The sequence below is a fragment of the Streptomyces sp. NPDC026575 genome (assembly GCF_055567415.1).
Map to the genome: position 1 here is coordinate 1 of NZ_JBVHQM010000039.1, position 55785 is coordinate 55785.

Here is a 55785-nt window from a genome sequence, read left to right on the forward strand (position 1 = left end):
TCGAGCACATGGCCTCGGAGGGCGACATCGCCACCGACCTGGCCACGGTGGCAGCCCTGAAGCGGAAGTACGGCATCTGACCGCTCGCCGGTAGCCCTCGCCGCCGGTCCCGCACCGGACCGGCGGCCTGGAGATCCGACGCAGCACCCCACCCTCACCCCCGTCGAAGGACTCGTCATGCAGCTCAGTCTCCTGATCGGTCTGACCCGGCTGCGGGTCGCCCTCCAGATCGCCGGCCTGGCGTTCTTCGTGGGCCTCACCGCCTCGGTCGGCCTCCGCATCGTGCTCTTCGTCCTGCTCCTCGCCGCCGTCGCCTTCGACGGGGTCGTCGAAGAGCAGCGCACCAAGACCCCCACCACCACGTCGACCCGCGACTACGACACCGCCGCCTAACCGCCCGCCCCACCAGCAAGGAAGGAGAAGCCCGATGACCACTGTCATCGAAGACCACGTCGCCACCGACTCGCGGTTCGATCCGATCGCCCTGGCCGAGGCGGAGGCCATCCGTACCCGCGCCGGAGCGGAAGCCGATGCTCGCCGGATCGAGGCCGAAGGCAGGGCCGAAGCCGAGAAGATCACTGCGATGGAGGAGGCCGAGAAGCTCCGCATCGCCAATGAGCGCGCCGCGATGCGCCTGGAGAAGGAGAAGGCCGACCACGCGGCACACCTGGCGAAGAAGGCAGCCGAGACCGCGAAGGCCAAGGCCGAGGAGGCGAAGGCGAAGAAGGCCGAGGGTGAAGAGGCCGAGCGGGAGGCGCAGGCGCTGGCTGAGCAGGAGCGCTCCGAGCGGTACTGGCGGTGGGGCGCCCGCGGCATCTACGCCGTCGGCCTGATCATCGCCGCGCCGGTCCAGTTCATGCACTTCTGGGATCGGGAGCGTCCGTTCCTCATCGCCGCACCCGCCCTGCTTGAGGGGCTCGCTCTTGTGCTGGCGTTCGGAGCCGCATGGGCGGTCGCTCACCGTCGAGACGTCGCCCCCTACCGGGTCGGCATCATGCTCGGCGCCATCATCGCCGCTGGCATCAACCTGTACGGCGGCAAGACTGATCCGGCGATCGGGTTCAACGCCGGTTTGATCGGCGCCATCGCTTCACTCGGCGGCCCGATCGTCCTCATGGCCTACGAGCACGGCATCGCCCAGAAGGCCGACGGCATTCCGTCCTGGCGAGAGCGGCGCGCGACTGAGCGGGAGGAGAAGCGTGCGGCCGAGGCCCGGGAGAAGGCCAAAGAGGAGAAGGCCGCCGCGGAAGCGCGGGCCGTGGCGCAGAAGGCCGCCCAGCAGGCAGCCGCGGACGCAGAGCAAGTGCGTAAGGACAAGGACCGCCGGGAGCACCACAAGGACGTGTGGGAAGTCGCCGAGGCTCTGCGTTCCGCCCGCGGTTCGGCCGTCGTCACCGAGCAGATCTGGGCGGACGCCTGGTACCGCGTCACCGGCTCGAAGGTGGTCGGTGTGCGGCCTGAAATGGAGGCCGAAAGCAGGGCCGCTCAGGCTCGCATGAAGGCCATCTCCGAGATGCCGATACTGGGTGACTCGTCGCAGGTCGGATCCCAAAAGGGCCCCCGCGCGAAGAAGACCCCTGGAGGGCCCGACGGGCGACGCTTCAACGGGGGCACGCCGCCCCTTCGGCGGGCCGGAGACGCCCAACCGTACTGCGATGCCGCGAAGAAGCAGGCGGCCCTCGAACAGGCCGACACGCACCCCGCTAACAAGACCATCTGAGGAGCGTACCGATGGCTATCCACACCGCCCCCGCGGAACCCCAGACCGGCATCGACTCCCCGGAATTCGACCGCACCGAAACGGACACCGGCCGGCCGCCGCTGAGCCTCGTCAAGGACCAGCCGCAGTCCATCGAGGGCACGGTCGTCGAGCACCAGGGCGAGACTGAGCGGCTCGCCTGGATTCAGTCCAACAAGGCCCTGCGCCACGCCGTCGACAACCGTCTGTACATTGGCTGGTCGTTCCGCGGGTACCGCGAGCTCGGCCGCCGCTGGCTTGACGCTCGTCACGATGACCACCCGCAGATGATCGAGACTGCCCGGCTCGCCCTTCGAGCCGCCAAGGGCAATCTCGACCGCGAGACGGAGATGCGGGCGCTCGTCAACGAGCGCCGTGCAGCCTACAAGCGCCACAAGCGGATCATGCTCGCCAAGGCCAGCGGCTGGACTACGGCCACCGCCACCGGGGGAGCGGTCGGCGCCGTCACCGGCGGCTTGTGGGTCGACCTGCTCATGGGGCTCAGCGCCATGGCCCTCGGCGCCTGGCACGGCCGTCCCGAGGCCGAAGCGCCCGTCGAGGAGCCTGAGCAGATGTCGGAGATCGAGGGTGCGGAACACGAGACAGCCCCGGCCCCGGCGCCGGTCGCCGTCGAGCGCGCGTTCGACGCCCCGCCGCCCCCGGCCCTCACTATCGAGGAACTGGACACGGCCCTGCGCGAGATCGGCATCGTCAAGCCGCGCGAGCAGATCACCGTCCACGCCGCCCCCGAGCGCGGCAAGGACGGCAACACCACAGCGGTGTTCGACCTGCCCGCCCGGGTCACCGTCGGCATGCTGCAAAAGAAGCTGGAGGAGTTCGCCGGGGCGCTCGGCCGCGACTCGTCCATGGTCGATGTCGTCAAGGCGGGTACCGAACGCCGCGTGTCCCTGTGGATGACCGATGCTGACCCGTTCGCGGCGCCGCGGCCGTCCCCGCTGCTGGCCATGCGCGGTGGTGTCGACGCCTGGAAGAACGGCGTGCCCGTCGCCTGGAACAAGCGCGGCGCCGTCGTCGAGCTTGTCATCAACAACAGCTCGTTCGTCATCGCTGGCATGACCCGCTCGGGCAAGGGGGTCGGTGCCGCCAATCTCGCGGTTGGCGCAGCCCTCGACGTGCGGATCAACCTGCGCATCGTGGCCGGCAAGACCAACGGAGAGTGGGACGCCTACGCCAAGGCCGGCGTCGCGGCCACGTACTTCAAGCCCAACCCGGAACGCCTCCTTGCCCTGCTCCGGGCAGAGAAGGCGGACTTGAACCGCCGCAACAAGCTCCTCGGCGAGCTCGGCAAGTCCAAGATGACCGCCGAGACCATCAACCGACTCGGCGGCATCGAAGTCCTGATCATCGACGAGGTCGCCACGTTCACGCGGAGTGGCAAGCCGCTTCGTGACGAGATCCTTGAGGAGCTCATCGACCTCTCCGCCGTCGCAGCTGGCGCTGGGATCCTGCTCGTCCTCATCACCCAGTACCCGGAGGTTGACGTCCTCCCGCAGGCGCTGGCAATGAACTGCGGCACCCGGTGGGCGATGCGGGTCGACAACGCGACGCAGTCCAACGCGATCCTCGGTGGTGGGTCGGCCAGCTCTGGCCGGGACGCCAGCAAGTTCGACCCACCCCTCCCCGGCCTCGGCTGGCTCATCAATCCCTTCGCCGGGGTTACCGACAAGGCCCGGTCGTTCGACCTCGACGAGGACGAGCGAGGCGAGATCACCAAGCTAAACGAGCGAGCCGCCGATCTCCGCAAGGCCGCCGGGCGACTCGTCGGGCAGTGGGAGGACCCGATCGAGCAGCACCTGCTCAACGAGACGGGCCTGTCGTCCGCAGCAGGAGGCCCGGCGCGGGACGGTGTGCCCGGTCGGCAGGTGCTGCACCTGTCCGCCGACCAGGTGCAGCAGGTGGAGGCGCTGCGGGGCGCGCTCGCCGCCATGCGCACACTCGGACGCAATGTGGCCCAGCTGGACGAGATGGCCGAGAACATCGGCGGCAGCATGACCGCCGATCGACTTGGTGAGCTCCTTCGGGCGGCCGGTGCAGGCGGCACTGTGAAGGTCACCATCCCAGGCCGCGGACGCGTCAACGGCTACCAGAGGGCCGACATCGCCGACGCGATGAACTTCCTCAACGGGGCCTGACCAACCCCGGACAGTGATCAGTTTGCCCCGGTATATCCCCCGGCCAGGGGGCGGACAGGGGGCGGACAGCACCCGGACGTGACCCGGGTCGTGTCCACCCCCTGTCCGGGCCCCGCCCGGGGTGCATACCAGGAGATATTGGGGCACCGTCCGCCCCGCATAAGGAACATTTCACCCATCAGGCAAGGAGGCTTGGTTCCCCATGCCCAAGATCAACGCCGCCCAGAAGCAGCGAGACCGCAACGGTCAGCGCACCATCTGCGCCGCCTGTGGCCACCCCGCCAGCGACAGCGACCCGCTCACCGTCGCCGACGGATTCCGCATCCACCGCAGCCACACCGCCGACCCGCGCAGCGGCTACTACCGCGACCTGAACAAGCCCGTCGTCCAGCACTGAAGGCCCCATACCGGTCCCTGTGCCGGTCGCCCTGACGGTCGCAGGTCGGGTTCGACTCCCGGCCAGGGCGCGCCCCGCCATCCACCACCCATCAGCAGCAGACAGGAACCAGCATGCCCACTCTCACCCGCCGACGCGCAACCCGAGCCCCCGCACCGGTCTCACCGGCCGCCCTGAGCTTCGATGGGCGGCTCGCCCTCGCCGCACTGGCCGTGGACGCCCGGATCGCCACGGATCCGCTCGACCTGGCCGACGTGATCCGCCGCCCCGTCGACGCCCCCACCCCGCAACTCCAGCCGTACCGGACGCCGATCGCCGCACTCCTGCACCGCGCCCACACCCGGCTCCTCAACGGCGGCTGGTGCGCCGACAGGCTCCGCGACGAGCAAGGCGCCCAGTGCTTGGTCGGCGTCATCCGCGCCGAAGCCGGCAGCCGGCGCGAGGCAGACGACGCGTGCGTGTTCCTCCTCGACGTCATCCGCGCCGAGTTCGACCCGAACGCCGAAACCATCCCCAGCTGGAACGACCGCCAGCGCGACGGGCGCATGCCCGCCCGCATCCTCGGCCACGCCGCCAGCCGCGCCGACACCCGCGGCATCTGACAACCCGAAAGGAACCCCATGTCACTCAACCCCTGGAAGAACGCCAGCTCTGTCGCCGACCTCGGCCAGGCCATGGCCGACTGGCTCGAAGGCCGCATCCGAACCTGGCCCGGCTACGGCGACCCCCACCCCGACGACGAGACCCGACACCTCATCCCCACCCTCGCTGCCGTCTGCCGGGCCGGATACGTCACCACCAACTCGCAGCCCGGCCTGCACCCGTCACGCGGCTACGACGGCCGCATGTGGCGACAGCGCGCCGGTGTTGACGGCTGGATTGCCGACGCCCGACTCCTCGACCGGATCCGCGCTGAAGCGAACCGGGCGGGTCTGACCGTCATCACCAACCGGCCGGGGAATCGCAGTCACCCCGGAATCCCCGTCACCGAGGCCGGCAGCGAAGCGACTACCGGATTCGGCTGGTCACCCGGCCATCGCCGGCTCATCGCCAGCGAGTGGCGGGGCGTCGGGCGGAATGCGCTCCGCGAACTCCGCGACGCCACCCACCTCACCCTCATCGACACCGAATGGGGCCGCGACAACCGCCTCTGGCCTGCACTCAATCGAGCTGTCGGGCACTGACCGAAGGGAATCCGTGAACATCACCATCGAGCGCCGCGGCAAGAACGCCCACCGTATCGAGGACCGCATCCGCGAGATCGGCGACCACGCCGGCCGGCTCGCCGCACGACACCTCGGCGGCCGGCTCCCCGCCGTCGACATCCTCATCACCGACGGAAAGGGCGTAGCAGCTGCCAGGCAGCGCGCAGACCTCGCCCTCGCCGGCCACACGACGTGGCGACGCCGCGCCTACGACCGGGCAGTCGGCCACTGGCACTCCCGGCACGCCTGCGCCGTCACCACCCTCACGTCGAGCGGAGCCCTCGTCGCCATCAACGAGGTCGTGCACCGCGACCTCCGCGAACTCGACCGCACCCTCATCCACGAACTCGGCCACACCCTCCAGCTCAACGCCCCGGGCGCCCGCGACCAGCACATCGCCTACCTCCGCCAGCAGTACGGCATCACCCCGCACAACAAGACCGACCAGCGCGAATACGAGCGGCTCATCGACATCCGCGAACAGCAGGCCGCCAACCTCGAAAACCTCGCCCGGCAACTCCCCAACCACTGAAAGGACAAACGATGTTCCGACGCAATCGCACCCAGCAGCCTGCCCCGACACTGCCCGACCCCGCCGCCCTGGCCCTCGCACTCCGGATCCTCGCCGACGACGCCGAGGCCGGCTTCGACCCCGCCATCGCCTTCTTCGAGGACGGACCGAGTCACGAGCAGATCCTCGCCTACCCGACCAGCTACTGGCGGAAGCTCAACCTCGCCTACCACGGCAAGCCCCGCCCCGGCCTGGCCCCCGACGACTACCAGCTGCCCGCCGGCTACCAGGTCCCTGCCCAGTACCTGGCCCCGCGGCACGCCGCCTGATCCCCGCGCCCCGACGCAGGCCACAGACCGAAAGGACACCGACATGGCCACTGCCATCAACTACTACCTCGACGAGGTCAGCCCCGGAGACGAGGTCGGCGCCGACGCCACGTTCACCTGCTGCGACCGGACCATGACCGTCGCCGACACCGACAAGTACGGCGACCGCACCCACACCTGCGGTGAGTGCGGCAGCCAGGCCGACATCGACGACCTCGGCCTCCTCGGCGACATTCGCGGCTGACCGCCCACTCGAAAGGAAGGAACGCGCATGGGATCCGCAGACCGCTGGCCGGACCTCACCGGCAAGTCCTGGGCGAACAAGACCTCGACGCAGATGACCGACGACGAGGTGAACGACGCCCGAGCCACCTTCGAGGCTGTCGGCCGGACCGACTACGAGGGCGAGTGGCTGCGCCGCCACGGCCTGCCCGAGGACTACGGCGACTGACCACCCCTCCCGCGGGGCCCGGTCGAGCCGACAGGCCGGGCCCACACCATCTCGACTGAAGGGAGCCCATCATGGGCTGGACCATCTCGCACGGGAACGCCACCTACATCCGCCGCTCGTACACCAGCATCTCCCAGCTCGGCGACCAGCTCGCCCACGTCCTCTCAGCCCGGGACTGGAAGGCCGTGGCACCCCTGTTCGCCCGACGCTCCGAAGAATGGATCACCATCAGCCATCGCGACGCGGGGCAGATGGCCCGCGCGCTCCGCACCGCGGCCGGCCACCGGCTCATGCCGGCCGACTGGGGCTCACTCGCCCGCGAACTCGCCGACGCCGCAAGCCGCGCCGCCAACGCCCGCCAGCCCTGGGAATGGCGCTGATGGCCTGACCGGAGCAGCGTCGCCCAAAGGCCCGCATTTCAACACTGGTTGACAGCTCAACCAGCCCGAACGTAAAGTGCGTCTCACTGGACTCTTTGCGCTTCGTGAGGCCGCCCAACCGGGCGGCCTCACCGCATTTCCAAGGAGGTGCACATGCCCTCCACCCCAGTCCTCATCACGGAGGACATGGCCGCCGAATACACCGGCCGCCCCGGAGTCACCATCCGCCGATGGGCCCACGAAGGCCGCATCCACCGCTACGGCCAAGGCCGCGGCCGCGTCCGCTACAACCTCTGGGAACTCCACCCCAAGCAGGCCGATGAATTCACCGGCGAAACGCTCCCCGGCGAGACCCCCGCCATGCCGACCACACCCCGCGGCCGCCTCGCCGCATAACCCACAGACAGGGCCCGCACCCCCCGGGCGGACCCCGGGCCTGCTGCCCGGCCTGAGGTGGCGCATGCCGGGCAGCAGGCCAGCAACGGATCAGCCCTTCGGCCGCCGCCACGGTCGATCCTCGCCGCCCGGCCGCAGCATGACCGCCGGCGGCGGACCCAGCCGGCGCCGCGTAGTCGTCGCCACCAGCGTCCCCACCATCGTGGCGCCGGCAAGCACGGCCAACACCGTCCAGCCCTGCGCGATGCTCACCAGCAACACGATCAGCGCAGCCACAGCCACACCGGCCGCAGGCTCACTCCTCATACCCCACCCCCACATCGGTGGCCACAGAGTACGGACGGAGGCGCCCCGTGCCCAGACGAACAGGCTGGCGAGTGTGCTCGGTGGCCGGCTGCCCCGAGTTCACCGACCAAGGCGGCCGCTGCGAAGGACACCGGCAGGAAGCCGAGCAACGCCGCGGCAGCTCACGGCAACGCGGCTACGGCCGCGAACACCAGCAGCGGTTCCGGCCCGGCGTCCTCGCGCGCGACCGCGTGTGCGTCATGTGCCGCAAGGCGCCGAGCCAGCACGCCGACCACTACCCGCTCAGCCGACGTGCGCTTGTCGAACGTGGCCTCGACCCTAACGACCCGCGGTACGGACGTGGGCTCTGCGGGCCCTGCCACAGCAGCGAGACCGCGCAACACCAGCCCGGAGGATGGAACCGGTGAGCGAGCACGGCCACATGCCCGCCACGACCACGGTGCTTGCCCTCTACCGGTCCGACGACATCGCCGAGCACCGCGAGGCACTGTGCGAGTGGATCAAAGGCAATGGTATCGACCCCGAGACCGTGTCCGACCGCTGGATCAGCGTCGAGGAGCACGACGGCCAGCCGGTGATCCGCTACCGGGCTCTCAAACGCACCCCCGACGGTCACCTGCTGATCGACCCCGACGACGCGGACCGGGCCTGGACGGAGGAGCGCACCGCGCCCCTGCTGACCGCCCCGCCCAACGAGCCGTCACTCTGCGTCTTGGGCCAGCTAGCCAGGGATGGGGGGTGACCCCCTAGGCCGATCTTGGCCAGACCGCCGGGGAGGGCGTTCTGTCCGTGTACGGGTCTGGGAGGCCCGTACCGAACGCCCGGAGTGACGGAGTGTGACCCGAGCCGTGCCGCGATGGCTGGCTCTGATGTGCCGCGATGGCACTGGAGATGATCACCATGGGTGGAATGGGACCGGCGCCGCAGCCGAACACCCGCCGTCGGAACGCCACGGTCGCGATGACCAAGTTGCCGGCTGGTGGACGCAAGGGTGACCCGCCGAAGTGGCCGTTGCTGGACGACGTGGTGACGGTGGCGAAGCGCGACATGGCGCAACGCCAGGCCGATGAACTCGAACTCGCCCTACTGGAACCGGATCTGCAGGGCCGGGCGCGCTCGGCGGCACAGCGGAAGCTGGATGCAGCGCAGACCACAGCGACGGTGCTCGAAAAGCAGATCGAGGCACAGGCCCGTGTCGAGGGTGAGCTGTGGGCGGAGCTGTGGGCGACGCCGCAGGCGGTGGCGTGGGAGCGGCTGGGCTGGACTCGTGAGGTGGCCCAGTACGTTCGTTGGAAGGTACGGGCCGAACTCGGCGACCTGGACGCGTCGAAGGAGGCGCGACAGCTCGGCGACCGGCTCGGGCTGACGCCGTTGGCGATGCTCCGGCTGCGATGGGAGGTCACCGTGGACGAGGTGGGCGAGCAGCGGCAGGAGCGTTCGGCACGGCCGGCGCGCTCTGCTCGGGCTCGGCTGAAGGTCGTGGATCCGGACGCTGCGGCTGGGGGCGAATGATGACGCAGGTCGTGAAGCTGGAGCCGGGTGATGTCCTGGTGCTGGCCAACGTGGGCGACGTGTTCTCGGACGGCCGGACACTCGAAGTCCTCAGCGAGGCCCTGCGCAGCCTCGGCCTTGACCACGTGTTGGTGTTCGAGGGCGACGTGGACCTGAGCAAGGCGCGCGACGGGTACGGCCCGGCGCGGCCCGGATGGGTTCACTGGTGCGCTGACGATGTTGTGAACGTTGGCGCGTATGAGAAGGGTGACGCGTGCGGGGCCTGCCACGCCGAGACGCGTCCGGATGAGGTAACTGCGGCCACCGTGACGCTGGACTCGAAGACTGGCGCGGTGCGCGATGCCGTGGCGGGGTCCTAGCTACAGCGGCGAATTCCCGTCCCTCGGCTGGCTGGTGGGCGAGTGGATCGAGGAGCACTGCGTCATCCCAGACGGGGACCGGCTCGGTGAGCCGTACCTACTCACTGACGAGATGTGGCTGTTCCTCGTCCACCACTACCGGCTGCGGGCGGACGCTGCCGAGGACCGGTGGCAGTCTGCGTGGGCGTATCGCCGTTCGCAGCTGGTGCGGCCGCAGAAGTGGGGTAAGGGCCCGCTGACGGCGGCGATGATCTGTGCGGAGGCCGAGGGACCGGTGAGGTTCGCGGGCTGGGACGCGGACGGGGAGCCGGTTGGCCGGCCGTGGATGACGCCGTGGATCCAGGTCACGGCCACCAGCGAGGACCAGACGGACAACGTCTACCGCGCGCTGCGGCCGATGATCGACGAGGGGCCGCTCGCTGACCTGATCCCGGACACCGGCGAGACCCGCATCAATCTCGCGGGTGGTGGGCTGATCGAGCCGGTCACCTCCAGCAAGAACGCGCGTCTCGGTCAGCGGATCACGTTCGCTGTGCAGGACGAGACGCATTGCTGGCTGGAGTCGAACGGTGGGTGGGCGATCGCGTCCACGCAGCGGCGGAACCTCTCGGGTACGGGCGGTCGGCCGGTGGAGACCACGAACGCGTGGGACCCGTCGGAGCAGAGCGTGGCGCAGCGGACGGCGGAGGCCCGGTCTCGGGACCTGTACCGGGACCACCGGGTTCCGCCGCCGTGCTCGCTGGACAACAAGGCGGAGCGCAAGCGGGCCCTGCGGATCGCGTATGGCGACTCGGCGAAGCGGCCAGACGGCTGGGTGGACATCGACCGCATCGACGGGGAAATGCGCGAGATTGCCGACGCAGGAGACCCGGCGCAGGCCGAGCGGTTCTACCTGAACCGCATCGTGGCCGGCACCGGCTCGTGGATCGACCGGGACCGGTGGGACGCGCGCAAGGCTCCGCAGGAGCAGCCACCGGCGAAAACCCCGATCGTGCTGGGCTTCGACGGCTCGGACGTGGACGACTGGACGGGCATCCGCGCCGAGACGATGGACGGCTACCAGTTCACCCCGACATATGGCCCGGACAGCCGGCCGACGGTGTGGGACCCGGCGGACTGGGACGGGCAGGTGCCGCGGCTGGAGGTCGATGCGGCGGTCGATGAGCTGATGGAGCGGTACGACGTGGTGCGGATGTACTGCGATCCGCCGTACTGGGAGACCGAGGTGGACACCTGGGCGGACCGGTACGGGGAGAAGCGGGTGGTGCGCTGGTACACGCTGCGGGTGTCGCAGATGCACGCGGCGTGCGAGCGGCTCGTCACCGACGTAACGAAGCGAGACGCGACGTTCCGGCACGACGGGTGCCCGACGACCGGCGCCCACGTGGCGAACGCACGGCGGGCGGCGCGGCCGGGCAATCGGTACGTGCTCCGGAAGGCCAGCGTGGCGCAGAAGATCGACCTGGGCGTGGTCAGCGTGTTGGCCCATGAGGCCGCGGGTGACGCCATCAAGGCCGGCTTGGGCAAGCCGCGGAAGAAGTCGAAGATGCTGATCATGCGGTGATGAGGGGGTGAGCGGCGTGGAGCGGACCGAGCTGCAGTGGCTCACCCATCTGATCCGGTGCCACGACAAGGAGCTACCGGAACTCAAGCGGCTGAACAGCTACTACGAGGGCACGCAGCCGCTGTCGTACATGGCGCCGGAGTTGCAGCAGGAGCTGCAGGAGACGGTTCGGCAGGTCGTCATCAACTGGCCGCGGCTGGTCGTCGATTCGGTCGAAGAGAGGCTGGATGTCGAAGGCTTCAGGTTCCCTGGCCAGCCTGCGGCGGACGAGGATCTGTGGCGGATCTGGCAGGCCAACGACATGGACAGCCAGAGCCAGCAGGGCCACCTCGACTCGCTGATCATGAAGCGTGCTTACGTGGTCATCGGGTCTCGGGGCGACGACGACACCACGCCACTGATCACGGTGGAATCGGCGTTGGACATGTACGCCGAGCATGACCCGCAGACGCGGGTAGTGCGGGCAGCGGTGAAGCGCTGGGAGGAAGAGGGCGAGGAAGGCAAGGAGCAGCACGCCGCCCTGTACCTGCCGGACGCGACGAGCTGGTGGGTGAAGGACAAGGGCGAGTGGATCGAGGACCCGGAGCACGAGCGGGATGACCACGAGATCGGCGAGGTCATGGTGGAGGTGCTGGCCAACCGGCCGCGCCTGAAGAAGCCGAACGGCACATCGGAGTTGGCCGACGTCATCCCGCTGTCCGACGCCGCATGCAAGATCGCCACGGACATGATGGTCAGCGCGGAGTATCACGCCACCCCGCGGCGGGTCGCCTTCGGGTTCGGCGAGGAAGATTTTCAGGATGAGAGCGGCCGGAAGGTGTCGGCGTTCTCGCGGATCATCGGCCGGATGTGGGCGACGGAGAAGAGCAAGACGGACGGCGCCGACGTCGTCCAGTTCCCCGAGGCCACGCTCGCGAACTTCCACCAGACGCTGCAGCAGCTGGCTGTGCTGGTCGCCTCCATCTCGGGCATGCCGCCGCACTTCCTGGGCCAGGCCACCGACAACCCGGCCTCGGCCGACGGCATCCGCTCGGCGGAAACCCGTTTGGTGAAGCGCGCCGAGCGGAAGCAGCGCGCGGGCGGGACGACGTGGGAGCGCGTCATGCGCAAGGTTTTGCGGGTCCGGGACGGCGTGTGGGACGACGCCGCGCGGTCGATGGAGACCCTGTGGCGGGACGCGGCCACGCCGACTGTGGCGCAGCGCGCGGACGCCGCGGTGAAGCTGTTCACGGCCAAGGTGGTGCCGCTGCGGCAGACCCGGGAGGACATCGGTTACACGCAGGCGCAGATCCAGCGGATGGAGGAGCAGGACCGGGAGGCTGCGGACGATGCGCTGCAACGGGTGATGGCGGGCGATTTCGCGGCGCTGGAGGCAGGCCCGAAGCCGCCCCCGGAGTCGGCGCCTGAGCCTGCGGTGGCCTGATGGCCGCGCAGGACGTCCGGCAGTTGACGCCGGAGGAGCTGGCCTCGGCGTACTACGTGGCGCAGGCCCGGCACGCGCGGCGGACGGTAGACCGCGTGCAGGCGTTGTGGGGTGAGTTGGACCGCCAGCACCTGACGGAGTCGTGGGAGACGCTGGTGGGCCCGCGAGTGATTCGGGCGGTGTCGGAGGGCCAGTACGCGGCGGCGGCTGGTGCGGACGACTATGTGGACGCCGTGGCGACCGCGGACGGGGCGTCCTCGCAGAGGGTTGGTCGGATTCGGGTGGGGGCGTTCGCTGGGCAGGCGGCCGACGGTCGTGCCCTGGAATCTCTGCTGTACCTGCCGGTCATCACCTCGAAGCAGGCTCTGGCCGCCGGGGCCCGCGATGTTGAGGCCCTGCTCGTCGGGCTCAAACAGATGTTGCGGATGGCGGCCAGCGAGGTAGCCGATGCCGGCCGCTGCGCCACGGGTGCGTCGATGGTCGGGCAGCGGCTGATCAACGGGTACATCAGGGTCGTCAACCCGCCTGCGTGCGCCCGATGCATCATCCTCGCCGGTCGCGAGTACGGCTGGAACGCTGGCTTCCAGCGGCATCCCCGCTGTGACTGCGTACACATGCCCGCGAAATTGATCGCCAGGGGCCGGCACCATCCCGGCGCGTTCGACTCGCACACGTACTTCAACTCGCTGAGCAGGTCTGAGCAGAACCGGATCTTCACCGTTGACGGCGCGAAGGCGATCCGGGACGGGGCGAGCATCAGCAGCGTGGTCAACGCCCGCCGCGGCATGACCACGGTCGCGGGTCAGGCCGGCCGCCGGCCCCGCGCGACGACCGCGGGCACCACGCGCCGCAGCCTCTACTACCAGATGGAGCGGGCCCGCGCCTACCGGGCGGGCACCGCAGACCCTCGATACCCGCGCCGCTTCCGGCTGCAGGGGCCGCGGCTGCTACCCGAGCAGATCTACCGGGTGGCTGGCTCGCGTGACGAGGCGATCGAACTGCTGCGCCGCTACGGCTACATGGGCTGGAGCGTCTGACCGCAGGCCGTCGGCCTGCCCTTTACCTGGCCGCGCGCGACGCGCGGTCTTGATCCCGCGATGGGAGATCGCAATGCACAACACCCGCACAAGCTGGCTGGACGCTGCTCGTGGCACGTCCTGGTTCCAGCTGAGCCGGCACGACGACCCGGAGCCGAAGGAGCCCGAGCCAGCCGAGCCGGCGGATTCGGACCCTGCGGACCCGGAGCGCGATGACGAGCCGGAGGACGACCCGGAACCGGAGGGCGCCGATCAGCTCGGTGATGCCGGCAAGAAGGCGCTGGACAAGCTTCGGGCCGAGCTGAAGGCCGAGCGCACGCGGTACAAGCGGGAGGCCGCTGCCGCGCAGAAGCGCATCCAGGAGTTCGAGGACCGCGACAAGTCCGAGCTGGACAAGGCCACAACGAAGGCCGAGCAGGCTACGAAGGCCGCCGAGCGCGCTACGAAGCGGGCCGTGCTCGCCGAGGTGAAGGCCGCCGCCGGGCAGTTCGCGGACCCGGAGGACGCATCGGCGTTTCTCGACCTGTCCGCCTACACCGGCGACGATGGCGAGATCGACACCGAGGCCATCGCCTCGGACCTGGACGCGCTGCTGGAGCGCAAGCCGCACCTGCGCAAGCCGGCCGAGCCCGCTGCGCGGAAGGCGCCGCGTCCGGACCCCGCGCAGGGCTCGCGGCAGGACCCGCCGCCGACCGACTTCCGCACCGCCGGACGGGACGAACTCGAAGCCGAGCTGGCCAAGCAGCTTCCCGGGTTCCGCCTGCGCGCGTGATCCGCATCCGTGCCCGTCTGGGCGACGGCCGTACCTCCATCGAGGTGGACGGCCACGAGGACCACGCGGAGGCCGGCCGGGTCTGCGCGGCCGTGTCGGCCATTACCCAAACCGCTCTGCTGGGCCTGGAAGAGGTGGCCCGGCAGTACCCGGACCTCGTGTCCGTCGACATCACACAGGAGTGAGCATGACCAAGACCGCTACGCGGCCTTCGTGGTTCCGGCTGGACCGGCACGACGTCCGCTCGACCATCCCGGCCGCGATCCGCGCCATGATGCAGAACGGCCTGCTGGATCGCGTATTCCAGGAGGCACTGAAGCCGGAGTTCATTTTCCCGGCCATCGCCGACAACGAGCCGTGGCAGGGCGGCCTGGGCGACACGCGCATCATGACCCGCAAGGGTCTGCTGGCGCCTGCGACCGCCGCTATCACTGGGTCCGACACCTCGGCCGCGACCTACGGCATTGAGCAGTGGTCGGTCACGATGGACCAGTACGGCCAGGCCATCGACACGAACATGCTGGGCAGCAAGATGGCCCTGGCCAGCAAGTTCATGGCCGACGTGCAGACCCTCGGTATCAACGCGGGCCAGTCGCTGAACCAAATCGCCCGGAACAAGCTCTACAGCGCCTACGCCGGAGGCCGCGCGTGGGTCACGACTGCTGGTTCGTCTGACACCTCCATGGTTGTCAACAACGTCGCGGGGTTCCAGTACGTCATGGTCAATGGCGTGCTCACCGCGGTGTCGGCGTCGAATCCGCTGAACGTCACGATCGAGGGCGTCGCCAACACTGTGACCGGTGTCAACACCGGCACCAACACCCTGACCCTGGGTACTGCGCGGGCGGACACCGCAGGCGATTACGTGGTGGCGTCGAACGCGCCGACCACGATCCGCCCGACCGGCGACACCGCCTACGACCTCACCACGAGCAATGTGGCGACGTTCGCGATGTTCCGGGCCGCGGTCACCCGCTTGCGGAAGATGAACGTGCCCACCGTCAACGGCTACTACGTGGCGCACATCGACCCGGACACCGAGGCGCAGCTGTTCTCCGACAGCGATTTCAAGCAGGCGCTGCAGGGACGTGTCGACTCGCCGATCTACACGAACCTGTCCATCGGCCGGTTCGGCGGGATCGACTGGGTGCGCAACAACGAGTGCCCGACCCTGCTGGGCGGCTCGGCTGGGACCGTCACCGTGCATCGGCCGATCGTGCTCGGCGCAGGCGCCCTGGTTTCCGCTCCGTTCGAGGGCATGGGTGATCTGCTCGGCGGGACCGGCGTGGACGACGTGCCGGACGTGGCCATGGTCGACGCCGCGCCGAACGTTCAGGTGGCGCGGATCGTGCGGCCGCCGCAGGACCGCCTGCAGCAGACCATCTCCACGTCGTGGAGCTGGGTGGGCGACTTCGGTATCCCGTCCGACTCGCTCGCGAACTCGGACTCCGCCCTGTACAAGCGGGCTGTTGTGCTGGAGCACGCCTGACCTACGGTGGCCGGGCCCGTCGGGGCCCGGCCGCGGGACGGAGGAATCATGCGCGTGCGCGCAAGGTCGGCCCTGCGGCCGTACTACAACTATCGGCTGGTCGACATCGCCGCGGGTGAGGAAGTGTCGGGCGGCCTGGCCCTGCACCTGCTGGAAACCGGGTCGGATGTCGAGTCGGCTGACGACGCAGCGGCGGCGTGGTCGCCGGACGATGCGAAGGCGGCTCTGGAAGAGGACCAGGGCGAGTCCGGCAAGCAGTCGGACGACGACCTGGACATCGACGGAAACGCCGACGACGTCCTGGCGTGGGTCGGCGACAACCCGGACCGCGCAGCAGAAGCGATCGAGCAGGAGGCGGCGAAGGACAAGCCGCGGTCGACGCTGCTGAAGAAGCTGCAGAAGATCGTCGACGCCGACTCTGGCGAGTGAGGGGAGGCCGTCATGGCGCTGCCACCGCTGGCCACGGCGGCCGACCTCGCTGCCGCCGGCGCGACCGTGACCGGCCCGGCCGCAGACATGGCGCTGCGGCGAGCATCGGCCCGGGTACGGAAGTACACGCGGCAGTTGTTCACCCTCGTGGAGGGCGAGACCATCACGTTGTCCGGCGGCGCCCGCGTTCTGGCTCTGCCGCAGCGGCCGCTGGTGGTGGATGCCTCCCACCCGCTGACCGTCACCGAGTTGTCGGGCATGACGGGGATCGAGCTGGAGTGCATCGAGGGTAGGGACTTCACGCGACTCGGTGCGGAGCTGACCCGGGGCGAGCCCTGGTATCAGCCCACGCGGCTGATGGGCTGGCCGTGGAACCGCCCCTCGGGGGTGTGGGCGCCGCAGGTGCGGGTCACCTACTCCCACGGCTACGCCGAGGTGCCGGACGACGTGGTGGACATCGTGCTGGATCTGGCCGTGATGAGCCTGACCAACCCGCAGGCGCTGCGGGAAGAGGCCATCGACGACTACCGGCGCGTGTTCGCGTCGGAGACGATCGGCGGCGCCGCACTGACCGGAGACCACAAGGAAGCGCTGCGCCCGTACAGGCGCGCCGCGTTCACGGTGACACCGTCATGAGCGCGCTGGATGCGTTGCTGGCCGCGGGTCGGGCGGCGGCTTCGGAACTGATGCAGGAGACGGTCATGATCCGCGCGGCGGCCGAGGGCGGGTTCGATTGGGAGTCGGGCGCCGATACGCCAGCCACGGGCGCCGTGCTGTACACGGGCACTGCCCGGGTGAAGCCTGTCGCTCGGAGCCGCGGCGAAGAGGTCGACGCCGGCGAGCACAACGTCACGCTGCGCGAGTACACGGTGAGTGTGCCGTGGGATTCTCCGGCGCCGCCTGAGCGGGTGGTGCCGGGGGCGACGGTGGACGTGGATGCGTCGCCGGATGATCGGCTTGTGGGGCTGCGGTTGTGGGTGACGGGCGTGGAGTACGGGAGCACGGCCACAGCGTGGCGGATCACGGCGGAGGACAGGTCATGACGAGTGCTGATGTGCGGCAGCTGACGCGGACGGCGCTGGTGCTGCAGCGCTCTGCGGCCGAGGCCGCCGAGGAGATGACCCGGGTCGTGACCCGCGGCGCGCTGAACGTGAAGAACAGCTGGCGTGATAACGCGCAGGCGTCGTCGGGGAAGCACGCTCCGCACTATCCGCGGGCGATCGGCTACGACGTGCACCCGATCCCGGGCGGGGCGCACGCGGAGATCGGCCCGGACAAGGGCCGCGTTCAGGGCGCGCTGGGCAACTTGCTGGAGTTCGGGAGCGTGCACAACGCGCCGCACAACGACGGCGGCCGCGCCTTGGCGGAGGAGGATCCGCGGTTCGTGGCGGCGGTGGCCGCTGTGACTCTCCAGATGCCGTGGCGATGACGACGGCACCGGACGTTGGGCCCCACCTGGATGCGGTGGTGGGTGCGCTGGAGGGCGCAGGGCTGGCGGTGGGGCAGGGCGGCGCCCCATCGCCGGTGCCCGCCAGCAAGCGGTACGTGGTGCTCTACAGCGACCCTGGGGTGGTCGGGCGGGAGTCTCTGGCCGACCAGCGCACGGACCTGGCTTTGCTGTTCCAGGTCACGTGCGTGGGGCCGACCGCGACGCAGTGCCTCTGGGTCGCGCAGCAGGTCCGCAAGGCGTTGTACGGACCGCTGGCGGTGGCCGGCCGGAGCGTTTTCCGGCCCGAGGAGCTGGGTGGCCCGCCGGTCGCTCGGGATGACGACGTGAGCCCGCCCCTGTTTTTCCTGCCGGTGCAGTACCGGCTGCAATCAACTGCCTGACCTGGAGGTCATCATGGCGACTCTGACCGCGCAGGCCATCGGACTGGCCGGCACCAACCCCACCTATGCCTCGGCGGCCGCCGGCGGCGACAAGGTGAGCCCGGGCGACCGGAGCTTCATCCACGTGAAGAACGGCGGCGGCTCCTCGGTGACCGTGACGCTGACGGCCACTGCGAGCGTCCGGGGCCAGACCGTCGGGAACGTCACCGTGTCCGTTCCCGCCAGTGGTGAGCGGATGATCGGGCCGCTCACCAACGACCTGCTGGCCGGCCCGACCGATGGCCTGGTGGCCGTCGGCTACAGCTCCGCCACGTCCGTCACGATCGCCTCGCTGCGCATCTGACCTGCCCCGTCTCCTGCTCGTCCCGCCCCCTCGTAGGGGCTTTTTTCATGCCCTGAGGAGGGCCCCATGTCCGATCTGATCTCTGATGGCAAGACCAAGGTGGTCTGGCTCACCAGCGTGTCCAGCCAGTCGTCGCCGCCCGCCACTGAGCTGAATGCCGGTGCCGACTTCACCCTGCGCATCACGCCCGACGGTCTCAAGGTGGATCCGGACACCGCTGCCGTCGACACCTCCAGCCTCGGGTCTCGCTTCGATACTGAGGAGACGGGGCGCGTCAAGTACGCCTTGGAGCTTACGTTCAAGAAGGGCACGACCACCCAGGAGCAACTGCCCTGGACGACTCTCACCTACGGCACTCACGGGGTGCTGTGCATCCGTCGGGGCATCGACTTTGAGACCGCGTTCGCGGCGGGTCAGGAAGTGGAGATGTACCCGGTGGCGTGTGGCGAGCCTGGCAACCAGCCGCCCGCGGCGAACGAGGTGTCGAAGTTCGTCAGCAAGATGTTCCTGACTTCGGCCCCGACGACTCGCGCGACGGTGGCCTGATGCCCGACATCACCGAGATCCTCAAGCGTGCCAGGCCGCGGGAGCGGTCCGTGACGCTGTGCCTCGCGGGTGATGAGGCGGCCGAGGTCGAGCGCCTGGAGCGGCAGGTGGCCGAGCTGTCGGACACCTGGCAGCCGGAGAGCCTCGGGGCGAAGGACCCGAGCGAGGCGCTGGCGAAGCGCATCCGGGCCGCGCGGGAGCGGATGCGGAAGTCCGAGGTGGAGTTCAGGTTCCGGGCGCTCGGCGAGAAGGTCTGGTCTGATCTGCTCGCCGCGCACCCGGGCGGCAAGGGCCAGTCGTTCGACCCGGAGACGTTCCCGAAGGCGCTGATCTCGGCCGCCGCGATCGAGCCGGCCATGACGCCGGACCAGGTCACCGAGTTGTTTGAGGTGCTCAACGAGGGCCAGCGGCAGGAACTGTGGCAGGCGGCCTTCGAAGTGAACACGGAGTCCACCAGCATCCCTTTCTCTGTGAGCGCCTCCGCGATGCTCAGCTCCCTTTCCGACGGGAAGTAGAGACCGCCCGGGCGTGGGGCGTTCCTCGGTCGATCTTCATGGGACGCCCCGTGCCGGGGCCGGGCGAGGTGCTCTGGACGGATGAAGACCGGGCCTGGGCGCTGGCGCTCGCCGAGGTCGAGCGGGACTGCTGCCCGGACTGCGGCCAGCCCTGGTCCGAAGTGGTCGACCCGAAGAACGAGTTCGCGTTCAAGGCCGAGCTGCTGCGCTGCCACGCGTGCGCAACCGGCGCCCGCGAGTCCCACCGCTACCAGCGGGCGGGCGGCGACGACCGAGGCATTCACGTCTCCATCACGAAGCGGGGGTGAGTGCCGTGGCCGATCGCACAGTGCGGGTGACCCTCACCGGCAACGCGACGCCGTACCAGGCCGCGATGAGGCAGGCGGCGCGCAGCACGCAGCAGGCGGCACAGACCATCGCCGCGACTATGGCGCGGGCCGGGGCCCGGGGCGCGGCAGCGTTCACCCCGATTCAGGCGGCAGCCGGGCGGTCCGCAGCGCAGGTTGCGGCGCGCTGGCAGTTGGCGGCGCGGACGATCGAGGCGCAGTTCCCGAGGCTGACGGCGGCGGCTCGGGCTGCTGGTGCGCGGATGTCCGCTGGGCTGTCGGCAGGGTCGGCTGTGGTGGCGGGCCGCTGGAACGCTGCTGCCGCCAGCGTCTCAGGGCGTTGGCAGGCGGCGTCCACCGCGATGTCCCGTGCAATGGCGGGGGTGCGTACTGCGGCCGGTAGCGCCGCCACATGGGTGGCGGCACGGTGGAACGCTGCTGCGGTCGCGACGTCGCGCGCTCTGGGCAGTATCCGGCTGGCCGCGGCCACGGCTGGCGCGCACATGATGAGCATGGCCACCAACGGCGCGAAGGCGCTGAAGGCGGCGCGCACGGCCTCCATCGGCCTGCTGGCCGTGTTCGCTGCGGCGGCCCTGGCGGCCGCCAACTTCGAGAAGGCCATGAGCCAGGTGCGGGCGGCCACGGGCGAGTCCGCGCAGGGTATGGCGCAGTTGTCGAAGGCGGCTCTGGATGCCGGCAACGCCACGAAGTATTCCGCCAGCCAGGCCGCCGAAGCGGAAGCGGAACTGGCAAAGGCCGGGATCAGTACTGGTGACATCATCGGTGGCGCTCTGAAGGGCTCGTTGGCTCTGGCCGCAAGTGGGCAGATGGAGCTGGGGGAAAGTGCGGTTGTCGCCGCGCAGGCCATGAATGCGTTCGGCCTCGCGGGCCGGGATGTGCCGCACATCGCGGACGTCATCAGCGCCGGCGCGGGCAAGAGCGCGACCAACGTGCACGACATGAGCATGGCTTTCCGCCAGGCCGCGCTGGTCTCGAACCAGACGGGTCTGTCGTTGGAGGACACGGTGGGGACCCTCAGCCTGTTCGCGCAGAACGCGCTGACGGGCAGTGACGCAGGTACCTCGCTGAAGACGATGTTGCAGCGGCTTACGCCGCAGTCGAAGGAGGCGCAGGCCGCGATGGACGCGGTCGGCTTCTCGGCCTACGACTCCGCAGGCAACTTTGTGGGCCTGTCGGAGATGGCGCAGCGTCTGCACGTCGCGTTCGGCGGGCTCACCCCCGAGGCGCGCAACGCGGCGTTTGCCACGATCTTCGGATCGGACGCGGTGCGGTCCGCGACGATCCTCTACCAGTCCGGGGCATCGGGTGTCGACAAGTGGACCAAGGCCGTAAACGACTCCGGATACGCGGGCCGTGTGGCAGCCACGATGACCGACAACCTGGCCGGCGATTTCGAGCGGCTGAAGAGCGCTCTGGAGACTGGCCTGATCAGCTCCGGCAGCGCCGCCAACGGAGTTCTCCGCGGCATGGCGCAGACGCTGACCGGGGTCGTGAACTGGTACAACCAGCTTTCCCCCGGCGTACAGCGGGGCGTGACGGCCTTCGCGGGCATCGCGGGCGTGGTGGGTCTTGCTGGTTCGGCGCTGCTGCTGATGCTGCCGCGGATCATGGCAGTGCGGCGGGAACTTACGGCGATGGGATTGACGGCGGCCCGTGCACGCGGCGCGATGATGGCCCTGGGCAAGGTCGGTGGCGTTGTCGCTGGCATCGCGGCTGTGGCCTACGGCGTGCGCGAGCTGAAAGCGCAGCTGCGGGAGGCCCCGCCGAGCGCGAACAAGCTCAGCGAATCCTTGCTCGATTTCACGAAGAAGGGCAAGGCCAGTGGTGAGCTGGCGAAGGCGTTTGGGAAGGATCTCGGGCAGCTGGGCGAGGCCGTCAAGCAGATCGCGAATCCGTCGGTGGCTGACCGCCTCGACCACGTGACGCAGCATTTCAAGATCCTGAGCGATCAGGACATCATGGGCGGCGACGGGCCGATGCAGCTCGACGCGGCCACCGACAAGATCAAGGTGATTGATCAGGCGCTGACGAGCCTGGTGCAAAGCGGTGCCATCGACCAGGCGAAGGCGAGCTTCAACGGTCTGGCCGCGATTGTCGAGAAGAGCGGCCAGAGCACCGACGACTTCAAGGGCCTGCTGCCCGGGTACACGGATGCGCTCGCGCAGACCAGCGTCCAGTCCAAGACGACAGGCGACGCGCAGGCGAAGATGGGCGACGCTGCCGCCAAGACGAAGGCTGAATTCGAGGATCAGCGGAGCGCGGCCGAGAAGCTGACCGACGCGCTGAAGACCCTCAACGGGGTCAACATCACGGCCGCCGAACAGGAAATCAGCTTCCGGCAGTCTCTCGCCGACCTGACCACTGCGGTGACGGAGAACGGTCACAGCCTCGACACCACGTCGGAGAAGGGCCGCAAGGTCAAGAGCGCGTTCCTCGACGCAGCCAAAGCGGCGATGGAGCACGCGCAGGCTGTCGCGGACCAGAAGGGCTCCGTCGAGGCCGGCAACGCCGTGCTGGAGAAGGACATCAGCGCGCTGAAGCGGACGATGAGCCAGGCCGGGTTCACGGCAACGCAGATCAAGCAACTCACCTCGGCCTACGCCCAGCTGCCGGGTGCGAAGAACACCACGGTGAAGGCGATCCGGGCCCAGCAGACGATGAACGAGCTGGACACGATCCGGAAGAAGGTCGAGAACGTCCCGCCGGGCAAGAGCATCACGGTCAAGGCGCCGTCGGCGCCGGCGATCGCGGCTCTGCGGGACATCGGGTACAACGTCAAGATCTTGAAGGGCAAGCAGATCTCGATCACGGCGCCCACATCGGGCGCTTCGGCGTCGGTGGCGCGACTTCGGGAGCAGATTGCAGCTCTGCGAGACAAGATCGTCAGCATCTCGATCACGCGCTACTTTCGCAGCGTGGGCAACCCGCAGGGCATGAAGAACGCCATGGAGTTGCGCGCGCAGGGCGGGCCGATCGGCCGGTACGCCTCGGGCGGCGACGTCCAGGCGTACCCCCAGGGCGGCTACGTCCGCGGGCCGGGCACCGGGACGAGCGACTCCATCCTGGCCCTGTTCCCGAGCGGGCCGGCGATGGTGTCCGACACGGAGTACGTGGTGCGGGCTGCCGCGGTGCGTCGGTACGGGCTCGGTCTGCTGGATGCGATCAACTCCGGTCGGCTGCCGCACTTTGCGGGCGGGGGGTCGCTGCCGCGATTGGCGGGCGGCGGGCTGAACGGCTTCACCTACACCCCAACCGGCGCTGCGGTGCTGGGCGGGACCGGTGACGCCAAGGAGCGCTACGACAAGGGCGTCGAGAAGCTGAAGGCCGCGTGGTCCGATCTGGACAAGGCCGTTGCGGACGCCAAGAAGAAGGCGGACGCGCTGCGGGACGCCGAGCGGAACCTCAGCAGGGTGCGGCGCGGGCACCACACCGCGACGCAGCTGCGGGCGGCGCAGGAGAAGGTCGACAGGGCACGGACGGCGAAGCGCTCAGCGGACGCCAAGGTGCGGGGCGAGCGCGCCGACGTCTACTCGGCGGATGCCGCGCTCGGCGTGAAGAAGGGGAGCCGGGCGCCGAGCGCGTTCAACCTGGCGGCGTACCAGAAGCAGCTGAACGACAGCGTGTACGCGACGACGAAGTGGCGCACGAACCTGCAGAGGATCGCCCAGAGGGGAGGTGAGGACGTCCGGCAGATGCTGCAGGAGATGGGTGAGGAGGGGTACGCCCTCGTCAACTCTCTGGCCAGCGCGAGCAACAAGCAGTTCAACGACATCATCACCAAGCTGCGGAAGACGGGCGGCGTGGCTCAGGCGACGCTGTCCGACTTCACGCGGCAGCTCGGGGCGTCCACGAGGGACTCGCAGCAGTTCGCGAGCGATCTCCAGACGCTGGCGGCCCGCGGCTTCGGCGACCTGGCGCAGGCTCTCGCGGCTCAGGGCGACGACACCGCGGCGACGCTGGCGCACCAGGCGGCGACCGGCAGCACGGCGGACGTCACCAGGGCCAACGCCGCGGTGAAGTCCAACCAGCAGGCGCTGACCGGCGATGACCTCACCAACTCGCTGTTGGTGCTGTCCGCTCTCCGGTCGAAGAAGGGCGCCGGGATCGCCGACGTCATCGGCGCCGGGGTGGAGTTCAGCACGCTGCGGACGCTGGTGCCGCGGATGCTCGCGCAGATCAACAGGCTGCCGGGCGTGTACAAGTCCGCGTTCCTCGCGCAGTGGGCGGGGCAGTCCGGGGCCGCGGCGATGGCACGGGGCGGCATCCTCACCCGGCCCACCGCGGTGCTCGCCGCGGAGGCCGGAGATGCTGAGTCGTGGATCCCGGTCAACCGCTCGTCCCGCTCGCAGGGGCTGCTGGCGCGGACGGCTGGGCTCATGGGCTACCAGCTCATCCCTGCCAGCCGTTATGGGCCAGTCCGTGACGGCGGGCCGCAGACGGTCCGCGAGGGCGACCGGAACACGACCGTGAACCTGTACGGCGCCCGACAGACGAGCGCCGAGCAGGCCCGGGACATCGCGAGGCACCTCGCTTTCGTCGGATAGGAGGTGGGCGATGCCGTACACCGCGGGCGCCGCGCTCGACGGACTGCGGGCCGACCTCGGAGACATTCCCCTGGGAGGGGTGGATGGTTCCGGGGTCGCATGGTCGCTGCAGTCGATGGAGGGGTGGGATTCGGCTGAGCACCGGGGCGAGGCGCAGCAGCGGGAGGGGGACCACGGGGCGTGGCTCGGGCCGGCCTACCTCGGGGAGCGGCTTATCACCCTGGCCGGGACCATTACGGCCCCGGACCGGTCGGTGCTGGACGACGCGATGGAGCGGATCCGGGCGGCCGCCGCGCTCGCCCCCACACTCCTCGTCGTGCAGGAGTCCCGGCCGAAGCAAGCCACGGTCCAGCGGTCGGGCAAACCGATCGTGCAGTACGTGACGGACCGGATCGCCTCGTACAGCGTGCTAGTCACGGCCGGGGATCCGCGCCGGTACAGCACGGACCTGCGGCAGGCGAGCACGGCACTGCCATCCACGACCGGTGGCCTGACGGTGCCGTACACGGTCCCGTACACGCTCTCGGCCACCACGGTGGCCGGGCAGGTGGACGCCCTCAACGAGGGCACGATCGATACGCGACCGACGCTCACCATCGCGGGTCCGGTCAGCCAGCCACGCGTCTACGGCCAGATGCCGGACGGGACCGTGCGGGCGATCCGCTGCACTTTCGATCTGTTGGATGGCGACGTGCTGGTGATCGACACGGACATGCACACGGCGGTCCTGAACGGCAACGTCAGCCGGCGCCGGTTCGTGTCCGCGCCGCAGGGCTGGCCGACCATCCCCGCCGGCGGGTCGGTCTCGTACCAGTTCTGGTCCGGCACATATTCCGCTACCGCTCTGCTGACCGTCCGCTGGCGCTCGGCCTGGATGTAAGGAGGCGTAGAAGTGCCCTTCGACGTGCTCGACCAGAACACCATCACCTATGACGAAGGCGAGCTGCGCAAGGCCGCGCTGCTCGGAGTCATGGGCAACGGCTCCTCGTTCGGCGCTCGGTCCGGGGTCCGCCCCGGCGACCCAGGCATGACTACCACCCTGTCCGGCACCACCATCAACGTCACTGCGGGGGCCAGCTGGGTCTGGTACACCGGCCAGGGCGTCTACCGCGCAGTGCTGCCCACGGCATGGACAGGGACTCTGCAGGCCGCGCACGCAACGCTGAGCCGCATTGACCTCGTGTATCTGAGGGTGTGGGACACCACGGTGGACGGCTCGGGCCTGCGTCAGGGCGACGTCGTCTACCTGCCCGGCACTGCGTCGTCGACCCCTGTCATCCCGACCCCGGCGGGCACTCAGATCGGCTTCTATTTGGCAACGATCAACGTGCCGCCAGTCGGCGGCGGATCGCCTTCTGTCAGCCTCGCGGTGCGCCCCCAGACCGTGGCCCCGGGCGGCATCCTGCCCAGTAGTGTCGCCCCCACGGGCCCCTACCTCGGCCAGTACTACGACAACGGTACCGACCTCCTGCGCTACAACGGGTCGTCGTGGGACACCTACCAGAAGGTGCAGACAGTCGCGTGGACCACACCGACGCTCGGCACGGGCTACACCACCGGCGACTACACCACCACCGGAAACCTCAACGGGGCGATCCGGTACCGGAAGGTCAACTACTTCGGGACCGACTTCATGGAGTGGGACGGCGGCGCCAACCGCTCCAATGGTGCGCAGACAACGAACATCTTGTCTGTGGCCCTGTCGTCCACGTTCAGGCCAGCGGGCCGGGCCAGCTTCACCATCGCGAGGAACGCGACCAGCGCCGCGGGGGAAGCGAGCGCGATCTCGTCCTGCAAAATCGACTTCAACCAAGACGGGACCGTAGGTCTGATCAGCGCGACGGCCGGCGCCACTGAAGTCAACTGGTTCTCCCTGCGCGGGCTGCGGTACCCCCTCGCATGAGCACGCCCACTCTGATGGCCGCACCGCTCGGCCAGCCGGACCTGTCGCAGCCATACGTGATCGACTGGTACGGCTGTGACCTCCGGACCGGCCGGATTATCGAAGACCTACGATCGCTCGTTCCGGGCGGTGCCCTGTCCCGGCGCCTCGGGCAAGCCACGACGCTGAACGTCACGCTGGGGTTGCCGGGCGCGCCCGCGGACTGGGAGGCGGCGACGGACCAGGGCCGCAGCATGCTGGTGGCGGTGGACCGGGCCACGGATATCCCACTGTGGGCGGGCCTGACGCTGACACGCACAGGGGGCAGCGTGCAGAGCGTGGACCTACAACTGGTCTCGCCAGAGGGGTATTTGGACCGGCGCTACACGGGAACTGTCACCCTGGTGCAGCAGGACCAGGCCACGGTGTGCGCCGCGCTGCTCGGACCGGCTCTCACGGACGGGCCGCCTTTCCAATTGGACGCGCCGGCCACCGGCACGCTGATGGACTACAGCGTGCTCGACGGCGACGACCGCACCGCGCTGTCCGCCCTACAAGAGCTGATGGGCGCAGAGGGCGGCCCGGAGTGGACGGTGGATGTCGCCTGGAACGCGGCGCACGACGGGTTCGTGCTGCCGATCCGGGTGCGGCCCACCGTCGGCGTGCAGTCCACATCACCGGAGGCCGTGCTTGATTTCCCGGGGTGCGTGACCAGCTACTCCCTGACCGAGTCCTACGAGTCCGGCAAGGGCGCGACGGTCGTGCAGGCGCGGGGCGAGGGGGAGGGCGACGGCCGTCTGTCATCCGCCGCGTACACCGCGGATGCCCTTATCGCAGTGGGGTGGCCGCGGTGGGTGCACCGCTTCACGCCATCCGCCGGTCAGAGCGACCCGACCCAGCTCAATGCCCACGCGAGCAAGGCCCTGGCGCTGATGCAGACCGGGGCTCGGGTGTGGCAGGTGGATGCGGCGGCGAGCGTGGCGCCGCGGCTCGGCCGGGACTGGGTGCTGGGGGATACCGTGCGTGTCGCGGTGGAGTCCTCGCCGCGGCATCCGGCCGGGGCGGACGTGACGGCCCGCGCGTGGGCCTGGGAGCTGGAGCCCGGATCGAATTCGGTCCGGCCGATCCTGGTGGAGGACGACTGATGCCCACAGCAGGCGACCAACTGCCACCCAACCCACAGACCCTCGCGCGGCGCGTGGCCGCACTGGAGCGGGAAGTACGCGAACTCCGAGCCGCGCGCCGTCTGGAGCAGGCCACCATCGGCGCTGGCGGCGTCCGGATCGTCAACGGCGGCCGGCACACCATGGACACCACCAACGGCGTGCGAATGGTGGACATCGGCGCCATATCTGACCAGCGTTTCAACCACGACGACGGCACGCCCCAACAGGCCATGTGGTACCGGCGCGAGGACGGGACTCTACTCTTCTCCTGCTTCGGAGGCGGGGGAGCGGCGCCACAGACCTGGTCATGGCGGGACCGTACAGAGAACCAGGTGATCGCCGATGACACGGTCTCTGGCGCCGGACTGGCGCGCCCATATCTGCCCGTCCAAATGGGGCCCAGCATCCAGTCTGGGTGGGACTACTGGCCGCGGAACTCGACCACGACCATGGCGGAGCTCTGGCGCGCCATGATCTACAAGCAACAGCCTCGTGTCGTCGTGGTCGTGGACGCGGCCATGGACACCTCCGGCGCCACCGGGTTCATAGAGATGCGGATCAACGGGGCCGCGCAGGGATCGCCCACCTCCGTCGACTTCAACGGCAACTACTACACACTCGGCCCGTTCAGCCTTACGCAGTTCGCGCACATGCAGCAGGTCGCCATCTCCGTCCACGGCCGCCGCAACACGGGGACCGGAACGATCCGAGCCAGCATCTATTCCGCGTACACCCTCCAGAGCTGAGAGGTTCCATGAGCACTCCGCCCGATGACCCGCCTCCCGGACGCCCCTCCCGGGACGTTCCGACTGCCCCCCTGATGCCCGAACCGCCAGCGGAAACCGGTCTGCCGTCCACGGATCCGCCACCGGATGCACCTCCCAGCGAGGAACAGACCCTCGCTACCTAACCCCTCGCCACCCGACCAACCACTTGCCCCGCGCCACCGGCCGGGGCCTTTCGCATATCTGGAGGCCCCATGGCCACACCCCTGTCCGCCGATCGCCTGCTGGCTGCGCTCCGGGCCGAGGGGCTGACGGTGCACGAGCACGACGGCTGGCGGACGCATGAGCGCGACGCCGCCACCGGCAAGGCGTTCGGTCCCGTGTACGGCGTACTCATCCACCACACCGCTGGTCGCAACGACCGCGAGGTCTGCTACTGGGGCCGATTCGATCTGCCGGGCCCGCTATGCCACACCTGGCTCGGGAAGACCATGGGCCTGTGGATGATCTCGGCAGGGCGCGCGAACCATGCGGGCCTGGTAGACGCTGACGTGATCGCCGCGCTCCGCACCGAGTCCGCGCTGCCGCACGACGACCAGGCCACCGCCGATGGCAACGACGCCTTGTACGGCATCGAGATCGAGAACCTGGGCGACGGACACGACCCGTACCCGGCGGAGCAGTACCGGCAGGCCGTGCTGTGGGCCGCCGCGATCTGCCGCGCGCACGGCTGGTCCGAGCGGTCAGTCGCCGGCCACAAGGAGGCGCAGCCCGGCAAGATCGACCCCAGCTTCGACATGGAAGCCTTCCGCGCCGACGTGCGCAGGCAACTCGCTACGAAGCCCGGCAAGCCGGCCACCCCGAAGCCCACCCCGTCCACCCCGCGGGTGGACCTCTCCCTGCTCATCGCAGCGGCCAGGACAGACCCGCCCGCGAGGCAGGGCCACGTGACCTACCGGGCTGGCGTGAACCTCGTCGAGAACGCCCTCGTCAGGGAAGGGCTGCTCGCCAAGACCTATGCGGGCGACGGCTCATTCGGTTCGACCACCATCGCGGCTTATGCCCGCTGGCAGCGCTCCCCGGCTGGCGGCGGCTACACCGGCCGTGCCGCCGACGGCATCCCCGGCAAGGCGTCGTTGCAGCGCCTCGGCGCCCGCCACGGCTTCATCGTCATCGCCTAAGAAAGGGCTCCATCATGAGCGACCCGATTTCCCTCCCCTCCGCCGAGACCGTCATCAAGACCGGCGCCACCTTCGCCCGCGACCTTGTCGAGCGCGTCCTGGCGACGTTCCTGCAGGCACTCATCGGCGGCATCGTCGTGACCACGCCACTCGACGCGACCATGTGGTACGCCGCACTGGCAGGCGGCGTCGCCGCAGCGCTCAGCCTCATCAAGGGGCTGTTCGCCCGTCTCGGCGAGGTCAAGAACAGCGCCTCTCTCGCCAAGGGCGTCTAGTGGCGTGCCGCGCGGCCCGGCGGCTCCGGCAGCACCTGGGCCGCCGCGGCGCATTCCTCCTCATCCTCGGCGTCGGCAAGGTCTGCTGGGGCATCGGCTGGATCGCCGCCCCTGTCGCGGACCCGGTCGGCCTCGACCTCCTCATCAACGTGCTTCCGCTGCACTGCTGGGCCTGGCTGTGGATCAGCTGCGGCACCGTCATGCTCGGCATGGCCTGGCTTCGAGTCGGCCGTGACTGGCTCGGCTTCGCAGTAGCCCTCGTTCCCCCCACCGTGTGGGCGCTCGCCTACGCTGTCGCCGCCGTCAACGGCGACTTCCCCCGCGGCGCCTGGGTCGCGGTCTGGTATCTCACCTCCCACGTGGGAGTCATCCTGTGGGCGTCCGGTGTGCCCGAGTACTCGGTCCCCCCAGCACCGCGCGCCCGGAGAGGAACGGGCGCATGAGCACATGGGCCGGACTGATCGCCGCATTCGGAACGGTGGGCATGGTGCTCGCCGGCTGGTTCGCGGCCCGCGCCACGAAGGCGGCAGCGTCTGCGACCGCAGAGGCAACTCGCGCGGCCGCGCAGGCCGCCGCTGAGCCCGAGCAGCGCAGGGCGGATCTTGAGGCGTTCAAGACGATCCGCGACGACCTGTCCAGCGAGGTGCGAGAGCTGCGGACCGAGACGACGCGCCTGCGGTCCATCGTCCGAGCGTTCGCCGGCTACGTGGGGGAGCTGACGATGCAGATGCGGAGCTCGGGCGTCACCCCGTCGGATCCGCCGCACCTGGTCGACGAGTACAACAGGACAGGAGCCTGATGCCAGAGCAGCCACCGCCGCGCCCCGTCCAGCCGCCGGTAGACCTGAGCGCCGGCGACACAGAGACCCTGGTGGACCTCGGCATGGTCGACGAACCACCAGTGCCCAGCCCGCACCGCTCCTCGATAGCGAATGAACCCGCCCCGCCGCCTGCTTTCGGCAGGCGGCGGGGCGCTTCGGCGTGCGCGGGTGCAGGGCCGTCGGGGCGGTTGCGCCCTCGATAACATGCCATATCGCGGGGAGGAAACGGTACAATTAGGCATGGCCGACTACATAGATGAGACCTACGATGAAGACGTCTGCCGCGCCGCCAGGTACGTCGGCGTTCCTGACTCCTACAGCGGTAGCAGCCTCTGCGGTTGCTCCACTTGTCGCGAGTATGTAGCCGAGCGGGGAGGCGAGGACGAGGTATGAGCAGCTTGCCGGGCGTAGTGGCCGGTTCGATTGATTACGGGCGCCCGGCGGGCAGCCACATCCCCGCCGTCTACGACGCTGCGACGCTCGCCGTCCTGGCCGCCATGGAAGAGGCCGCCGAGAAGCACCTCGACGCCATCCCGTAGAGCCTGGCGATCACTCAACTCAGTGGTTGATAATGACAGTTATCCAACACAGGGAGTTCTCGTGCACTCAATCTTCCGCAGAGTGACAAGCGCCATCGGCGTCATCTACTGGCGGTTGCTTCAGGTGAGTTGGGCGGGCATCAGGAAGCTGTTCTTGATCGGCCGGACGCAGAGCGGATGACCGACTCAACCACCCTCGTCCCGCGCCAATCGGCGGAGCTGTCGACCGACCGGCACGACCCCCGCGACGACTGGCCCGACGAAGCCCGCGCCCTCGCCGACCACCTCACCGCCATCTACGGCGACCGCGACCCGCTACCCACCATCGCCGGAGGATGGATCGCCCGCCAGAAGAGCCGCCACACGAGGCGGGCATACGTCCGCACCTTCAAAGCGTGGGAGGAGTACGCGCGATCCACCGGCATCCACCCACTCCAGGCGAAGCTGCCGCTCGCCGACGCCTACGCAAAGCACCTCGCCAAGACACCCACCCGCCACGGCAAGCCCCCAGCGGAGACCACGCAGGCGCAGGCCCTCGCCGCCGCAGGGAGCTTCTACACCTACGCCGCCCGCCTCCAAGCCGTCGACACCGACCCGTTCGCCGCCGTCAACCGGCCCTACGTCGACCCCGACTACAGCCCCACCGAAGGCATGACCGAGGAGGAGACGACCCGGCTCATCGAGACCGCGCGCGACTGGGCGTCCCGCTCCTACGCCCTCGTCATGCTCCTCTACCTCACCGGCGCCCGAGTCGACGAACTCCTCTCGCTGAACGCCGACCAGCTCGGCTACGACCGCGGCCACCGCACCCTGCCCCTCACGCAGAAGGGCGGCAAGAAGCGGCCCGCGCCCGTACCGCCGCTCGCCCTCGACGCGCTCCTCGCCTACCTCGGAGACTGCACCGACGGCCCGCTCTTCGCGACCGACTCCGGACGCCGCTGGACTCAGCCCGAAGTGTGGAAGCACCTCCGCGTCCTCGCCCGCCGCGCCGGGATTCCGCAAGCCGCGAGCATCAAGCCCCACACGCTGCGGCACCAGTTCATCACCGACAACCTCGCCAACGGCGTCCCGCTCCAGGATGTCCAGGACGCCGTCAGTCACTCCGACCCGCGCACCACACAGCGGTACAACCGACGCCGCCGACAGCTCGACAATCACCCGGCCTACGGGCTGGCGGCCAAGCTCGCTGCACGGTTGCAGCCGGATGAGGGGAGCGCCTAAGGGAACGTTATGCGCTACCCGCCGGGCGCCCCAAGGTAGTTCGGCCCCCAGCGCCCCGCCCTCCCGGCGGGGCGCTTTGTCGTGCCGGCGGGCACCCCGCAAAGAATCATGGTTGAAGATGTAACGAAATAAGGCGCGGTGGCGTCTGTTTGGTGGAGACTGCGCATCAGGCGCCCAACGAGGCGTATCCCCCCACAACTACATAAGGAGAGCCATGCCCACGCACGCCTCACGGCGGACACGCTCATGCGCCACAGTGGCCGTCCTCGCCGCCGCCTTCACCCTCGCCACGACGCCGACCCACGCCGTCACCCTCCCCACCAAGGGCACCGGCTGGCAACTGGCCACCCAGCTCGACGTCACCTCCGCCAGCCCCACCCAGACCTACATCGTCACCTACCAGTCCGCCGCCGTGCGCCGCTGGTACGCCCCGCAGATCCAGCGCGCCGTCGACCAGATCAACGCCTCGACCGACCTCAACATCGCCATCGGCGGTGTCGAGGCGATGGACGCCGCCAAGTGCGGGCCGGACTGGCACATCCAGGTCATGGAGCTGCGCAACCCGATGGGCGACGACAAGCCCGGATGGTCCCAAGGCATGCCTTGCCCCAACCCGGCCATGGGCATGAGCCGTGGCGGCGTGGTCGCCATGAACTCCACCTACCGCGACGGCAGCTGGAACATCACGCCGGAGAAGCTGCAGAACATCGCCGTCCACGAAGTGCTGCACGCCGTCGGCCTCGACCACCCCAACGTGGATGTCGACAAGGACGGCACCGTCGAGTCGTATGAGTGCGTCGCCACCAGCTACGGCAACCGCCCAGTGATGTGCAGCCCCAACGGCGGCTACAGCACGTGGAACAACGTCGGCCGGCTCACCGGCTACGACATCAACGGGATCAACGCCCTCATTGCCAACGCCCGGGCACAGGGCATCGGCTGACGTGCCATCGGCTGATCTCCTGCCACACTGAACGCAGCCCCATCGCGTCCCCCGGCGGTGGGGCCCCTTACGGCCCGCCGGCGCCCCAGTCGTGCGGCCGGGCTCCACGCCACTCCACCCACGCCTCGTCGTCGAGGATCTGCTCGGGCTCCTCGACCCCGGCCCGCCGCAGGAACTCGACCAGGTCTGCATCCGAGTACGCCAGCCCGAGGATCTGCCCGCGCGCGGTGACCCGCCGGCCGCCGGTGGCCGACAGCTGGTGGACGACGATCGGGGCATCGTGCCGCATGCATCCAGCGTGCGGCCGTCCGCCGCGGGCTGCAGGTCAGCCGAGAATGCCCAGCTCCGTATCCGGCCGGCACAGCCCGCACGGCTCCAGGCCCTCGACGATCGCCCGCATGGCCTGGTCGCGGTTGACGGGCCGGGCTCTGCGGCCGGCGCTGCGGCAGCCCCCGACGTGCAGGGTGATCGGCTGGCCCTCGCCGCCGATGCTGAGCTGCACGACCCAGTCCGGCGGCGGGAGAGGGGCGGCCCGCTGCTGCTGGGCGGCTGCCTGCTCGGCTACGACGATCTGCTGCCGGACCCGGTCGAGGGTGTGCTGCAGCCACGTCTCCAAGGTGCGGAGGCGTGGCAGGTCCGGTGGCAAATCGTTCACGTGTTCGAGTCTAGCGCCGCGCGGCCCCGGCGTTGTCAGTGGCCGCCCGTACCGTTGAGGAATCACATCCACTGTGTGCGCGCCGCTGCTGGTCGCGCTGCTACCCCGCCCCGCACCGGAACAGCGCCCGGGGCGGGGCGTCGGCGCGCGGGGTGGCACTCGGGACCGTTAGCGGATGGGCACGCAAAGCTATTGCATATGCCACCGGCCCCTGCTGACGATGGTGTCGCGCAGTAAACGACAGTTCACAGGGCTACCTGCCAGCGATCCGAGGGGAGAACGAGATCCGCCACCTCTACCGGCATCCCGCCCGCGCCGTACCGAGTCCGCTGCACCACGAGGACGGGTACTCCTGCGGCCAGCCCCAAAAGATCGGCATCCCGCCGGCTCATCTTCTCCGTCCGGACCGTGATCCGGTGCGAAGTGTGGGGTCGCGTCACGCCGCGCCGCCAGGTGGTGACGACCATCGCGGGCCGGCCGTCCGGGTCCAGCAGTTCGACGCGCTCACGCTGCAGCGTCGTGCGGGGTTTCACGCCGAGGCGCACGGCGAGGTCGGCGTCGGCCCGCACGCTGTCGCACTCGACATCCCCGCGGCCGTGGGGCCATGGGGCATCAGTGTTTGCGAGGGTGCGCACGCCTACAGGGTGGGCCACGGTCAGGCGCTGGCGTGGGGTTCCGTGCAGGAATCCCTCCGAGCGGAGGGCTGCGACAGCCTGATAGGCGGCGCCTAGGCCGACGCCGTGTTCGGCGGCGATGGTTCGGTGGCTAGGGAAGGGGGCCCCTGGGGGGTAGGTGCCGTCCTGGATGAGCTGCCGCAGTTTCGCGGCGAGCCGTCGGTGCGGCGCTTCCATGGCATCCCCAGGCGAACGATCTTGAGATCGCAACCGTAGGAGGAGCCGCCGAATCTGCTATATAGCAAGTACGCTAAAAGGCGTCGCGACCTGCGGTTCTGAGTGCCTCGCAGTCTTGGATCTTCCCGGGGTAACCTCCCGCCATAATCGAATGCACGTTCACCTCAACGGGTGTGCTGATGCACCCGAGGAGCCGAGCTGAAAGGGGGCGGGTATGGCAAACATCGACGCGCAGCCCGTACTCGGGTGCCACAAGCCTCCCGCCGCCCTGGAGGGGGCCATGCACGCTGACGACGTTCTCGCCGCCTACACATGGAGGGTCGGCGACTGCTTCAGATGCGCAACGCCCCAGACCTGCACGACACGGGTCGGCGACATCGATACACCCAGCGGCGACCACTACGAGATTCGAGCCTGCGGGAGCTGCGTCATCGCGATGGAGGAGGAGCGTCGCCAGTGGGCCCGACGCCAGGGGCTGCCCTACCGGCCGGGCGGGCTCGGGGGCCCGTAGACAAGGCCGTTGACTCCTCCATGCGCGCCGTAGACGGCACGTCTCCCGGGGGGAGTCTGGGGAGAATTCGAGGGTGGGGAGCACGTGGGGAGCGCGAGTCACACCCACATCAACCCAACAAGAGAACAGATGAGAACGGAAAGAAGCCCAGGTGGGGGCGTGCCGCCGAATCGCCTGAGGCAATGGGCGAGGTAGCGAATCTGATGTAGCCAGATGTGCGGCATCGGTCCCTTCGTGACGATCCCGCTGATGGTCGCCGCGTTCGGGGGGCCGCAGGCCGTCATCGGATTCCTCGCGGGCGCGGTCCTGGCGCTCGCGGACGGACTGATCTGGGCCGAGCTGGGCGCCTCGCTGCCCGGCGCGGGCGGCAGCTACGTCTACCTGCGACAGGCATTCCAGTACCGCACCGGCAAGCTGATGCCGTTTCTGTTCGTCTGGACGGCCATGCTGTTCATCCCCCTCGGGATGTCCACGGGCGTGATCGGGTTCGTGCAGTACCTGGGCTATCTGTGGCCGGGGATGAGCCAGGGGCAGGGCGACCTGGTCGGACTCGTCGTCACGGCGGGGGTCATCACACTGCTGTGGCGGCGGGTGGAGAACGTTGCCCGGCTCACCGTCGTGCTGTGGACGGTGATGATCGCCTCCGTGACCCTGGTCGTCGTTGCGGCCTTCACCCACTTCAGCCCCGAGCGCGCCTTCAGCTACCCCGCGCACGCCTTCGAGCTGACGGCCGGTCACTTCTGGGTCGGCTTCGCGGCGGGCCTGACCATCGGCATCTACGACTACCTCGGCTACAACACCATCGCGTACATGGGCGCCGAGATCAGAGAGCCCGGCCGCACCATCCCGCGCGCCGTCATCACCTCGATCCTCGGCATCATGACGATCTACCTGCTGCTCCAGATCGGCACCCTGGGCGTCGTCGACTGGCGGGACATGCTCGATCCGCACTCCACGGCGTCGTCGTCCGTCGCCTCGGCGGTGCTGGAGAAGGCGTGGGGCAGGGGAGCGGCCGACACCGTCACCGTGCTCATCCTGATCACCGCCGTCGCCTCCGTCGTCACCGGACTCCTCGGCGGCTCCCGGGTGCCCTGCGACGCCGCCCGCGACCGGGTCTTCTTCCGCCCGTACGGCAGGCTCCACCCGCGCCACCGCTTCCCCGTACTGGGGCTGCTCACCATGGGAGTGCTGATGGCGGCGGGGTTCCTGATCGGGCGGCACACCGACCTGGCCACCGTCATCCAGCTGCTGACGACCGTCATGGTGATCGTGCAGGCGCTGGCCCAGGTCGCCGCGGTCACGGTGCTGCGCCGCCGCCAGCCCGGGCTGCGCCGCCCGTACCGGATGTGGCTCTACCCGCTGCCGAGCATCGTGGCGCTGATCGGCTGGCTGGTGATCTACGGCTACGCGGACGAGAACTCGCCCGGCAGGCACCCCGTCGAATGGTCTCTGGCGTGGGTCGCGGCGGGCGTCGTGGCCTTTCTGCTGTGGGCCCGCCACGAGAAGGAGTGGCCGTTCGGGCCGAAGCGGATCAGCGAGGAGTACCTGCACGGCACGCATCCGGGGACCGAGCGGGCGCCCGGGGCGGGAGCCGGGGGAGCCGCCGAGGGCACCGAGGGCGCGGTCGGGACGCCCGGCTGAACCGCCGGCCGCGGTCGCGCCGAGCGCACGGCCGGGTGCGTCGGCGGACTTGGGCGCACCATACGGGCGGCAGGACCTGGTGGACGGCCAGGTGCGACCGACTGCGCGCTGACAGGCACATACCGCGCTTGATTGGTCAAATAATGGCAGAAGCGAGTAGGTCAGATCGATACGGTACGTAAGACGGCTGACAGGGACGGAAGCGGACATGGCAGCGGACAGGGCCGGCGGCCCGGCGGACGGCCTTACCGGACGGCAGGCGGCGTTCGACGTTGCGGACGCCGCCGTGCTGCTGCTCGACGCGCACGGCCGGATCGAGAGCTGGCCCGTGGCGGCCGAACGACTGCTCGGACACGTTGCCGTCGACACCGTCGGCCACCCCGTCGGCGAGCTGCTCGCGCCCGACGACGCGGCGCGGCTGCCCGGCCTCGCCGCGGAGTGCCGGGCACAGGGCGGCTGGTCCGGACTGGTGTCGGCGCGGCGCACCGGCGGCCACCGCGTCGCCGTCCAGGTGCAGGTGGTGCCGGTGACCGACGGCTCCGGGCGCGGGCACTGGCTGGTCCTGGCCGCCGACACGCCACCGATGCCGGGCTGGGAGATGAGCCGGCCGGTGCTGGAGCGGATCGTGGCGGAGTCACCGGTGGGCATGGCCATCATGGACACCGATCTGCGCTACGTCTGGTCCAATACGGCGCTGGAGCAGTTCGGCGGCGCGCCCGCGCCCAAGCGCATCGGGCGGCGGCTGGGCGAGATCCAGCCCGGCCTGGACGCGGAGGCGCTGGAGGCGCAGATGCGGCGCGTGCTGCGCAGCGGTATCCCCGTGACCGGCTATGAGCACAGCGGCCGGGTGGTGTCCGACCCGTACCACGAGCGCGCCCAGGCCATGTCCTTCATCCGCCTCGACGACCCCGACGGACGGCCGCTGGGCGTGTGCTACACGGTCATCGACATCACCGAGCGCTATCGCTCACGGCGGCAGATGGCCCTGCTGGACCGGGCCGGCGAGTACATCGGGCGCACGCTGGACGTCCTGCAGACCGCGCAGGACCTGGCGGACGTGGCGGTCCCGGAGCTGGCCGACCTCGTCGCCGTGGACCTGCTGGACTCCGTGGTCAGGGGCGAGGAGCCGCTGCCCGGACCGCTCAGCGACGCGGACATGGTGCCGCTGCGCCGGGGCGGGCTGCGGTCGCTGCGCGACGGTGCGCCCGGCGCCGCCCCCGAGACCGGCGGCCTGGTCAGCTACCACGCCTGGTCGCCGCCCGTCCGCTGTCTGGCCGGCGGCGGATCGTGGCGGGCGGAGCGGCTGGACCCGCTGGCTCCGCAATGGGCGGCCGACCCCCCGGGCGGACGCCATCCACGCCGCATGGAGCTGGGGCTCCACACCTCGATGGTGGTCCCGATCCGCGCCCGCGGCATCACCATGGGCGTCGCCACCTTCTTCCGCAGCCAGGGCGACGAGTCCTTCACCGAGGACGATCTGCGGCTGGCCGAGGAGTTCGTCGCGCGGGCCGCGGTGTGCATGGACAACGCCCGGCGCTACACCCGGGAGCGCGAGGCGGCGCTCGCCCTCCAGCGCAGCCTGCTGCCGCAGAGCTCCCCCGAGCAGGACGCGGTGCGCGTGGCCTCCGCCTACCGCCCGGCGAACGAGCTGGGCGACGTGGGCGGCGACTGGTTCGACGTGATCGCGCTCTCCGGCGCCCGGGTGGCGCTGGTGGTCGGCGATGTGACGGGCCATGGCATCGACGCCGTCGCGACCATGGGCCGGCTGCGCACCGCCGTGCAGACCCTCGCCGCCCTCGACCTGCGCCCCGAGGAACTGCTGGCCCACCTCGACGACGTGGTCGGCCGGGTCGTGCGGGAGGAGAAGGACGACAGCCGACCGGGTCCCGGGACGCGCGGCAGCAGCTGCCTGTACGCCGTCTACGACCCGGTCCGCCGCACCTGCACCATGGCCAGCGCGGGGCACCCCGCACCCGCCGTGGTCGCCCCCGACCGCACCGTCGGGTTCGTCGAACTGCCCGTGGGCCCGCGGCTGGGCGTCGGCGGCCTGCCCTTCGAATCGTTCGAGGTGGCGGTGCCCGAGGGCAGTGTGCTCGCGCTGTACACCGACGGCCTGCTGTCCGGTTCCGCTGCCGGCCTCGGCGGGCACAGCGGCCAGGAGCGGCTGCAACGCGCCCTCGCCGCACCGGGCCTGACGCTCGACGGGCTCTGCTCCCATGTCATCGACGGGCTGGTCTCCACCCAGCCCCAGGACGATGTGGCGCTGCTGCTGGCCGAGACCCGCGCACTGGACGCTGACCGCTGCGCCTTCTGGGACCTGCCCGCCGACCCCGCGATCGTCGCCGAGGCCCGCGCGGATGCCGCCGGGCAGCTTCAGCTGTGGGGCCTTGAGGAGCTGGCCTTCACCACGGAACTGGTGGTCAGCGAGCTGGTCACCAACGCGATCCGCTACGCGACCGGCCCGATCCAGCTGCGGCTGATCCTGGGCCGGTCGCTGATCTGCGAGGTGGCCGACGGCAGCAGCACCTCGCCGTACCTGCGCCACCCCCGTACGACCGACGAGGGCGGCCGCGGACTCTTCCTGATCTCCCAGTTCACCGAACGCTGGGGCACCCGCTACACCACCGGGGGAAAGATCCTGTGGACGGAGCAGTCCCTCACCGCGGCCGCGTCCTGAGCCGCGGCCGCGCACGAGCCCGGCTCCGGACGGAGTGCCGGCAGCTGCCCACGGCGGGCCGCGCCGCCACGTAGACTCGTGCCGACTTGATGCTGAAGCGGAGCCTACGGAGGGAAAACGTGCAGGTCGGAGCGGCTCGTTGAGATTTCTGCACACCTCCGACTGGCACCTGGGGCGGTCCTTCCACCGTGTGAACCTGCTCGGCGCCCAGCGCGCCTTCCTCGACCACCTCGTCGAGACGGTGCGGGCCCGGGAGATCGACGCGGTGCTGGTCGCGGGCGATGTCTACGACCGGGCCGTGCCGCCGCTCGCCGCCGTGGAGCTCTTCGACGAGGCGCTGCACCGGCTCGCGGAGCTGGGCGTGCCCACCGTCATGATCTCCGGCAACCACGACTCCGCCCGCCGCCTGGGCGTCGGGGCGGGGCTGATGGAGCGGGCCGGTATCCATCTGCGCACCGACCCCGCGGACTGCGGCACACCCGTACTCCTCACCGACGCGCACGGCCCGGTGGGGCTCTACGGACTGCCCTACCTCGAACCCGCCATGGCGCGCGACACCCTCGGCGCGCCCCGGGCCGACCACGCCGCGGTGCTCGGCGCGGCCATGGACCGGGTCCGGGCCGATCTGGCGGACCGCCCCGAGGGGACCCGCTCCGTGGTCCTCGCGCACGCCTTCGTCACCGGCGGCACGGCCAGCGACAGTGAACGCGACATCACCGTCGGCGGGGTCGCCTCCGTGCCCGCGGCGGTGTTCGACGGCGTCGACTACGCCGCGCTCGGCCATCTGCACGGCTGCCAGACCCTCACCGAACGGGTCCGCTACTCCGGCTCGCCGCTCGCGTACTCCTTCTCCGAGGCCGACCACCGCAAGTCGTCCTGGCTCGTCGACCTCGACGCGGACGGCACCGTGCGCGCGGAGCGGGTGGACGCCCCGGTGCCACGCCCGCTGGCCCGCATCCGCGGACCGCTGGAGGAGCTGCTGGACGATCCGGCGCTGGCCCGGCACGAGGACTCCTGGGTGGAGGCGACGCTCACGGACGCAGCCCGCCCGCACGAGCCGATGGCGCGGCTCGCCAAGCGCTTCGGGCACCTCGTCAGCCTCGTCTTCGACCCCGACGAGGGGCCCGCCCGCTCGCTGGCGTCGTACGCGCAGCGGCTGCGCGGCCGCAGCGACCAGGAGATCGCCGAGGACTTCGTGGAGCACGTACGGTCCGGCCGCGGCGCCGACGAGCACGAACGGGCCGAACTGCGCTCGGCGATCGACGAGGTGCGCGTCGACGACCTGGCCGCCGAGGTGGCCCGATGAGGCTGCACCGGCTCACCGTCACCGCCTTCGGACCCTTCGGCGGCACCCAGACCGTCGACTTCGACCGGCTCACCCGCGACGGCCTGTTCCTGCTGCACGGGCCGACGGGCGCGGGCAAGACCTCGGTCCTGGACGCGGTGTGCTTCGCGCTCTACGGCTCGGTGCCCGGGGCGCGGCAGGGCGGCCAGGCGCTGCGCAGCGATCTGGCCGACCCGCCGACCCTGACCGAGGTCGTCCTCGAACTGACCGTGGGCGAACGGCGGTTGGAGATCACCCGGCTGCCCGAGCAGCCCCGCCCCAAGAAGCGGGGCAGCGGCACGACGAAGGAGAAGGCGCAGAGCAGGCTGCGGGAGTTCGTGCCCGCCGCCACCGGGGCCGAGGGGCAGTGGAAGGCGCTGAGCCGCTCCCACCAGGAGATCGGCGAGGAGATCGGGCAGCTGCTCGGTATGAGCAAGGAGCAGTTCTGCCAGGTCGTCCTGCTGCCGCAGGGGGACTTCGCGCGCTTCCTGCGGGCCGACGCGGAGGCCCGGGCCCGGCTGCTGGGACGGCTCTTCGACACCCGGCGGTTCGCCGCGCTCGAAGAGCAGCTCAACGCCCGCCGCAAGAGCGCGGCCGACCAGGTCGCGGCCGGCGACGAGCGGCTGCTGGCGCTGGCACACCGGATGGCGCAGGCGGCCGGGGACAGCACCGACCTCACCGAACTGAGCGGGCTCGCCGACCTGGCCGCCCTGCCGGTCCCGGCGCAGGGCCGGGCCCCGGCGGCGACCGCGGCCGTACCGGCGCAGACCGGTGCCGCCCGGCGCGGCGGGCGCGACCGGCCGGCCGCCGCGGCCGCGCAGGAGTCGCCCGCGCCCGGCCCCGGGGACCCGGGATTCGCGGACGCGGTGCTGGTCAGGGCCGCCGTCGCCCGGGTGAGCGCACGGGAGCGGCTGACCGTCGCCCAGGCCGCGGCAGGTGCCGCCGAGGACGCGGAGCGGTCGGCGGCCCGGCGGCTGGAGCAGGCCCGCGAGCGCGACCGGCTCCAGCGGCGGTACGCCGACGCCCGGCGCCGGGCCGCCCGGCTCGATGCGTACGCCGAGGAGGGGGAGCGCACCCGCGAGCGGCTGGCACGGGCCCGCGCGGCCGCCGAGGTCGCGCCCGCGCTCGCCCTGCGGGACGCCGCCTGGCGCGACCTGGACGCGGCCCAGCGCGCCGAGCGCGAGCGCCGGGCCCCGCTGCCGCCCGACCTCGCGGACGCCGGCCCCGACCAACTCGCCGCAATGGAACGGACGTTGCGGGAGGAGCTGGGGGCCCTCGCGGCGGCCCGCCGGGCCGAGCGCCGGGCCGAGGACATCGCCCGGGAGCGGGCCGCCCTCGACCGCGAGGCGCGCGCCGACGAGCAGACGCTGCTGGACGCCGCCGAATGGCTCGCCGCCTGGGACGGTGCCCGGCGCGCGCACCAGCAGCGCATCGAGACCGCGCAGGAGGCCGCGACCCGGGCCGAACAGCTCGGCGCCCGGATCGAACCGGCCGCCGAACGGCTCGCCGCGGCCCGTCGACGCGACCGGCTCCGCGACGAGGCGGCCGCCGCGGACAAGGATCTGCTCGCCGCCAGGGAGCGCTCCGCGGCCGCCCATGAGCACTGGCTCGACCTCAAGGACCGGCGGCTGCGCGGAATCGCCGCCGAGCTCGCGGAGCAGCTCGGCGAGGGCCGGGCGTGCGCGGTGTGCGGCGCGACCGAGCACCCCCGGCCGGCCCGCGCCGGTGCCGGCCACGTCGACCGGGCGGCCGAGGAGGCCGCGCTGGCCGACCACCGCCGGGCCGAGGACGCCCGGCAGCAGGCGGAGGCGCACGGCCGGTCCGTCAACGAGGCACTGGCCGCCGCGACCGCCGCGGCGGGCGACACCCCGAGCGCCGAACTGGCCGCACAGGTCGAGGAGTTGCGCGCCGAGTACGCCCGCGACCACGCACGCGGCGCCGATCTGCACGCCGCCCGCGAGGCGCTCGGACGCGCCGAGCGGGAGTACGAGCGACGCCGGGCCGAGCAGCAGCAGGCCGAGCGCCGGGCGGCCGCCCGCACCTCCCACCGAGAGGCGCTGGAGCGCGAGCGGACCGCCCTCGACGAGGAGCTGACCCGGGCCCGGGGCGAGTGCGCCAGCGTCACCGAGCGGGCCGGGCGGCTGGAGCGGCAGGTGGCGCTGCTCGCCGCCGCGGCGCAGGCGTCCGGTACGGCGCGCTCCTGCGCCGAGCGGCTCAAGGAAGCCGACGCCGGAGCGTCGGACGCCGCCTTCCGATCCGGATTCGACACCCCGCAGGCCGCCGCCGAAGCGCTGCTGCGGGACGAGGAGTGGCGCGCGCTGCAGCAGCGGCTCGACGACCGGCAGCGCGAATCGGCCGCCGTGGAGGCCGAGCTGGCGGACCCCGAGGCCCGGGCCGCCGCCGAGCTGCCGCCCGCCGACCCGGACGCCGCGTACACCGCGCACCAGGACGCCGCCGCGCGGCTGCGCAGCGCCTCGACGGCCCTGGCCACGGCCCGGGAACGCGGCGCCGAACTCGACCGGCTCTCCGCCCGCGCCGAGGCCGACGCCCGCCGGCTGGCCCCGCTGCGCGCCGACCACGACCGCATCGCCCGGCTCGCGGCGCTCGCCTCGGGCACCTCCGCCGAGAACGAGCGCCGGATGCGTCTGGAGTCGTACGTCCTGGCCGCGCGTCTCGAACAGGTCGCGGCCGCCGCCAGCGCGCGGCTGCACCGGATGTCGGCCGGCCGCTACACCCTCGTCCACTCCGACGAACGCGCCGGCGGGGCGCGGCGCTCCGGCCTCGGCCTGCACGTCATCGACGCCTGGACCGGCCATGAGCGCGACACCGCCAGCCTCTCCGGCGGCGAGACCTTCTTCGCCTCGCTCGCCCTGGCGCTCGGCCTCGCCGATGTCGTCACCGACGAGGCCGGCGGCACCCGGCTGGACACCCTCTTCATCGACGAGGGCTTCGGCAGCCTGGACGAGCAGACCCTCGACGAGGTGCTGGACGTCCTGGACTCGCTGCGCGAACGCGACCGCAGCGTCGGCATCGTCAGCCATGTCGCGGACCTCAAGACGCGCATCCCGGCCCAGCTGGAGGTCGTCAAGGCCCGGTCGGGCTCCACGGTCCGCCATCGGGTGCCCGGCTGAGCCGGCCCGGGGCGGACGGCGGCGGGCCGCCCGTCACTGACTGACCGGGCGGCGGGGGAGCGGTGAGGAGTAGACGACGCTGGTCGTCACGGAGCCGAGCGCGCCGATGCGGCCCGACACCTCCTCCAGGTGCCGCATGGAGCGGGCGGCGACCTTGAGGACGAAGCAGTCGTCGCCCGTGACGTGGTGCGCCTCCAGGATCTCGGGCGTGGTCTCCAGCAGATCGTGGAACGGCTTGTAATTGCCGTTCGGATACCGCAGCCGGACGAAGGCCAGGACCGGCAGCCCGATCCGCTCCGGGTCGATCACCGCCGCGTAACCCGAGATCACCCCGGCTTCCTCCAGTCGGCGGACCCGTTCGGTGACCGCGCTGGCGGACATGCTCACGGCGCGGGCCAGCTCGGCGTAGCCCGCGCGGCCGTTGTGCTGCAGGACGTCGAGGATGCGCCAGTCGGTGGCGTCGGGGGAATAACCGGTCATCCGGGCTGTCTAGCAGTGGAATCAGCGGCAGATCAAGGGTTCTGCCGGTGATCGTCGCTTTCCGGCCGCCACCGTGAGCCATAGATTTACGGTCATGATCACACAGAAGCCGCAGCCCACCAGCGCCGTACTCGCCACGGCGCCGGCCGCGCCCGCCGACGCCGCCGCGTACTTCGCCGCCCGCCTCGCCTTCCACACCGACGTCGCCGACGTCCATGGCGCGCTCGCGGCCGGCGCCGCCGATTTCGTCGTCGTCGACTCCCGCAGCACCGCGGCCTGGGACCAGGGGCACGTCCCCGGCGCGGTACATCTGCCCACCGCCCGTATCGCCGAGGACGCGGAGCAGTTGCTGGACCCGGCGGTCCCGGTCGTCGTGTACTGCTGGGGCCCCGGATGCGACGGCGCCACCCGCGCCGCGCTGGCCCTGGCCCGGCTCGGCTACCGGGTCAAGGAGATGCTCGGCGGCATCGAGTACTGGATCCGCGAGGGGTACGAGGTCGAGACCTGGCAGGGCACGGAACGCCGCCCGGCCGACCCGCTGACGGCACCGGTCGGGGCCGAGGACTGCGGCTGCTGAGCTCCGGCCCCTGGAGCCACCCCTCCCCGGACGGTCGTCAACTCCGGGGCCGGGTTCAGGCGTTGAGGGCGGCCGGGGACGCATCGGCGGGCGCGTCGATCTCGTAGGCGCGCAGTCCCTCCCGTTCTCCGACGAAACGGAAGCCGGCCCGCTCCAGCACGCGCTGCGAGGGGGTGTTCTCCGGCTCGGTCAGGGCGCACACCGTTCGCACCTCTGGCCGGGCGGCCGCCCACCCGGCCAGCAGCCGGGCCGCTTCGGTGGCCCATCCGGCGCCGCGTGCGGACGGGGAGAGGTCGTAGCCGATCTCCACGAAGCCGGTGTCGTCCGGCGGGCCGTGGAAGCCGATGCTGCCCAGTGCCGTGCCGCTCGCCGTGTCCGTGAGGACGAAGACGCCCCAGCCGGGGCGGTAGCCACCGGAGGCGGCGGCCCGTACGGCGATCTCGGCGCCGCTGGAGGTGGTCGCGGGCGGGACGGTGTCGATCCAGTCGAAGCCCGCCGTCTCACCGTCCGCCACCCGGGCCGCCGTGGCCGGCAGCAGCGCGCGCAGCGTCACCCGGCCCGCCGTGAGCCGCAGGGGGTAGCCGGCGCCCGTGGTGACCAGCGCCTCGAACAGCGGACGGTGGTCCGTGCCCGCGGGCAGCCCGCTGACCTGGCCGTCGCCGACCTCCACCACCCGCCAGCCGCCCTCCGCGCGCCGCGCCAGATCCGTGGTGACGAAGCGCGCGCCCAACTCCCTTACGGCCGGGGCCACCTGGGCGAGATCGGGCACCGGGCGCAGCTCCGGTGTGTCGGGGTGCGGGCCGATCAGCACCGGTTCGCCGTCCACCCACCACACCCGTGCCTCGCCCACCTCCCGCGCGTAGGTCTCGAAGGCCCGCAGCACCACGCCGCCGGTCAGGAACTCCTCCTGGAGCGCGACGAAGCGGCCGACGACCGCCGCCAGCCGCTCGGTGTCGGCCGCGTCCGGGACGTAGGCAGCCTCCTCCCATTCGTGCTTACGGGACTTGACCCAGTCCTTGACGACGAGCGGACGGCGCTGCCCCGGGGCGGTGAACGGTGCGGCGAGCCCGGCCAGCGCCGCGCGCTCCGGCGGTCGGCCGGGCGCGCAGGGGAGCCAGGCGCTGTGCGGGGTGAGCGCGCGGAACGTGCCGTACCAGCCGGGGAGTTCATGGGCGGTGCGGTAGGCGGCGGGCGAGGTCAGCAGGGGGCAGCCGCGTGCGGCGAGCGCCGCCGCCAACTCGGCGTAGCGGTCGGCGGGCAGCATCCAGCCGCGGTACCAGACCGGTCCGGCATCGCCGGGCACCCGGGATACCGCCGCTTCGGTGTCCCCGGCGAGCAGCGCCTCATGGTCGAGCACCGCGATCGCCGCGCCGGCCGCCCGCGCCGCGGCGGCCTCGGCCGCGAAGTGCGGGTCCGTGCGCCGCGGGCGCAGCGGATCGCCGGAGAACACCAGGAGCGGCCGGTCCGCCGCGAGGTCCACTGTCATATCAGCGGACCCTACGGACGCCGGCGGCCGGCCACAACACCGTTCTGCGCGGGCCGGCCACCGGTCCCAAGACCCCTGGTCAGAGCGCCGACAGCTCGCTGAGCAGATCGTCCAGGCCGAGCGAGCCCTGCGACAGCGCGGCCATGTGCCATGCCTTGAGGTCGAAGTCCGCGCCGTGCCGGGCGCGGGCCGCCTCCCGGCCCTGGAGCCAGACCCGCTCGCCGAGCTTGTAGCCGATGGCCTGACCGGCCATGCCCTGATAGCGGATGATCTCGCTCTCGACGAAGTCGGCCGGGCGGCTGGAGTGGCGCGCGAAGAACTCGTGCGCCAGCTGCGGCGTCCAGCGCTCGCCCGGGTGGAAGGGGGAGTCCGCCGGGATCTCCAGCTCCAGGTGCATGCCGATGTCGATGATGACGCGGACGGCGCGCATCATCTGCGCGTCCAGATAGCCCAGGCGCCGCTCGGCGTTCGTCAGGAAGCCCAGCTCGTCCATGAGGCGCTCGGCGTACAGCGCCCAGCCCTCGGCGTTGGCGCTGACGATGCCCACCGTCGTCTGGTAGCGCGAGAGCCGGTCGGCGACATGGACCCACTGCGCCAGCTGGAGGTGATGGCCCGGTACCCCCTCGTGGTACCACGTCGAGACCAGGTCGTAGGCCGGGAAGCGGGTCTCGCCCATCGTCGGCAGCCACGTACGGCCGGGGCGGGAGAAGTCCAGGGACGGCTGGGTGTAGTACGGGGCGGCCGCACTGCCGGGCGGGGCGATCCGCGACTCCACCCGGCGCACCCGCTCGGCCAGTTCGAAGTGGGTGCCGTCCAGCGACTCGATGGCCTCGTCCATCAGCGACTGCAGCCACTGCCGGGTCTCCTCGACCCCCTCGACCGCCTCGCCGTGCTCATCGCACCAGGCCAGGGCCTCCCACGGCGTCTTCGCGCCGGGCAGCACCCGCTCCGCCTCGGCCTCCATCTCGGCCAGCAGCCGGTGGAATTCGGACCAGCCGTACGCATACGCCTCGTCCGCGTCGAGGTCGGCGCCGTTGTAGTAGCGGGCGAGGCGGGCGTAGCGCTCGCGGCCCACCACGTCCGGCGCGCCCGCGATGGCCGGGGCGTAGCTGTCCCGGAACCAGTCGCGCAGCTCCACCAGGGCGCCGGTGGCCACCTCCGCGGCCTCGGTCAGCTCCTTTCGCAACGCGTCCGGTCCCGGGTCGGTGAACTCGGCGAACCAGCTGCGTTCGGTGCCGATCCACTCGTCCAACTGGCCGATGACGGTGGCGACTTGGAGCGGGCCGGCGGGCAGGTCGCGCTTGCGGCCGGCGTCGAGCGCGGCGCGGTAGCCCTCCAGCGCGGCGGGCACCGCGCGCAGCCGCTGCACGATCGCCGCCCAGTGCTCCTCGGTCTCGGTGGGGGTGAGCGTGAACACCTCCCGCACGTGGTGCAGCGGCGAGCTGAGGTTGCTGACCGTGCGCAGGCCCTCGCCCGCCTCGTGCACCGCCAGCTCGGCGGTCAGCCGCTCGCGCAGCAGCCGTGCGCAGATCCGCTCGGCCGGACTGTCCGCGCCCGGCCGGGCCTCGGCCTCGGCGAGCCGCTCCAGCGTCGTACGGGCGAGCTGGGCCACCGCTTCCTGGCCCGTCGGCGAGAAGTCGGGGAGCTTGCCGGAGCTCTCGGGGATCCCGAGGTAGGTGCCGGTGATCGGGTCCAGTTCGACGAGGGCGTCGACATAGGCGTCGGCGACCTCACGGGGCAGCGGACCGCCCCCGGAAGTAGTGGTGTTGGACATGCTGGCCATCCTCGTACGGATCACCCCGCCGCGTCACCATCAATAGGCCGGACGTGCCTGTCGCTTTACGGCGCCATTGCCATCCGGCGCGGCCGGCCGGGCGCCGCCACGCCCGACCGGCTGTCAGCGGGTGTCCGAGGGGCCACGGCCGGGCCCGGCTCAGCGGCGGCCGGTGCCGTCCTGGACGCGGACGCTCTCGTGGGGCTCCCGCCGGGCCGGAACTCCCGTCGGACGGGCGGTGATCACCAGCGTGCCCTCCTCGATCTGGTAGTCCAGCGGCAGGCCGAGGCCGCGCATCGCCGCCACCATTCCCGTGTTGGATGCCTGGGTGATCGCGTAGACGCTCTCGCAGCCGGTCTCGGCCGCCATCGCCACCAGCCGCCGCAGCAGCTCGGCGCCCACCCCGCGCTGCTGCCAGTCGTCCTCGACCAGCAGCGCGACCTCGGTCTCGTCGCCGTCCCACAGCAGATGGCCGAGCGCCACCAGCCGGCCGGACGCGGTCTCGACGGCCAGGGTGCGGCCGAACCGCGGGCTCAGCAGATGCCCGAGGTAGCGGTCCGCGTCGCCGACCGGACCGTGGTAGCGCAGCGCGAGCGTCCGCGGCGAGCAGCGGTCGTGCATCTCGCGCGCCGCGGCCAGGTCGGAGGTGTCGGCGCGGCGGACCGTTATCTCGTTGCCCTCCGGCAGCGTCAGCACATCGCGCCGCCGCGGCACCCGCTGGCCGAGCCTGGCGTCCAGCTCGACCAGCGCCCGGACCCGCGCGAACTCCGTGGGGGTGAAGGGCAACTGCGGCCTTTCGATGGTGAGCGAGCCCCCGGCGGGGTCGCGGAACTTCATCACGTGCTCCTCCAGAACGCCTTCCGCGGGCACCTGCTCGGCGAGCGGCTGACCGGTCAGCGAGCGGGCGGGGACCGAGTGGATCGTGCAGCGCCCCAGCAACTGGCGCAGTGCCAGGGGTAGTTCGGCGGAGTCGAGGGCCGTACGGGTCGCCAGGCCGAGCATCCGGGTCGGCACGTCGACGAGATCGTGCGCATCGGCGCGCTCCACCCAGCTGTGGGAGCCGCCCGCGCCGGCCACCGTACGGGTCAGCTCGCCGGGTGCCAGCGAGCCGGGCGCGCGCAGCAGGAACTCGTCGACCGTGCCCTCGGACAGCGGGTGGGTCTGCAGGCTGAGTATGTCCACCCGCCGAGCGGCCAGTGCCGTGCACAGCGCGGCCAGGCTGCCCGGCTCGTCACGGACCGTGGTCCGCATCCGCCACAGCGTCGTCTCCTCACTGCCGGCCCGGGGGGCCGGATCGGCGAGGGACGGCGCCGTGGCGCCGGTATCGGTTGGTGGCGGGCCGCTTTCGTGGCGTCGTGTCCACCAGACGTGGAAGCCGGCCGTGGCGATCAGGGCCACCGCCGCGGCGCACAGCAGCACCGGGCCCGACGGGCCGTGCGCGACGGTGTTGGCGACGGCGTCGGCCACCGCGACGGCCGTGAACAGGGCCGCCAGCTCGACGATGTCCCGGCGCCAGTGATGGCGGCGGGAGGAATGGGCAGAGGAAGCTTCAGTCATGCACACAAGCCTTGCCGACCCGTGTTGCCTGATCGCCAACACCTTGTGTCCGACGGGTAAAAGACGCAATCGGCGCATTGGCCTCTACTGTCCTACCCGTCCCGGTTGGAGCACCTTGCTGAACAACACTTCGCCGCCCTCCTGACGCAGCCGCACCGTCAGCTCCCCGCTCGCTGCGTCGATGTCGATCTCGCCGAAGTTCTGCGGAGTCTCCGCAGGGGAGGTGTTGGCACGGTCCGGCGCCTTGATGAACGGCTGCGTGGGCCCGAAAGTTCCATCGAGCTTCAGCGCCTGGAACCCGCCCGCGTTCAGCGGTCCCGACACGAACTCCCAGAACGGCTCGAAGTCCTTGAACGCCGCCCGCTCCGGCGCGTAGTGCTGCGCCGACGTGTAGTGGACGTCCGTCGTCAGCCATACGGTGCCGGTGATCCGGGCGTGCTTGATGTGCCGCAGCAGCTCGGCCAGCTGCAGCTCGCGCCCCAGGGGAGCGCCGGGATCGCCCTGCGCCACCGCCTCGAAGTCGGTCTTGCCGTCCGGGACGACCAGGCCCAGCGGCATATCGGACGCGATCACCTTCCACACCGCCTGCGAGCGGGACAGCTCCCGCTTGAGCCAGCGCAGCTGCTCGGCCCCCAGGATGCCCTGCCGGTCGTCGGTCTGCCGGCCCGGCGAGTTGGCGTTGCGGTAGCGGCGCATGTCGAGCACGAACACATCGAGCAGCGGCCCGTGGTGCACCACGCGGTAGACCCGGCCGCCCTGGTCGGGCCGCAGCGTACGGATGGGGAAGTACTCGCTGAAGGCGCGCAGCGACCGCGCGGAGAGCACATCCGCGTTCTTCTCCGTGTAGCGGTCGTCGTCGAGCAGCTGCCCCGGGTACCAGTTGTTGTGCACCTCGTGGTCGTCCCACTGGGTGATCGTCGGCACCTGCGCGTTGAACCGGCGCAGATTGTCGTCCAGCAGGTTGTAGCGGAACGCGCCCCGGAACTCGCTGAGCGTCTCGGCGACCTTCGCCTTCTCCTCGGTGGTCACGTTCCGCCAGATGCGGCCGTCCGGCAGGGTCACCTTCTCGGTGATCGGGTTGTCCGCGTAGATGTTGTCGCCGCTGCACAGGAAGAAGTCCGGGTTCCGGCGCCGCATCTCCTCGTAGATGCGGTAGCCGCCGCGGTCCGGATTGATGCCCCAGCCCTGACCCGCGAGATCCCCCGACCAGTGGAAGCGGACGTCCTTGCGGCGGTGGGCGGGCGCGGTGCGGAAGGTGCCGGAGACCGGTTCGCCGGTGCTCCGGGGGTCGTCCGGGTCGGCGAGCAGCACCCGGTAGTGGACCTGCTCGCCGGGCGGCAGACCGTGCAGCGAGGTGACGCCGGTGAAGTCCGTGCCCGCTCCGATCACCGGGCCGCGCCAGGTCCTGGCGTTGCGGAACGACTCGGTCGCCGCGGTCTGCACCACCATCCGGGCGGGCCGGTTCGACCGAACCCACACCAGCCCCGAGGACGTGGTCACATCCCCCACCTGGACGCCCCAGTCGGCGCTCGGCCGCCCGCCGCGGGCCTGCGACGGCGCGGCACAGGAGAGCACGGGCAGTGCCAGCGCCGCGGAACCCGCGGCCGTGCCCTGCAGCAGCGACCGCCGTCCGAAGCCGCCACCGGATCCCTGCGCCATCTCGAACCTCCATGCCGTCACCGAGCTTGCTGATGACCCGTTGGTATCGCTGCCTGGTGCCCCGCAGCGGAACGGCCGGTGAACAGCAAGGTGTTCACCGGCCCGCGCCGGGCCCGGCCCATCGTCGCAACACCACCGGCCGATCGCCAGGACACCACCGGAACGTTTACGGCACCTGGACCCAAGGAGCCACCCCCCGCCCCTCGCGGGGCGCCCGAACCGTCCACTGGGGGCAGCCGATCCGGCGCCGGCCCGCCGCCATGGTGGCGCCCGTCGCACTCCGCCGTTTCCGCTGGACAACGCGGGTGCGGCCCGGTGGGATGGAGGAGTGCTGAAGGAATCCGCGACCGACGTCTTCGAGGAACACCGCCCCGTCCTGTTCGGGGTGGCCTACCGCATGCTCGGCCGGGTGGCCGATGCCGAGGACGTGGTCCAGGACGCCTGGTTGCGCTGGTCGGGCGTGGACCGCTCGGTGGTGCGCGAACCGCGCGCCTTCCTCGTACGGATCACCACCCGGCTGGCCATCGACCGGCTCCGGCAGGTTCAGTCGCGCCGCGAGTCGTATGTGGGGCCCTGGCTGCCGGAACCCCTGGCGACCGACTTCGGCGGTACCGCACCGGACAGCGCGGAGCGCACGGTCTTCGCCGAGTCCGTCACCCTCGCCGTGCTCGTCACCATGGAGTCGCTCTCCCCGCTGGAGCGCGCGGTGTTCGTGCTGCGCGAGGCATTCGGCTATCCGTACGCGGAGATCGCCGAAGCCCTGGACCGCAGCGAGGCCGCGGTGCGCCAGCTGGCGGGCCGGGCCCGGCGGCACGTGGAGGAGGGCAAACCGCGCTTCGAGGTCGACCCCGTGCGCCAGCGCGACCTGACCGAGCGGTTCCTGGCCGCGGCGGCCGGCGACGACCTGGAGGGGCTGCTCAGCATGCTGGCGGCGGACGCCCGGCTGGTCGGGGACAGCGGAGGGAAGGCCAAGGCGCCGCTGCGGGTCATCGAGTCCGCGGACAAGATCGCCCGCTTCCTCGTCGCGGTCGTCAAGAAGGTACCGGCCGACCTGGAGTACGGCTTCACCGAACTCAACGGCGGTATCGCGCTGTTGACGCACCAGGGCGGCGTGCCGGACACCGTCATCCAGCTCGGCATCCGGGACGGCCGGGTCCAGACGGTCTACATCGTGCGCAACCCGGACAAGCTCGGGGCGCTGGCCGAGGGCTGAGCCGCCGCACTCAGACCGGTCCGCGGGGCGGTTCGCGGGCCGGACGGCACCGGCATGCCACGCCGGTGGTTCCCTGCGCCCTGGCCCGCCCAAGAGGTTCGGCGCGTACGAGGTGACGGAGCGCCAGGTCGGCGCCGCCTCGGCGTCCGATGGGGTGCCCCTCCTCGCTACGACACGTCGCACACCGGGCCGCGAAACCTCTGCGGGATTGGTCTTGACCAAGGGTGGGGGCGGTCATATCGTCGGGATACTGCAACAACCTTTAATAAAGAAGCGCTCATAAACGGGAGCGCGTGCGGGCCCGCATCCGTAGGGGCCCGCGTGCGGACCCGGGTTCCATGGGGGCGTGCCCGGCGAGGGCAACGGCCAGTGCGGAGGACAGGGTGGGGACCACGCAACTCGAAACGGTGCCGGAGCCGAAGTACTGGCACCTCAAGACCGTGCTCAGCGATGCGCTGGACTCGGAGTTCGCGGTCGGCGAGATTCTGCCCAACGAGCGTGAGCTGGCGGCGCGGTTCGGCGTCGCCCGGGCCACGCTGCGGCAGGCGCTCGAACAACTGGAGCTGGAGGGCAGGCTGCAGCGCCGCCGCGGTGTGGGCACCACCGTCGCACCGCCGCGCGTAGGCGTCGCCGTCGACCCCGTCCGCCACACCTGGCCCGGCGCCCCCGGCGACGACTGGCAGCCGGTCGACGCCACACAGAGCGACACCGTCCCGGCCGCCGTGGCCCGCCTGCTGCAGACCGCTCCCGGAGAGCAGGTGCACATCGTGCGCCGCACCCGGGTCACCAACGGCCAGCCCGTCGCCGCCGAGCTGCTGTACGTGCCGTCGGCCGCGGTGCCCGGCCACACCGAGGAGCCCGTGCGCAGCGCTCCGGCCCGCGCCCGCGCCGTGCTGCACGAGTTGCAGCAACTGGAGCTGGAGGGCCAGGACCGCACGGTGGAGCTCGGCTCGGCCCGCGCGGAGGACGCCCGCCAGCTGGACCGGCTGCCCGGCGCACCGGTTCTCGTCGTGACGACCCGCTATGTCTCCGGAGGACGGACCACCGCCGTCGCGGTGTCGACGTACCGCGCGGACACCTGCCGGCTGACCTTCGGCGCCAGCGACGAGGTGTCGCTGCTGGCAGGCTGAGCCGTCGGCCCTGTGGTTTCACGGCGCCCGCACCGGATGCTCGGCTCCGGTGCGGGCCACCGCGTTTTGGACCCCGGCCGGGCTCAACGGCGGGCGGTCGCCGTGCCCTCCACCGCGAAGAGTTCGCCCTCCACATGATCCAGGGCCAGCCGTAGCGCGCCGGTGGCGATCGCGGCCTCGCCCAGCAGGGAGAGCGCCACCTGCGGAGGGCGCAGACAGTAGCGCGCCAACTCCCCGCGCAGCGGCTCCAGTACACCGGCCAGCCCCGCCGCCCAGCCGCCGATCACGACCAGCTCCGGATCGAGCGCCAGCACCAGGGCCGCGACATCGTGCACCAGCCGCCGGATGAAGCGGTCGACGGCGTCCCGGGCCCCCGCGTCGCCGCCCCGCGCCGCCGCGAAGACCGCGGCGACCTGCGCCTCGTCCAGAGGGTGCAGCGGCTCACCGGTCGTCGACAGCAGCTTCTCCGGCGTCGCCTCGCGCCCCAGCAGGTGCAGTGCGCCGATCTCCCCGGCGGCCCCGCCGAAGCCGCGGTGCAGCCGGCCGCCGATCAGCGAGCCGGCTCCCGGGCTGAGCCCGGCCAGGACGAACACGATGTCGTCCGAGCCGGCCGCCGCCCCCTGCCAGTGCTCGGCGACCGCGGCGGCGTTGGCGTCGTTCTCGACCAGCACCGGGCAGCGGAACGAGCGCCGCAGTCGCTCGCCCAGCGGCAGTCCCGTCCAGCCCGGCAGCGCGGTGCCCAGCCGTACGGTGCCGTCCGCCTCCACGATGCCGGGGGTGGCCACACCGACGGCCCGCAGCGAACCGCGCGCCACGCCCGTGCGGCGCAGCAGTTCGGCCACCACGGAGCGGACCCGCTCCAGCCGCTCGTCGGCCGCTGCCGTCTCCAGGACCGGGCGCTGCGCGGTGTCCAGCACCCGCCCGCTCAGATCGGACAGCAGGGCCGAGACGCGGTGCGGGCCGATCTCGACGCCCAGCAGATGCCCGGCCTCGGTACGGAACCGGAACCGGCGGGCCGGGCGCCCCTGGCGGCGGGCCTCGCCCTCCTCGGCGGGCGCCTCGACCACCAGCCCGGTCTCGATGAGCCCCTCGACCACGCCCTCGACCGTCGGCCGGGACAGGCCCGTCACCTGGACGAGGTGGGTGAGCGTGGCGGAGTCCGCGGCGCGCAGCGCATCCAGCACCACCGCGGAGTTGATCCGTCGCAGCAGGGAGGGATCCCCGCCGGTGAGCCGCCCCAACGTCCCACTCCCTCGCTCTGTCCGTGTGTGGCGGATCGTAGCCGGTCAGAGGGTGTGCGGCGAGCCCCGGACGGGGCGCCCGCCGCGGTCAGCCGGGCGCGACGAACCCCGATTCGTACGCGGCGATGACCGCCTGCGTGCGGTCCCGGGCGCCCAGTTTCCCCAGTACCGCGCTGACGTGGGTCTTGATGGTCTCCGCGCCCAGGAAGAGTTGCCCGGCGATCTCCGCGTTCGACAGGCCCCGGGACATCAGCCGCAGCACCTGCCGCTCCCGTTCGGTGAGCGCGGCCCGCTCGAAGTCCGCCCGGGCCCGTGCGTTGCGGCGGCCGGCCGCCATGGCGCGCAGCGTCGCCGGCAGCAGCAGCGAGCCGCCCTCGGCGACGAGCCGCACCGCGTGCACGATCTCGGCGGGCCGGGCGCGCTTGAGCAGGAAGCCGTCCGCGCCGGCGCGCAGCGCCTCGTAGACATAGTCGTCGTCCTCGAAGGTGGTGACGACGAGGATCCGGGGCGGCTCGGCCACCGACCGGAGCACCGCACGGGTCGCCTCGAT

The 55785-nt window shown here is 71.2% G+C and carries 60 protein-coding genes and 2 pseudogenes (1 of these 62 only partly in view); 50 read left to right on the forward strand and 12 right to left on the reverse strand.

The window, feature by feature from the left end; all coding sequences use genetic code 11:
* The first annotated feature begins 177 nt into the window (after nt 1-177).
* From ACZ4NB_RS35210 to ACZ4NB_RS35265, 12 genes are all read left to right on the forward strand, one after another.
* Entirely contained in the window at nt 178-393 is a 216-nt protein-coding gene (locus ACZ4NB_RS35210) for a hypothetical protein (RefSeq protein WP_467667111.1), read from the forward strand.
* 34 nt (nt 394-427) lie between these two features.
* Entirely contained in the window at nt 428-1720 is a 1293-nt protein-coding gene (locus ACZ4NB_RS35215; protein WP_467667112.1) for a hypothetical protein, read from the forward strand.
* An 11-nt stretch (nt 1721-1731) separates the two neighbouring features.
* Nucleotides 1732-3891: a P-loop NTPase family protein gene (locus ACZ4NB_RS35220; protein WP_467667113.1), complete on the forward strand. Its 2160-nt coding sequence runs from the start codon at nt 1732-1734 to the stop codon at nt 3889-3891.
* A gap of 202 nt (nt 3892-4093) precedes the next feature.
* On the forward strand, nt 4094-4288 hold the full coding sequence (locus ACZ4NB_RS35225) for a hypothetical protein (RefSeq protein ID WP_467667114.1): 195 nt from the start codon (nt 4094-4096) through the stop codon (nt 4286-4288).
* 113 nt (nt 4289-4401) lie between these two features.
* Complete coding sequence (locus ACZ4NB_RS35230; RefSeq protein WP_467667115.1) at nt 4402-4890, forward strand: DUF6197 family protein; 489 nt, start codon at nt 4402-4404, stop codon at nt 4888-4890.
* A gap of 18 nt (nt 4891-4908) precedes the next feature.
* Complete coding sequence (locus tag ACZ4NB_RS35235) at nt 4909-5472, forward strand: DUF6919 domain-containing protein (RefSeq protein WP_467667116.1); 564 nt, start codon at nt 4909-4911, stop codon at nt 5470-5472.
* 13 nt (nt 5473-5485) lie between these two features.
* A complete protein-coding gene (locus ACZ4NB_RS35240) occupies nt 5486-6025 on the forward strand; it encodes a hypothetical protein (RefSeq protein ID WP_467667117.1) in 540 nt (179 codons plus the stop codon).
* A gap of 11 nt (nt 6026-6036) precedes the next feature.
* A complete protein-coding gene (locus tag ACZ4NB_RS35245) occupies nt 6037-6333 on the forward strand; it encodes a hypothetical protein (protein ID WP_467667118.1) in 297 nt (98 codons plus the stop codon).
* 43 nt (nt 6334-6376) lie between these two features.
* A complete protein-coding gene (locus ACZ4NB_RS35250) occupies nt 6377-6577 on the forward strand; it encodes a hypothetical protein (protein WP_467667119.1) in 201 nt (66 codons plus the stop codon).
* 27 nt (nt 6578-6604) lie between these two features.
* The gene (locus ACZ4NB_RS35255) at nt 6605-6784 is read left to right on the forward strand and encodes a hypothetical protein (RefSeq protein WP_467667120.1); all 180 of its coding nucleotides are present in this window, start codon (nt 6605-6607) and stop codon (nt 6782-6784) included.
* 71 nt (nt 6785-6855) lie between these two features.
* Nucleotides 6856-7164 (forward strand): DUF7739 domain-containing protein, encoded by a 309-nt coding sequence (locus tag ACZ4NB_RS35260; RefSeq protein WP_467667121.1) that lies wholly within the window; start codon nt 6856-6858, stop codon nt 7162-7164.
* A 153-nt stretch (nt 7165-7317) separates the two neighbouring features.
* A complete protein-coding gene (locus ACZ4NB_RS35265) occupies nt 7318-7560 on the forward strand; it encodes a helix-turn-helix domain-containing protein (RefSeq protein ID WP_467667122.1) in 243 nt (80 codons plus the stop codon).
* A gap of 90 nt (nt 7561-7650) precedes the next feature.
* On the opposite strand, the gene ACZ4NB_RS35270 is transcribed toward ACZ4NB_RS35265, so the two are convergent.
* Nucleotides 7651-7836, reverse strand: a complete 186-nt coding sequence (locus tag ACZ4NB_RS35270; RefSeq protein WP_467667123.1) for a hypothetical protein — start codon at nt 7834-7836, stop codon at nt 7651-7653.
* A 433-nt stretch (nt 7837-8269) separates the two neighbouring features.
* Here ACZ4NB_RS35270 and ACZ4NB_RS35275 point away from each other — a divergent pair, with 433 nt between their 5' ends.
* The 31 genes from ACZ4NB_RS35275 to ACZ4NB_RS35425 all read left to right on the forward strand — a co-directional run bounded on the left by ACZ4NB_RS35275 (nt 8270) and on the right by ACZ4NB_RS35425 (nt 33328).
* On the forward strand, nt 8270-8608 hold the full coding sequence (locus ACZ4NB_RS35275) for a hypothetical protein (protein ID WP_467667124.1): 339 nt from the start codon (nt 8270-8272) through the stop codon (nt 8606-8608).
* A 137-nt stretch (nt 8609-8745) separates the two neighbouring features.
* Nucleotides 8746-9378 carry a hypothetical protein gene (locus ACZ4NB_RS35280; RefSeq protein ID WP_467667125.1) on the forward strand — a complete coding sequence of 211 codons (633 nt, stop codon included), beginning with the start codon at nt 8746-8748 and terminating at the stop codon, nt 9376-9378.
* A gap of 11 nt (nt 9379-9389) precedes the next feature.
* Nucleotides 9390-9737, forward strand: a complete 348-nt coding sequence (locus ACZ4NB_RS35285; protein ID WP_467667126.1) for a hypothetical protein — start codon at nt 9390-9392, stop codon at nt 9735-9737.
* On the forward strand, nt 9718-11301 hold the full coding sequence (locus ACZ4NB_RS35290) for a hypothetical protein (protein WP_467667127.1): 1584 nt from the start codon (nt 9718-9720) through the stop codon (nt 11299-11301). Before ACZ4NB_RS35285 ends, ACZ4NB_RS35290 begins: the two co-directional genes overlap by 20 nt.
* 16 nt (nt 11302-11317) lie before the next feature.
* Nucleotides 11318-12724 (forward strand): phage portal protein, encoded by a 1407-nt coding sequence (locus ACZ4NB_RS35295; RefSeq protein ID WP_467667128.1) that lies wholly within the window; start codon nt 11318-11320, stop codon nt 12722-12724.
* Nucleotides 12724-13761, forward strand: coding sequence for a hypothetical protein (locus tag ACZ4NB_RS35300; protein ID WP_467667129.1), 1038 nt, complete (start codon nt 12724-12726; stop codon nt 13759-13761). The genes ACZ4NB_RS35295 and ACZ4NB_RS35300 overlap by 1 nt, the downstream gene beginning before the upstream one ends.
* A 73-nt stretch (nt 13762-13834) precedes the next feature.
* The gene (locus ACZ4NB_RS35305; protein WP_467667130.1) at nt 13835-14533 is read left to right on the forward strand and encodes a hypothetical protein; all 699 of its coding nucleotides are present in this window, start codon (nt 13835-13837) and stop codon (nt 14531-14533) included.
* Nucleotides 14530-14718: a ribosomal-processing cysteine protease Prp gene (locus ACZ4NB_RS35310; protein WP_467667131.1), complete on the forward strand. Its 189-nt coding sequence runs from the start codon at nt 14530-14532 to the stop codon at nt 14716-14718. Before ACZ4NB_RS35305 ends, ACZ4NB_RS35310 begins: the two co-directional genes overlap by 4 nt.
* A 2-nt stretch (nt 14719-14720) precedes the next feature.
* Nucleotides 14721-16022: a major capsid protein gene (locus tag ACZ4NB_RS35315; RefSeq protein WP_467667132.1), complete on the forward strand. Its 1302-nt coding sequence runs from the start codon at nt 14721-14723 to the stop codon at nt 16020-16022.
* A gap of 48 nt (nt 16023-16070) precedes the next feature.
* Nucleotides 16071-16451: a hypothetical protein gene (locus ACZ4NB_RS35320; RefSeq protein WP_467667133.1), complete on the forward strand. Its 381-nt coding sequence runs from the start codon at nt 16071-16073 to the stop codon at nt 16449-16451.
* 12 nt (nt 16452-16463) lie between these two features.
* On the forward strand, nt 16464-17087 hold the full coding sequence (locus ACZ4NB_RS35325) for a hypothetical protein (RefSeq protein ID WP_467667134.1): 624 nt from the start codon (nt 16464-16466) through the stop codon (nt 17085-17087).
* Complete coding sequence (locus tag ACZ4NB_RS35330) at nt 17084-17494, forward strand: DUF6093 family protein (protein WP_467667135.1); 411 nt, start codon at nt 17084-17086, stop codon at nt 17492-17494. The genes ACZ4NB_RS35325 and ACZ4NB_RS35330 overlap by 4 nt, the downstream gene beginning before the upstream one ends.
* Nucleotides 17491-17880 (forward strand): hypothetical protein, encoded by a 390-nt coding sequence (locus ACZ4NB_RS35335; protein WP_467667136.1) that lies wholly within the window; start codon nt 17491-17493, stop codon nt 17878-17880. Before ACZ4NB_RS35330 ends, ACZ4NB_RS35335 begins: the two co-directional genes overlap by 4 nt.
* Nucleotides 17877-18281, forward strand: coding sequence for a hypothetical protein (locus tag ACZ4NB_RS35340; RefSeq protein WP_467667184.1), 405 nt, complete (start codon nt 17877-17879; stop codon nt 18279-18281). Before ACZ4NB_RS35335 ends, ACZ4NB_RS35340 begins: the two co-directional genes overlap by 4 nt.
* A gap of 13 nt (nt 18282-18294) precedes the next feature.
* On the forward strand, nt 18295-18624 hold the full coding sequence (locus tag ACZ4NB_RS35345; RefSeq protein WP_467667137.1) for a hypothetical protein: 330 nt from the start codon (nt 18295-18297) through the stop codon (nt 18622-18624).
* A gap of 66 nt (nt 18625-18690) precedes the next feature.
* The gene (locus ACZ4NB_RS35350; RefSeq protein WP_467667138.1) at nt 18691-19170 is read left to right on the forward strand and encodes a phage tail tube protein; all 480 of its coding nucleotides are present in this window, start codon (nt 18691-18693) and stop codon (nt 19168-19170) included.
* Nucleotides 19170-19685 (forward strand): hypothetical protein, encoded by a 516-nt coding sequence (locus ACZ4NB_RS35355; RefSeq protein WP_467667139.1) that lies wholly within the window; start codon nt 19170-19172, stop codon nt 19683-19685. The genes ACZ4NB_RS35350 and ACZ4NB_RS35355 overlap by 1 nt, the downstream gene beginning before the upstream one ends.
* A gap of 38 nt (nt 19686-19723) precedes the next feature.
* Complete coding sequence (locus ACZ4NB_RS35360) at nt 19724-19993, forward strand: hypothetical protein (protein WP_467667140.1); 270 nt, start codon at nt 19724-19726, stop codon at nt 19991-19993.
* Between the two features lie 5 nt (nt 19994-19998).
* Nucleotides 19999-24576 carry a phage tail tape measure protein gene (locus tag ACZ4NB_RS35365; protein ID WP_467667141.1) on the forward strand — a complete coding sequence of 1526 codons (4578 nt, stop codon included), beginning with the start codon at nt 19999-20001 and terminating at the stop codon, nt 24574-24576.
* 10 nt (nt 24577-24586) lie between these two features.
* Nucleotides 24587-25456, forward strand: coding sequence for a phage distal tail protein (locus tag ACZ4NB_RS35370; protein WP_467667142.1), 870 nt, complete (start codon nt 24587-24589; stop codon nt 25454-25456).
* Nucleotides 25457-25468: 12 nt separating this feature from the next.
* A complete protein-coding gene (locus ACZ4NB_RS35375; RefSeq protein WP_467667143.1) occupies nt 25469-26479 on the forward strand; it encodes a hypothetical protein in 1011 nt (336 codons plus the stop codon).
* Nucleotides 26476-27603: a hypothetical protein gene (locus ACZ4NB_RS35380; RefSeq protein WP_467667144.1), complete on the forward strand. Its 1128-nt coding sequence runs from the start codon at nt 26476-26478 to the stop codon at nt 27601-27603. Before ACZ4NB_RS35375 ends, ACZ4NB_RS35380 begins: the two co-directional genes overlap by 4 nt.
* Nucleotides 27603-28370, forward strand: a complete 768-nt coding sequence (locus ACZ4NB_RS35385) for a hypothetical protein (RefSeq protein ID WP_467667145.1) — start codon at nt 27603-27605, stop codon at nt 28368-28370. Before ACZ4NB_RS35380 ends, ACZ4NB_RS35385 begins: the two co-directional genes overlap by 1 nt.
* A gap of 233 nt (nt 28371-28603) precedes the next feature.
* Nucleotides 28604-29530, forward strand: coding sequence for an N-acetylmuramoyl-L-alanine amidase (locus ACZ4NB_RS35390; protein WP_467667146.1), 927 nt, complete (start codon nt 28604-28606; stop codon nt 29528-29530).
* Between the two features lie 14 nt (nt 29531-29544).
* A complete protein-coding gene (locus ACZ4NB_RS35395; protein WP_467667147.1) occupies nt 29545-29805 on the forward strand; it encodes a hypothetical protein in 261 nt (86 codons plus the stop codon).
* Nucleotides 29805-30248, forward strand: coding sequence for a hypothetical protein (locus tag ACZ4NB_RS35400; protein ID WP_467667148.1), 444 nt, complete (start codon nt 29805-29807; stop codon nt 30246-30248). Before ACZ4NB_RS35395 ends, ACZ4NB_RS35400 begins: the two co-directional genes overlap by 1 nt.
* A complete protein-coding gene (locus ACZ4NB_RS35405; protein ID WP_467667149.1) occupies nt 30245-30604 on the forward strand; it encodes a hypothetical protein in 360 nt (119 codons plus the stop codon). Before ACZ4NB_RS35400 ends, ACZ4NB_RS35405 begins: the two co-directional genes overlap by 4 nt.
* Nucleotides 30605-30865: 261 nt before the next feature.
* Entirely contained in the window at nt 30866-31018 is a 153-nt protein-coding gene (locus tag ACZ4NB_RS35410; protein ID WP_467667150.1) for a hypothetical protein, read from the forward strand.
* Nucleotides 31015-31164: a hypothetical protein gene (locus ACZ4NB_RS35415; RefSeq protein ID WP_467667151.1), complete on the forward strand. Its 150-nt coding sequence runs from the start codon at nt 31015-31017 to the stop codon at nt 31162-31164. The genes ACZ4NB_RS35410 and ACZ4NB_RS35415 overlap by 4 nt, the downstream gene beginning before the upstream one ends.
* Nucleotides 31165-31341: 177 nt before the next feature.
* Nucleotides 31342-32385, forward strand: a complete 1044-nt coding sequence (locus tag ACZ4NB_RS35420) for a tyrosine-type recombinase/integrase (protein WP_467667152.1) — start codon at nt 31342-31344, stop codon at nt 32383-32385.
* Nucleotides 32386-32599: 214 nt separating this feature from the next.
* The gene (locus ACZ4NB_RS35425) at nt 32600-33328 is read left to right on the forward strand and encodes a zinc metalloprotease (RefSeq protein ID WP_467667153.1); all 729 of its coding nucleotides are present in this window, start codon (nt 32600-32602) and stop codon (nt 33326-33328) included.
* A gap of 67 nt (nt 33329-33395) precedes the next feature.
* Here the strand turns inward: ACZ4NB_RS35425 and ACZ4NB_RS35430 are convergent, their stop codons facing one another.
* The 4 genes and pseudogenes from ACZ4NB_RS35430 to ACZ4NB_RS35445 form a co-directional block, all read right to left on the reverse strand.
* Entirely contained in the window at nt 33396-33617 is a 222-nt protein-coding gene (locus ACZ4NB_RS35430; protein WP_467667154.1) for a hypothetical protein, read from the reverse strand.
* 36 nt (nt 33618-33653) lie between these two features.
* Nucleotides 33654-33983, reverse strand: a complete 330-nt coding sequence (locus tag ACZ4NB_RS35435; protein WP_467667155.1) for a DUF6233 domain-containing protein — start codon at nt 33981-33983, stop codon at nt 33654-33656.
* A gap of 245 nt (nt 33984-34228) precedes the next feature.
* Nucleotides 34229-34552, reverse strand: a complete 324-nt coding sequence (locus ACZ4NB_RS35440; RefSeq protein ID WP_467667185.1) for a UTRA domain-containing protein — start codon at nt 34550-34552, stop codon at nt 34229-34231.
* Between the two features lie 99 nt (nt 34553-34651).
* A pseudogene (locus tag ACZ4NB_RS35445) lies at nt 34652-34834 on the reverse strand (GntR family transcriptional regulator); the annotation flags it as partial.
* A 718-nt stretch (nt 34835-35552) separates the two neighbouring features.
* Here ACZ4NB_RS35445 and ACZ4NB_RS35450 point away from each other — a divergent pair.
* The 4 genes and pseudogenes from ACZ4NB_RS35450 to ACZ4NB_RS35465 all read left to right on the forward strand — a co-directional run.
* Nucleotides 35553-36986 (forward strand): annotated as a pseudogene (locus tag ACZ4NB_RS35450) (APC family permease); the annotation flags it as partial.
* Between the two features lie 208 nt (nt 36987-37194).
* Nucleotides 37195-39663 (forward strand): SpoIIE family protein phosphatase, encoded by a 2469-nt coding sequence (locus tag ACZ4NB_RS35455; RefSeq protein ID WP_467667156.1) that lies wholly within the window; start codon nt 37195-37197, stop codon nt 39661-39663.
* A 139-nt stretch (nt 39664-39802) separates the two neighbouring features.
* A complete protein-coding gene (locus ACZ4NB_RS35460) occupies nt 39803-40969 on the forward strand; it encodes an exonuclease SbcCD subunit D (protein ID WP_467667157.1) in 1167 nt (388 codons plus the stop codon).
* A complete protein-coding gene (locus ACZ4NB_RS35465) occupies nt 40966-44118 on the forward strand; it encodes an AAA family ATPase (RefSeq protein ID WP_467667158.1) in 3153 nt (1050 codons plus the stop codon). The genes ACZ4NB_RS35460 and ACZ4NB_RS35465 overlap by 4 nt, the downstream gene beginning before the upstream one ends.
* 33 nt (nt 44119-44151) lie before the next feature.
* On the opposite strand, the gene ACZ4NB_RS35470 is transcribed toward ACZ4NB_RS35465, so the two are convergent.
* The gene (locus ACZ4NB_RS35470; RefSeq protein ID WP_384435717.1) at nt 44152-44598 is read right to left on the reverse strand and encodes an Lrp/AsnC family transcriptional regulator; all 447 of its coding nucleotides are present in this window, start codon (nt 44596-44598) and stop codon (nt 44152-44154) included.
* 94 nt (nt 44599-44692) lie between these two features.
* Here ACZ4NB_RS35470 and ACZ4NB_RS35475 point away from each other — a divergent pair, with 94 nt between their 5' ends.
* Nucleotides 44693-45175, forward strand: a complete 483-nt coding sequence (locus ACZ4NB_RS35475) for a rhodanese-like domain-containing protein (RefSeq protein WP_467667159.1) — start codon at nt 44693-44695, stop codon at nt 45173-45175.
* A 55-nt stretch (nt 45176-45230) separates the two neighbouring features.
* Here ACZ4NB_RS35475 and ACZ4NB_RS35480 read toward each other — a convergent pair whose 3' ends face one another.
* The 4 genes from ACZ4NB_RS35480 to ACZ4NB_RS35495 all read right to left on the reverse strand — a co-directional run bounded on the left by ACZ4NB_RS35480 (nt 45231) and on the right by ACZ4NB_RS35495 (nt 51651).
* On the reverse strand, nt 45231-46661 hold the full coding sequence (locus ACZ4NB_RS35480) for a GNAT family N-acetyltransferase (protein WP_467667160.1): 1431 nt from the start codon (nt 46659-46661) through the stop codon (nt 45231-45233).
* Nucleotides 46662-46740: 79 nt separating this feature from the next.
* Nucleotides 46741-48435 carry a DUF885 domain-containing protein gene (locus ACZ4NB_RS35485; RefSeq protein ID WP_467667161.1) on the reverse strand — a complete coding sequence of 565 codons (1695 nt, stop codon included), beginning with the start codon at nt 48433-48435 and terminating at the stop codon, nt 46741-46743.
* 159 nt (nt 48436-48594) lie between these two features.
* Complete coding sequence (locus tag ACZ4NB_RS35490) at nt 48595-49992, reverse strand: GNAT family N-acetyltransferase (protein WP_467667162.1); 1398 nt, start codon at nt 49990-49992, stop codon at nt 48595-48597.
* An 84-nt stretch (nt 49993-50076) separates the two neighbouring features.
* Nucleotides 50077-51651, reverse strand: coding sequence for an alkaline phosphatase D family protein (locus ACZ4NB_RS35495; RefSeq protein WP_467667163.1), 1575 nt, complete (start codon nt 51649-51651; stop codon nt 50077-50079).
* A gap of 328 nt (nt 51652-51979) precedes the next feature.
* Between ACZ4NB_RS35495 and ACZ4NB_RS35500 the strand changes: the two genes are divergently transcribed.
* Together ACZ4NB_RS35500 and ACZ4NB_RS35505 are read left to right on the forward strand one after the other, a co-directional pair.
* Entirely contained in the window at nt 51980-52864 is an 885-nt protein-coding gene (locus ACZ4NB_RS35500; protein ID WP_467667164.1) for an RNA polymerase sigma-70 factor, read from the forward strand.
* Nucleotides 52865-53247: 383 nt separating this feature from the next.
* Nucleotides 53248-53994, forward strand: coding sequence for a GntR family transcriptional regulator (locus ACZ4NB_RS35505; RefSeq protein ID WP_467667165.1), 747 nt, complete (start codon nt 53248-53250; stop codon nt 53992-53994).
* 83 nt (nt 53995-54077) lie between these two features.
* Here ACZ4NB_RS35505 and ACZ4NB_RS35510 read toward each other — a convergent pair whose 3' ends face one another.
* Nucleotides 54078-55235 (reverse strand): ROK family transcriptional regulator, encoded by a 1158-nt coding sequence (locus tag ACZ4NB_RS35510; protein ID WP_467667166.1) that lies wholly within the window; start codon nt 55233-55235, stop codon nt 54078-54080.
* An 88-nt stretch (nt 55236-55323) separates the two neighbouring features.
* Nucleotides 55324-55785: the 3' portion of a response regulator transcription factor gene (locus ACZ4NB_RS35515; protein WP_467667167.1), read on the reverse strand. It continues 189 nt past the right edge of the window; 462 of the gene's 651 nt are visible here — the last part of the coding sequence; the start codon falls outside the window, past its right edge; the stop codon is at nt 55324-55326.

Bases quoted from the DNA above. Each gene is read 5' to 3' on its own strand.
- ACZ4NB_RS35210 (WP_467667111.1), top strand. From the start codon at position 178: ATGCAGCTCAGTCTCCTGATCGGTCTGACCCGGCTGCGGGTCGCCCTC.
- ACZ4NB_RS35215 (WP_467667112.1), top strand. From the start codon at position 428: ATGACCACTGTCATCGAAGACCACGTCGCCACCGACTCGCGGTTCGAT.
- ACZ4NB_RS35220 (WP_467667113.1), top strand. From the start codon at position 1,732: ATGGCTATCCACACCGCCCCCGCGGAACCCCAGACCGGCATCGACTCC.
- ACZ4NB_RS35225 (WP_467667114.1), top strand. From the start codon at position 4,094: ATGCCCAAGATCAACGCCGCCCAGAAGCAGCGAGACCGCAACGGTCAG.
- ACZ4NB_RS35230 (WP_467667115.1), top strand. From the start codon at position 4,402: ATGCCCACTCTCACCCGCCGACGCGCAACCCGAGCCCCCGCACCGGTC.
- ACZ4NB_RS35235 (WP_467667116.1), top strand. From the start codon at position 4,909: ATGTCACTCAACCCCTGGAAGAACGCCAGCTCTGTCGCCGACCTCGGC.
- ACZ4NB_RS35245 (WP_467667118.1), top strand. From the start codon at position 6,037: ATGTTCCGACGCAATCGCACCCAGCAGCCTGCCCCGACACTGCCCGAC.
- ACZ4NB_RS35250 (WP_467667119.1), top strand. From the start codon at position 6,377: ATGGCCACTGCCATCAACTACTACCTCGACGAGGTCAGCCCCGGAGAC.
- ACZ4NB_RS35255 (WP_467667120.1), top strand. From the start codon at position 6,605: ATGGGATCCGCAGACCGCTGGCCGGACCTCACCGGCAAGTCCTGGGCG.
- ACZ4NB_RS35260 (WP_467667121.1), top strand. From the start codon at position 6,856: ATGGGCTGGACCATCTCGCACGGGAACGCCACCTACATCCGCCGCTCG.
- ACZ4NB_RS35265 (WP_467667122.1), top strand. From the start codon at position 7,318: ATGCCCTCCACCCCAGTCCTCATCACGGAGGACATGGCCGCCGAATAC.
- ACZ4NB_RS35280 (WP_467667125.1), top strand. From the start codon at position 8,746: ATGGCACTGGAGATGATCACCATGGGTGGAATGGGACCGGCGCCGCAG.
- ACZ4NB_RS35290 (WP_467667127.1), top strand. From the start codon at position 9,718: ATGCCGTGGCGGGGTCCTAGCTACAGCGGCGAATTCCCGTCCCTCGGC.
- ACZ4NB_RS35300 (WP_467667129.1), top strand. From the start codon at position 12,724: ATGGCCGCGCAGGACGTCCGGCAGTTGACGCCGGAGGAGCTGGCCTCG.
- ACZ4NB_RS35305 (WP_467667130.1), top strand. From the start codon at position 13,835: ATGCACAACACCCGCACAAGCTGGCTGGACGCTGCTCGTGGCACGTCC.
- ACZ4NB_RS35315 (WP_467667132.1), top strand. From the start codon at position 14,721: ATGACCAAGACCGCTACGCGGCCTTCGTGGTTCCGGCTGGACCGGCAC.
- ACZ4NB_RS35320 (WP_467667133.1), top strand. From the start codon at position 16,071: ATGCGCGTGCGCGCAAGGTCGGCCCTGCGGCCGTACTACAACTATCGG.
- ACZ4NB_RS35325 (WP_467667134.1), top strand. From the start codon at position 16,464: ATGGCGCTGCCACCGCTGGCCACGGCGGCCGACCTCGCTGCCGCCGGC.
- ACZ4NB_RS35330 (WP_467667135.1), top strand. From the start codon at position 17,084: ATGAGCGCGCTGGATGCGTTGCTGGCCGCGGGTCGGGCGGCGGCTTCG.
- ACZ4NB_RS35335 (WP_467667136.1), top strand. From the start codon at position 17,491: ATGACGAGTGCTGATGTGCGGCAGCTGACGCGGACGGCGCTGGTGCTG.
- ACZ4NB_RS35340 (WP_467667184.1), top strand. From the start codon at position 17,877: ATGACGACGGCACCGGACGTTGGGCCCCACCTGGATGCGGTGGTGGGT.
- ACZ4NB_RS35345 (WP_467667137.1), top strand. From the start codon at position 18,295: ATGGCGACTCTGACCGCGCAGGCCATCGGACTGGCCGGCACCAACCCC.
- ACZ4NB_RS35350 (WP_467667138.1), top strand. From the start codon at position 18,691: ATGTCCGATCTGATCTCTGATGGCAAGACCAAGGTGGTCTGGCTCACC.
- ACZ4NB_RS35355 (WP_467667139.1), top strand. From the start codon at position 19,170: ATGCCCGACATCACCGAGATCCTCAAGCGTGCCAGGCCGCGGGAGCGG.
- ACZ4NB_RS35360 (WP_467667140.1), top strand. From the start codon at position 19,724: ATGGGACGCCCCGTGCCGGGGCCGGGCGAGGTGCTCTGGACGGATGAA.
- ACZ4NB_RS35370 (WP_467667142.1), top strand. From the start codon at position 24,587: ATGCCGTACACCGCGGGCGCCGCGCTCGACGGACTGCGGGCCGACCTC.
- ACZ4NB_RS35380 (WP_467667144.1), top strand. From the start codon at position 26,476: ATGAGCACGCCCACTCTGATGGCCGCACCGCTCGGCCAGCCGGACCTG.
- ACZ4NB_RS35385 (WP_467667145.1), top strand. From the start codon at position 27,603: ATGCCCACAGCAGGCGACCAACTGCCACCCAACCCACAGACCCTCGCG.
- ACZ4NB_RS35390 (WP_467667146.1), top strand. From the start codon at position 28,604: ATGGCCACACCCCTGTCCGCCGATCGCCTGCTGGCTGCGCTCCGGGCC.
- ACZ4NB_RS35395 (WP_467667147.1), top strand. From the start codon at position 29,545: ATGAGCGACCCGATTTCCCTCCCCTCCGCCGAGACCGTCATCAAGACC.
- ACZ4NB_RS35405 (WP_467667149.1), top strand. From the start codon at position 30,245: ATGAGCACATGGGCCGGACTGATCGCCGCATTCGGAACGGTGGGCATG.
- ACZ4NB_RS35410 (WP_467667150.1), top strand. From the start codon at position 30,866: ATGGCCGACTACATAGATGAGACCTACGATGAAGACGTCTGCCGCGCC.
- ACZ4NB_RS35415 (WP_467667151.1), top strand. From the start codon at position 31,015: ATGAGCAGCTTGCCGGGCGTAGTGGCCGGTTCGATTGATTACGGGCGC.
- ACZ4NB_RS35420 (WP_467667152.1), top strand. From the start codon at position 31,342: ATGACCGACTCAACCACCCTCGTCCCGCGCCAATCGGCGGAGCTGTCG.
- ACZ4NB_RS35425 (WP_467667153.1), top strand. From the start codon at position 32,600: ATGCCCACGCACGCCTCACGGCGGACACGCTCATGCGCCACAGTGGCC.
- ACZ4NB_RS35430 (WP_467667154.1), bottom strand. From the start codon at position 33,617: ATGCGGCACGATGCCCCGATCGTCGTCCACCAGCTGTCGGCCACCGGC.
- ACZ4NB_RS35455 (WP_467667156.1), top strand. From the start codon at position 37,195: ATGGCAGCGGACAGGGCCGGCGGCCCGGCGGACGGCCTTACCGGACGG.
- ACZ4NB_RS35465 (WP_467667158.1), top strand. From the start codon at position 40,966: ATGAGGCTGCACCGGCTCACCGTCACCGCCTTCGGACCCTTCGGCGGC.
- ACZ4NB_RS35470 (WP_384435717.1), bottom strand. From the start codon at position 44,598: ATGACCGGTTATTCCCCCGACGCCACCGACTGGCGCATCCTCGACGTC.
- ACZ4NB_RS35475 (WP_467667159.1), top strand. From the start codon at position 44,693: ATGATCACACAGAAGCCGCAGCCCACCAGCGCCGTACTCGCCACGGCG.
- ACZ4NB_RS35480 (WP_467667160.1), bottom strand. From the start codon at position 46,661: ATGACAGTGGACCTCGCGGCGGACCGGCCGCTCCTGGTGTTCTCCGGC.
- ACZ4NB_RS35485 (WP_467667161.1), bottom strand. From the start codon at position 48,435: ATGTCCAACACCACTACTTCCGGGGGCGGTCCGCTGCCCCGTGAGGTC.
- ACZ4NB_RS35490 (WP_467667162.1), bottom strand. From the start codon at position 49,992: ATGACTGAAGCTTCCTCTGCCCATTCCTCCCGCCGCCATCACTGGCGC.
- ACZ4NB_RS35495 (WP_467667163.1), bottom strand. From the start codon at position 51,651: ATGGCGCAGGGATCCGGTGGCGGCTTCGGACGGCGGTCGCTGCTGCAG.